44 protein-coding genes, 1 tRNA gene and 4 pseudogenes (1 of these 49 cut by a window edge) are annotated in these 57671 nt (G+C 60.8%); 27 read left to right on the top strand and 22 right to left on the bottom strand.

Features of this window, described 5'->3' with window-relative positions:
* Together HPT29_RS22890 and HPT29_RS22885 are read right to left on the bottom strand one after the other, a co-directional pair.
* On the bottom strand, nucleotides 1-491 hold the 5' end (the start) of the coding sequence (locus HPT29_RS22890) for an ABC transporter permease (protein ID WP_259060779.1). Its footprint begins 505 nt before the window's first position; the window shows 491 of its 996 coding nt (coding positions 1-491); its start codon is at nucleotides 489-491; the stop codon falls past the left edge of the window.
* Nucleotides 492-496: 5 nt separating this feature from the next.
* Nucleotides 497-2041, bottom strand: a complete 1545-nt coding sequence (locus HPT29_RS22885; protein WP_173946893.1) for a sugar ABC transporter ATP-binding protein — start codon at nucleotides 2039-2041, stop codon at nucleotides 497-499.
* Nucleotides 2042-3808: 1767 nt separating this feature from the next.
* Between HPT29_RS22885 and HPT29_RS22880 the strand changes: the two genes are divergently transcribed.
* Nucleotides 3809-4462 (top strand): SGNH/GDSL hydrolase family protein, encoded by a 654-nt coding sequence (locus tag HPT29_RS22880; RefSeq protein WP_349774705.1) that lies wholly within the window; start codon nucleotides 3809-3811, stop codon nucleotides 4460-4462.
* Between the two features lie 601 nt (nucleotides 4463-5063).
* Here the strand turns inward: HPT29_RS22880 and HPT29_RS22875 are convergent.
* A complete protein-coding gene (locus HPT29_RS22875) occupies nucleotides 5064-5378 on the bottom strand; it encodes a hypothetical protein (protein WP_173946895.1) in 315 nt (104 codons plus the stop codon).
* A gap of 771 nt (nucleotides 5379-6149) precedes the next feature.
* Complete coding sequence (locus tag HPT29_RS22870; RefSeq protein WP_173946896.1) at nucleotides 6150-7664, bottom strand: coiled-coil domain-containing protein; 1515 nt, start codon at nucleotides 7662-7664, stop codon at nucleotides 6150-6152.
* 3384 nt (nucleotides 7665-11048) lie between these two features.
* On the opposite strand from HPT29_RS22870, the pseudogene HPT29_RS22865 reads away from it, so the two are divergent.
* Nucleotides 11049-11230 (top strand): annotated as a pseudogene (locus tag HPT29_RS22865) (IS6 family transposase); the annotation flags it as partial.
* A gap of 198 nt (nucleotides 11231-11428) precedes the next feature.
* Here HPT29_RS22865 and HPT29_RS22860 read toward each other — a convergent pair.
* From HPT29_RS22860 to HPT29_RS22845, 4 genes are all read right to left on the bottom strand, one after another.
* Nucleotides 11429-11701, bottom strand: coding sequence for an SWIB/MDM2 domain-containing protein (locus HPT29_RS22860; protein WP_247654499.1), 273 nt, complete (start codon nucleotides 11699-11701; stop codon nucleotides 11429-11431).
* Nucleotides 11702-11844: 143 nt separating this feature from the next.
* On the bottom strand, nucleotides 11845-12114 hold the full coding sequence (locus HPT29_RS22855) for a hypothetical protein (protein ID WP_173946898.1): 270 nt from the start codon (nucleotides 12112-12114) through the stop codon (nucleotides 11845-11847).
* A gap of 1382 nt (nucleotides 12115-13496) precedes the next feature.
* Nucleotides 13497-13751, bottom strand: a complete 255-nt coding sequence (locus tag HPT29_RS22850; protein ID WP_173946899.1) for a hypothetical protein — start codon at nucleotides 13749-13751, stop codon at nucleotides 13497-13499.
* 657 nt (nucleotides 13752-14408) lie between these two features.
* Nucleotides 14409-14906, bottom strand: a complete 498-nt coding sequence (locus HPT29_RS22845) for a 3'-5' exonuclease (protein WP_259060296.1) — start codon at nucleotides 14904-14906, stop codon at nucleotides 14409-14411.
* A gap of 441 nt (nucleotides 14907-15347) precedes the next feature.
* Here HPT29_RS22845 and recA point away from each other — a divergent pair, with 441 nt between their 5' ends.
* Complete coding sequence (gene recA / locus HPT29_RS22840) at nucleotides 15348-16391, top strand: recombinase RecA (protein ID WP_285892598.1); 1044 nt, start codon at nucleotides 15348-15350, stop codon at nucleotides 16389-16391.
* Nucleotides 16392-16723: 332 nt separating this feature from the next.
* Here the strand turns inward: recA and HPT29_RS28930 are convergent, their stop codons facing one another.
* On the bottom strand, nucleotides 16724-16879 hold the full coding sequence (locus HPT29_RS28930; protein WP_173946902.1) for a hypothetical protein: 156 nt from the start codon (nucleotides 16877-16879) through the stop codon (nucleotides 16724-16726).
* 1400 nt (nucleotides 16880-18279) lie between these two features.
* On the opposite strand from HPT29_RS28930, the gene HPT29_RS22830 reads away from it, so the two are divergent.
* Both HPT29_RS22830 and HPT29_RS22825 read left to right on the top strand, forming a co-directional pair.
* Nucleotides 18280-18417: a hypothetical protein gene (locus HPT29_RS22830; protein ID WP_173946903.1), complete on the top strand. Its 138-nt coding sequence runs from the start codon at nucleotides 18280-18282 to the stop codon at nucleotides 18415-18417.
* A gap of 296 nt (nucleotides 18418-18713) precedes the next feature.
* Complete coding sequence (locus HPT29_RS22825; RefSeq protein WP_173946904.1) at nucleotides 18714-19595, top strand: hypothetical protein; 882 nt, start codon at nucleotides 18714-18716, stop codon at nucleotides 19593-19595.
* A gap of 206 nt (nucleotides 19596-19801) precedes the next feature.
* Here HPT29_RS22825 and HPT29_RS22820 read toward each other — a convergent pair whose 3' ends face one another.
* Both HPT29_RS22820 and HPT29_RS22815 read right to left on the bottom strand, forming a co-directional pair.
* Nucleotides 19802-20692 carry a helicase C-terminal domain-containing protein gene (locus tag HPT29_RS22820; RefSeq protein ID WP_259060294.1) on the bottom strand — a complete coding sequence of 297 codons (891 nt, stop codon included), beginning with the start codon at nucleotides 20690-20692 and terminating at the stop codon, nucleotides 19802-19804.
* 83 nt (nucleotides 20693-20775) lie between these two features.
* Nucleotides 20776-21774, bottom strand: coding sequence for a DEAD/DEAH box helicase (locus HPT29_RS22815; protein ID WP_259060292.1), 999 nt, complete (start codon nucleotides 21772-21774; stop codon nucleotides 20776-20778).
* Nucleotides 21775-21862: 88 nt separating this feature from the next.
* Here HPT29_RS22815 and HPT29_RS22810 point away from each other — a divergent pair.
* The 8 genes from HPT29_RS22810 to HPT29_RS22780 all read left to right on the top strand — a co-directional run bounded on the left by HPT29_RS22810 (nucleotide 21863) and on the right by HPT29_RS22780 (nucleotide 27749).
* Nucleotides 21863-21938: transfer RNA gene (locus HPT29_RS22810), tRNA-Lys, on the top strand.
* 205 nt (nucleotides 21939-22143) lie between these two features.
* Complete coding sequence (nthA, locus tag HPT29_RS22805; RefSeq protein ID WP_173946905.1) at nucleotides 22144-22770, top strand: nitrile hydratase subunit alpha; 627 nt, start codon at nucleotides 22144-22146, stop codon at nucleotides 22768-22770.
* Nucleotides 22767-23426, top strand: a complete 660-nt coding sequence (gene nthB, locus HPT29_RS22800) for a nitrile hydratase subunit beta (RefSeq protein ID WP_173946906.1) — start codon at nucleotides 22767-22769, stop codon at nucleotides 23424-23426. The genes nthA and nthB overlap by 4 nt, the downstream gene beginning before the upstream one ends.
* Nucleotides 23413-23796, top strand: a complete 384-nt coding sequence (locus tag HPT29_RS22795; RefSeq protein ID WP_371823191.1) for a nitrile hydratase accessory protein — start codon at nucleotides 23413-23415, stop codon at nucleotides 23794-23796. Before nthB ends, HPT29_RS22795 begins: the two co-directional genes overlap by 14 nt.
* Entirely contained in the window at nucleotides 23723-24064 is a 342-nt protein-coding gene (locus tag HPT29_RS28745; RefSeq protein WP_349774704.1) for a DUF3565 domain-containing protein, read from the top strand. Before HPT29_RS22795 ends, HPT29_RS28745 begins: the two co-directional genes overlap by 74 nt.
* A gap of 232 nt (nucleotides 24065-24296) precedes the next feature.
* Nucleotides 24297-25067: an IclR family transcriptional regulator gene (locus HPT29_RS22790; protein WP_173946909.1), complete on the top strand. Its 771-nt coding sequence runs from the start codon at nucleotides 24297-24299 to the stop codon at nucleotides 25065-25067.
* An 84-nt stretch (nucleotides 25068-25151) separates the two neighbouring features.
* Entirely contained in the window at nucleotides 25152-26378 is a 1227-nt protein-coding gene (locus HPT29_RS22785; RefSeq protein ID WP_173946910.1) for an MFS transporter, read from the top strand.
* A gap of 93 nt (nucleotides 26379-26471) precedes the next feature.
* On the top strand, nucleotides 26472-27749 hold the full coding sequence (locus HPT29_RS22780) for an alpha-hydroxy acid oxidase (RefSeq protein WP_173946911.1): 1278 nt from the start codon (nucleotides 26472-26474) through the stop codon (nucleotides 27747-27749).
* Between the two features lie 100 nt (nucleotides 27750-27849).
* Here the strand turns inward: HPT29_RS22780 and HPT29_RS22775 are convergent, their stop codons facing one another.
* Complete coding sequence (locus HPT29_RS22775) at nucleotides 27850-28797, bottom strand: LysR family transcriptional regulator (RefSeq protein WP_247654495.1); 948 nt, start codon at nucleotides 28795-28797, stop codon at nucleotides 27850-27852.
* Nucleotides 28798-28924: 127 nt separating this feature from the next.
* On the opposite strand from HPT29_RS22775, the gene HPT29_RS22770 reads away from it, so the two are divergent.
* The 7 genes and pseudogenes from HPT29_RS22770 to HPT29_RS22740 form a co-directional block, all read left to right on the top strand.
* Nucleotides 28925-29917, top strand: a complete 993-nt coding sequence (locus tag HPT29_RS22770; protein ID WP_259060290.1) for a hydroxyacid dehydrogenase — start codon at nucleotides 28925-28927, stop codon at nucleotides 29915-29917.
* A gap of 49 nt (nucleotides 29918-29966) precedes the next feature.
* A complete protein-coding gene (locus tag HPT29_RS22765) occupies nucleotides 29967-30641 on the top strand; it encodes an RraA family protein (RefSeq protein ID WP_173946913.1) in 675 nt (224 codons plus the stop codon).
* A gap of 171 nt (nucleotides 30642-30812) precedes the next feature.
* The gene (locus HPT29_RS22760; RefSeq protein WP_173946914.1) at nucleotides 30813-31769 is read left to right on the top strand and encodes a tripartite tricarboxylate transporter substrate binding protein; all 957 of its coding nucleotides are present in this window, start codon (nucleotides 30813-30815) and stop codon (nucleotides 31767-31769) included.
* On the top strand, nucleotides 31769-32233 hold the full coding sequence (locus tag HPT29_RS22755) for a tripartite tricarboxylate transporter TctB family protein (protein WP_173946915.1): 465 nt from the start codon (nucleotides 31769-31771) through the stop codon (nucleotides 32231-32233). The genes HPT29_RS22760 and HPT29_RS22755 overlap by 1 nt, the downstream gene beginning before the upstream one ends.
* Nucleotides 32234-32243: 10 nt before the next feature.
* Entirely contained in the window at nucleotides 32244-33752 is a 1509-nt protein-coding gene (locus HPT29_RS22750) for a tripartite tricarboxylate transporter permease (RefSeq protein WP_173946916.1), read from the top strand.
* Nucleotides 33753-33830: 78 nt separating this feature from the next.
* Nucleotides 33831-34811 (top strand): D-2-hydroxyacid dehydrogenase, encoded by a 981-nt coding sequence (locus HPT29_RS22745; protein WP_173946917.1) that lies wholly within the window; start codon nucleotides 33831-33833, stop codon nucleotides 34809-34811.
* Between the two features lie 3 nt (nucleotides 34812-34814).
* Nucleotides 34815-36082 (top strand): annotated as a pseudogene (locus HPT29_RS22740) (glycerate kinase type-2 family protein); the annotation flags it as partial.
* 304 nt (nucleotides 36083-36386) lie between these two features.
* Here the strand turns inward: HPT29_RS22740 and HPT29_RS22735 are convergent.
* From HPT29_RS22735 to HPT29_RS22725, 3 genes are all read right to left on the bottom strand, one after another.
* A complete protein-coding gene (locus HPT29_RS22735; RefSeq protein WP_173946918.1) occupies nucleotides 36387-36791 on the bottom strand; it encodes a nuclear transport factor 2 family protein in 405 nt (134 codons plus the stop codon).
* Nucleotides 36792-36845: 54 nt separating this feature from the next.
* A complete protein-coding gene (locus HPT29_RS22730) occupies nucleotides 36846-37913 on the bottom strand; it encodes an SDR family oxidoreductase (RefSeq protein WP_173946919.1) in 1068 nt (355 codons plus the stop codon).
* A 139-nt stretch (nucleotides 37914-38052) separates the two neighbouring features.
* The gene (locus HPT29_RS22725) at nucleotides 38053-38499 is read right to left on the bottom strand and encodes a hypothetical protein (RefSeq protein ID WP_173946920.1); all 447 of its coding nucleotides are present in this window, start codon (nucleotides 38497-38499) and stop codon (nucleotides 38053-38055) included.
* A 98-nt stretch (nucleotides 38500-38597) separates the two neighbouring features.
* Between HPT29_RS22725 and HPT29_RS22720 the strand changes: the two genes are divergently transcribed.
* Nucleotides 38598-39278 (top strand): TetR/AcrR family transcriptional regulator, encoded by a 681-nt coding sequence (locus HPT29_RS22720; protein ID WP_173946921.1) that lies wholly within the window; start codon nucleotides 38598-38600, stop codon nucleotides 39276-39278.
* A gap of 480 nt (nucleotides 39279-39758) precedes the next feature.
* On the opposite strand, the gene HPT29_RS22715 is transcribed toward HPT29_RS22720, so the two are convergent.
* Nucleotides 39759-42191: an AI-2E family transporter gene (locus HPT29_RS22715; protein WP_173946922.1), complete on the bottom strand. Its 2433-nt coding sequence runs from the start codon at nucleotides 42189-42191 to the stop codon at nucleotides 39759-39761.
* Between the two features lie 238 nt (nucleotides 42192-42429).
* Between HPT29_RS22715 and HPT29_RS22710 the strand changes: the two are divergent.
* Nucleotides 42430-43455 (top strand): annotated as a pseudogene (locus tag HPT29_RS22710) (IS110 family RNA-guided transposase).
* Between the two features lie 512 nt (nucleotides 43456-43967).
* Here the strand turns inward: HPT29_RS22710 and HPT29_RS22705 are convergent.
* The 4 genes and pseudogenes from HPT29_RS22705 to HPT29_RS28740 form a co-directional block, all read right to left on the bottom strand.
* Nucleotides 43968-45407, bottom strand: a complete 1440-nt coding sequence (locus HPT29_RS22705; RefSeq protein WP_173946923.1) for an amidase — start codon at nucleotides 45405-45407, stop codon at nucleotides 43968-43970.
* 126 nt (nucleotides 45408-45533) lie between these two features.
* Nucleotides 45534-46730, bottom strand: coding sequence for an MFS transporter (locus HPT29_RS22700; protein ID WP_173946924.1), 1197 nt, complete (start codon nucleotides 46728-46730; stop codon nucleotides 45534-45536).
* 81 nt (nucleotides 46731-46811) lie between these two features.
* Nucleotides 46812-47321, bottom strand: a complete 510-nt coding sequence (locus tag HPT29_RS22695; RefSeq protein WP_349774727.1) for a GntR family transcriptional regulator — start codon at nucleotides 47319-47321, stop codon at nucleotides 46812-46814.
* Nucleotides 47322-47324: 3 nt separating this feature from the next.
* Nucleotides 47325-47459, bottom strand: a pseudogene (locus HPT29_RS28740) (GntR family transcriptional regulator); the annotation flags it as partial.
* A gap of 206 nt (nucleotides 47460-47665) precedes the next feature.
* On the opposite strand from HPT29_RS28740, the gene HPT29_RS22690 reads away from it, so the two are divergent.
* The 4 genes from HPT29_RS22690 to HPT29_RS22675 all read left to right on the top strand — a co-directional run bounded on the left by HPT29_RS22690 (nucleotide 47666) and on the right by HPT29_RS22675 (nucleotide 52574).
* Nucleotides 47666-49048 (top strand): SLC13 family permease, encoded by a 1383-nt coding sequence (locus HPT29_RS22690; protein ID WP_173946926.1) that lies wholly within the window; start codon nucleotides 47666-47668, stop codon nucleotides 49046-49048.
* A gap of 52 nt (nucleotides 49049-49100) precedes the next feature.
* Complete coding sequence (locus HPT29_RS22685) at nucleotides 49101-50477, top strand: malonyl-CoA decarboxylase (protein WP_173946930.1); 1377 nt, start codon at nucleotides 49101-49103, stop codon at nucleotides 50475-50477.
* 62 nt (nucleotides 50478-50539) lie between these two features.
* Entirely contained in the window at nucleotides 50540-52063 is a 1524-nt protein-coding gene (locus HPT29_RS22680) for a malonate--CoA ligase (protein ID WP_173946931.1), read from the top strand.
* A 274-nt stretch (nucleotides 52064-52337) separates the two neighbouring features.
* Nucleotides 52338-52574 (top strand): hypothetical protein, encoded by a 237-nt coding sequence (locus HPT29_RS22675; protein ID WP_173946927.1) that lies wholly within the window; start codon nucleotides 52338-52340, stop codon nucleotides 52572-52574.
* A 119-nt stretch (nucleotides 52575-52693) separates the two neighbouring features.
* Here HPT29_RS22675 and HPT29_RS22670 read toward each other — a convergent pair whose 3' ends face one another.
* A complete protein-coding gene (locus HPT29_RS22670; protein ID WP_432807270.1) occupies nucleotides 52694-53281 on the bottom strand; it encodes a transglutaminase-like cysteine peptidase in 588 nt (195 codons plus the stop codon).
* Between the two features lie 468 nt (nucleotides 53282-53749).
* Nucleotides 53750-54547, bottom strand: a complete 798-nt coding sequence (locus HPT29_RS22665) for an outer membrane protein (protein WP_173946668.1) — start codon at nucleotides 54545-54547, stop codon at nucleotides 53750-53752.
* A 766-nt stretch (nucleotides 54548-55313) separates the two neighbouring features.
* Between HPT29_RS22665 and HPT29_RS22660 the strand changes: the two genes are divergently transcribed.
* Complete coding sequence (locus tag HPT29_RS22660; protein WP_173946669.1) at nucleotides 55314-57245, top strand: adenylate/guanylate cyclase domain-containing protein; 1932 nt, start codon at nucleotides 55314-55316, stop codon at nucleotides 57243-57245.
* The last annotated feature ends 426 nt before the right edge of the window (nucleotides 57246-57671 follow it).

Here is a 57671-nt window from a genome sequence, read left to right as displayed (position 1 = left end):
AGCGGAAAACTCGGCGTATCATTGAAATAGATTGGACGGGTTCCCGAGATCACAAGCGCGAGTCCCTTCAGCAACATCATCATGCCCAGAGTTGCGATGAACGGCGGGATCTTCATCTTGGCAATGAGGGTGCCGGAGACTGAGCCGCAGAGAGCGCCGGCGGCAATAGCCGCCACGATGCCGACAGGCATCGGCAGTCCCCAGTATGTGAGGAATACGCCGGCAATGACTGCGCAGAACGTCATCAACGTTCCAACCGACAGATCGATTCCGCCGGTGATGATGACGAATGTCGCCGCCACGGCGAGAACACCGTTCACAGCTGTTGCCTGCAGAATGCCGATGAGATTGTCAGGCTGAAGGAAGTTCTCGGAGGCAACGCTGAAGACAGCCATCAGGGCGATCAGGCTGGCGAAGGCCAGGATCTTCTGCCATGCTCCTTGGCTGAACGCGGCAGACTTGATGACGGTCTGGGCTTCCTTTTCTGCGATGGTCGTCACGTAGTTGATCCCTCGGGCGCCGCGTTTGATGTATTGGTTGTGAGACTATGCCGCTGCGTTGCGAGGCGCATGATGTCCTCCTGCGTGGCTCTCTCAGCAAGGAGTTCGCCGGTCAGCCGACCCTCGCACATCACGGCGATCCGGTGGCTCATGCGCAGGATCTCAGGCAGCTCGGAGGAAATCATCACGATCGCTCTGCCCTCGGCGGCGAGTGTATTGAGGAGCTTGTAGATCTCACTTTTTGCTCCGACATCAATGCCACGAGTCGGTTCGTCGAAGAACAGGATCTCGCAGTCGCGGGCAAGCCATTTTGCAATCACGATCTTCTGCTGGTTGCCGCCTGACAGAAACCGCACCTCCTGGGCATCAGAAGGCGTCTTGATCCGTAGCTGCCGGATACAGGAGCGTGCCATTTCACGGATGGCGCGCTTTTTGAGGAACATGTTCATGGAAAGGAAGCGTCCAAGGCATGGCATGACGATGTTGGCCGCCACGTCCATGCCTGTCGCTAGACCAAAGCGCTTCCGATCTTCGGATAGATAGCCGATGCCGAGCCGCACGGCATCCTGCGGTGACCGGATCGTCACGGGTCTGCCCCGGATTAGAATCTCGCCACCATCAAGGGGGTCCGCGCCAAAAATGGCGCGCGCGACCTCTGTCCGCCCAGCTCCCATCAAACCAGCGAATCCCAGGATCTCGCCCTTCCGCAGTTTGAAGCTTACATCCTTAATGACATTGCTGCGTCGAAGATTGCGGACCTCCAGCACGACGTCGTGGCTCGACAGATCCGGGACCTCCGTCTTCCCTTCGGAAAGACTTCGGCCAACCATCATTGAAATAATTGTATCAACGCTCGCAGCAGCGGTAGGAACAGTTCCAACATGCTCGCCATCGCGCATGACAGTGACGCGATCGGAGATTTTCTTCAACTCATCCATCTTGTGGGAAATATAGACAATGCCGACACCTTGAGCCTTGAGCTTCCGGATAATGCTGAAAAGCTCGCCAATTTCCGCATTGTTGAGAGCCGCAGTGGGCTCGTCCATGATCAAGACCCTGGATTTGAAGGACAGGGCCTTGGCGATCTCGATCATCTGCTGCTTGGCCACGGTGAGTTGGCCAACCTCGACCCGCGGATCAAGTTTGAGATGCATGCGTTCGAAAATTTCGGCAGCGGCTTGGTTTAGAGCCTCTTCATCGAGCAGAAGTCCTCCAACTCGCTTAGGTTCGCGGCCGATGAAGATGTTCTGTGCCGCCGTGAGATCGCTCATCAGGTTCAGTTCCTGATGGATGATGCTGATCCCAAGATCCTGCGCGGCCCGCGGCGAAGGAATATCGAGGGCAACGCCCTCAATGCAGATCTCGCCGGCATCCTTTCGATAGATTCCGGCTAGAATCTTCATCAGGGTGGACTTGCCGGCGCCGTTCTCGCCCATCAGGGCATGAACTTCCCCAGGAAGGAGTTCGAAGCGTGCCTTCTTGAGCGCCTTCACGCCCGGAAAAGATTTATCGAGGTCTTTGATCACGACAAGCGGTGTCATGAGCCGGGATCCAGCTGGCTGGGGCTCCTCACCTGCACGACGCTACAGAGTGAGCATGCAATAGCGACGACACCTGCCGCATCCATTACGTCTGGGGGATCGCTACAAGTACGCCGGATCTCGCTCGGACACTTGAGATCCCAAGCCATCGCGGTCTCCGGCAGGAAGTATTCCTGTACCCGCATCGATCGCTCCCGATCACCATCCTGCGGCGATCTCGCGCTCTTGGCGGCTTTTCAGTTCGACCTCTTGCGAAGCCAGATCTGATTAAGACGCAGTAGCTCACGATATTTCGAGGATGATATTCATGAAGGCCAAGGGCAGGCAACTGAAAATATGGATCTGATCGACCTGCGAAGGGGACGCTCTGCAACACTATCCTGGCGGACCGGTGGCCGCCCTGAATGGATTGTTCTTCGGATAGGATGGCGAGCAGGAGAGGAGTGTCTTCGTCGTTTGAACCTGCGGATTTGCATCGGCCCGTTTAGGTCTGTTCCAACGGAACCGGCCAAGGCGTTCGGATGAGCATAGGAATACGCTCTTCTGAATCTGGTTCGAAAGCTTGAGGCAGCGGAGGTTGAGGGAGTTCGATGGCGCCGACGCTGTCAACCCAATCGAAACGCGGCCTTAGAGAAACGTATGATGGAAGGTCTGGGAATGGAATCGAGGTTGGAGTTGCAGGAACGACCTGCTCGGGTGAAGGCAGAGACGGCTCAACTGGCTCTGGGAGTGCAGGCATCAAGGTAGCCAGAGGAAAACTTGTCTCGGCCGGAGATGGCGGCGGTGGCATTGCGGCCTCCGATGGCACCTCTGGCAGGAAGGATGTGGGCGGCTCCGGCGGTGGCATTTCGACCAGCGATGTGGAAGGGAAGGTCGGTTCGGCAGGCTCCGGAGGTGGCGGCATCAGCTTGGTCACCGGAACCTCGAGTTCGGTCCTTTCCGAGAGCGACGGCGTTATGGCACCTATGGACGGTTCGTGCTTGACTGGAAGCTCCGTTGGCGATTGCGGTCCATGCACCAAATCAGCCTGATGTTGAAGCGATTGAACTCGCCTCACGGTTGCACTTCGGGTGACCTGATAGGAACGGATACCCGGACGGTTTCCGTCGTTCTCGGATATCGTCCCAGCCCGACGCCTCTCCCCCACGTTGTTCGGCTGTGGATTGGGCGCAGCCTTCAAAGGATGGAAATGAGGTATGTCGATCGCATTCACCACTCTTTCGGCGCAAGATGCGTTGGCCCAACTCACCGTAAGGGCAGTAAATACCCAAAACTTATGCATCCCCTCGCCAACCCTCCTGATCTAGTCGTCAGGGTAGCGAAGAAAAACTGCGCGGAGGAGATCCCGCGGCAATTTGCGCTCGGAATCAACAAGACTTTCTGAAAATCGTTGCACAAAGGGCGATCTGCGAACTGGGATTTGACCCTCGTTCCACTCTCGCGACATGCCATGCGGCATCAATACTCCTAAGCGTTGGATCAGCATCTTCTTCGCTGGTCGGCCCGGGACGAGGCAAGGGTCGAATCGTCACCTTGAGTGTTGCTTCAGAACCCATTCTAGCTCGTGGTGCTTGTGGTGACGTCGGCCTCGTTCCGAAGGCATTTTGGGAGACCCTCACGTACAGACCCGATTGTAACCTACAAACGTTTGAGCTTGTCCGACGGGCAAAAGCATTCGGCAATCCGTAGCATCCGTCGGCAGAGTTGGCTTTTACTCGTCGTGAGAGTGTTGACCGGCCAAGGACGCGGCCCTAGCGTGAAGTGTCAATGACAGATGTCTCCATGGCCCGCACCCTTCTCTGCTTCGGCGACAGCAACACCCACGGATCCCCACCAATTGTTACACGGGGAGAGGCCTACCACCGCTTTGATGCGGACACGCGTTGGCCGCGTCTGGTAGCATCAACACTCCCGGACTGGGAGGTCACGGAGGAAGGACTTCCTGGACGGACGGCTCAGTTCCCCGATCCGGTGGCAGGGGCCCACATGGACGGACGCGAGGGCCTGAAGATCGCTCTTCAGAGTCACGGTCCCATCGACGCTCTGGCGATTATGCTTGGGACGAACGATACCAAGACCCGCTTTGGCGCCACACCCGGAAAGATTACGGCAGGGATTGCCAGTCTCCTCGACATCGCCATGGGTCTTGAGATGCAGCAACGACATGGCGGCTTTCGCATCCTGGTGATCTGCCCGCCGCCGGTTCTCGAGCAGGGGCCGATCCGCTCCGAGTTTGTTGGCGCGCGCGAAGTGTCACTCAAGCTTCCCGCGCTTTATGCCGTACTGGCGGAGGCACGGGGAGTGGGCTTCATCGATGCCGGAGCGCTGATCCAGGTAAGTCCGGTTGACGGTATCCACTTGGAGCCTGACGCACATCGGAAGCTCGGCAAGGCTGTAGCGGAGACGGTCGGCCGGTTCTGAAAGCGCAGTGTCGAAGTCGACACTTCGTCGCGGGATCGACCGTGGCCAAGGTAGCACCTGGAGAGTAGCTGTCCTGATGACAATGACGGCAATTCTCATCCACAACCAGAACACGGGGGACGACGCCCCGCCCGGCGGGCGATCTCGCAATCGAGAAGCAAGCCGCGAGGTGCGCCGAGGTCATTGGAGCTAGGCGCGAGATCAGCTTCGCGAGACGGAGCGCAGCGAGGGCGGAGGCCATCCGCGATGTCGAGATCGTATCGTTCAGTTCTCTGTGTCCTGGCGACACCCTTCAAACTCGGTTCAAGGGATTATGCCAGCCGGGTAGGCTCCGGTCACCCGCTCAATCTGCTGGACGACGCTCGTATGGGTTCTGGCCGACCATTGGCTCGGGTCCTCGTCACATTCACCCAAAACTGCCTTTCAGGCGTGTCGCCGCCACCATAAGTTGGCATACGGCACCCCTCTGCAGCATGGGAACGAGTTGCCTCCTGCTCGTAAATCGTCCAGCGCACCCGCGTCGGCTCGCGCCTTGACCTGTGCTGGCTTATGTTGATGAATTCTCTGCTGTTGTGTCAACGTCGCTGTGATGCAGCAATGTCTAGTCAGTAAAGCGAAGTGTTCCATCCTTACATGTATCAAGTTCAGGGAGTTCGGCCGTTGATTCATCCTCAAAGGTTGCGGCGACAGCTACCATGCAGCCGGTGACCCTTGGAAGCCTTAAAGTGGCTTTCGCCTTTGGAGCGAGTGGCTTTGTCAGCCGAACGGTCTGTCCATTCGCGCCAATAGCGATATCGGTTGCCGAGACATCGCGAGCATTGGTGACGACGACGGAAGAATTCGGCTTTGAAGGTGCAGCGAAGACACCAGTGGCAGCGAGCAGGAAGCTAGTGACAATCAGGGTTCGAACAATCATGGCAATTCCTCATTTTGCTGTTTGGAATGCATCGTTCATGGGAGGGATCAAACCCCGGCCCGTCTTCAGATCCGCCGCTTCGTTTGTTGCTGACGGACAGGCGCAACCTAGCTTAAGTGTACCGTCTTCATAATGGAGCGGTCATCAAAGTAAGAGCGCCGGTTGCGCTTAGCGCTCCAGGTAGACCTCCTTTCACGGCCAGTTTCAGAGGGAACAAGAACCATGCCATCTCGGCACGCAAGGAGGCTGCGCCTGCGGGGTTCACAAATGGTTTAAGTTCTTGACCAGAAGTTCCCTTCTCTCAACAACTCTCCCGGCAGGTATCTAGCGCATCGTGCGAAAAAGTGGACCCGGTTCTTCGCGGTCAGCGATGCGCCAGCCAAACGTGGAGCATCGTGCGGACCCAGCGGGCCACGCAAGTGAAAAGTGGATCCGGTATTCGCTGGCGTGGCCCGGCGGCAAGCCCTTTGGATTGAGCGGAAGATCTCCATCATCCGGATTATCACCGTCGAGCGCAGACGACTTCCCCACTTGGAACATCGCGGACTCAAGGCAGTGTCAACGAAACAGTGGATTGACCATAGCGGTGGTGTGCTACAAGCTAATCGCGCGTGCTTCCGAAAAAACCTGTTTGCGTACCCTGTCGAGGCCAAGCGCTCCCTTGGCTTCTGGAGCGGGCGCATCGGCCACAATCTTTCTCCTGGGCATTAGATTCACGTGACCGCGCGCCCGACGTCCGTTGGGCAACCTGCTTGCAAAGCAAACGGGTACCTAATAGAGCGCCCACAGCCCATCGACCGGCCGCAGAGTCACTGGAAGATCCGGAGTGAAGGGCCCAGGAGGAGCGGAGTTCCGGTTACTTGGCAGGCGAGCGCCGCGCTTGAGCTTAACGGGAGCGTCTCTGCTTGCCACGTCATCCGACTTAGGTTTGCTGGTGGGTGGCACAACCGGCTTCTGTGAAGTTTTCTGCGGGGGATCGCGGTGGATTCGCATCGTTCCGTCATCAGGCAGTTTGCGCTCCGTCTCGACGTTGAGAGGTGATGGCACCTGTCGATCCCTGGGTTGCAGGCTGGCGCCATCGATGCTGGTTCTGTTGTTCGACCGGACGCCACTCCGGAATGTTTGGATCACGGGCTCGAGTAGGATCGGTGTGGTCTGGAAAATCAATGTACCAGGGATGAAAGCTGTGTACGTCTCGAAAGCCTTCACTTGTCTCTCCAAGGCTTCTCGGTCCCGGAGGACCGTAGCGCTATTCTCCTTCTCCTGACGGAGGGCTTCCTTGATCGCAGCGCTGCCCGCAACTTGGGCTTTCAGAGCCAAAATTTCTCTTTGAGAGGCGCTTAGCTGCTGAACAACCGAAGCACTGCGCTCTCTCTCTTTATTTAGCTCATTCTGCAACTTGGCCTCACTCGCTCGGAGATCAGCGGGCTCACCCTGTCCGACTCTCGAGTGCTCTGGCGTCACATTTGCTGGTTCGTGCCCATTATGCGTTGAGTTTCTCGCCCCGGCTGAGCCAACTCTATCTGTCTCCCGCGAGACCAGTTCTCGCCTCAACGAGTCGATTTCGCCTGCTGACGCCTTTGCTGCATCTCTTTCCCGCGCGAGAGCCAACCGCAACTCGGTCACTTCTGCGGCGCTCCCCTCAAGGGCCGCAAGTTGTTCTTGCGCAGCAGTCAATTTGGCTGCGAGTTCTACCAGCGCAGCTTTACTCCTCTCCGCCTCTCTGGCATAGGCGTCGCGCGCGTCCGAGGCGCTTATCGCGTTTTGAGCCATTGCGGTCAGCTGCCCTCGCATGAGGTTCAGGTCATGGGCGGCTGAAGCCGTCCGTCCTCTTTCCTGCTCCAGTGATTGCTCTAGCTCTACCGCTCTGGCCCCCTTTTCTTTCAATGTTGCGAGTTGCTCTCGCACGGTGCGCAGCTCTTGTACCGCTGCCTCGGCACGCACCCTCTCCTTTTCAGCCATATCGTTCGGGCCTTTGCCATTCATGGCATTTGACGTGACCTCACCGGCTTCGATCCGTGCAGTCAACTGAGAGTCATGTTGCTCACGCGCTACAGCCAACAGCAAACTCTGTAGTTCCGGGTTATGAATATCATCTCCGATGAGTATGGCGAGTGTCCCGGCGTTGACAGCAAGGATGAGCCGCTGTCGTGCCCCGTCGAAATCATTCTGCTGCAGAGCTTTTCCAACATCAGCAGCAAGCTCGGTTCGGCCAGGGCTTGCTAAGAGGCTGTGGAGGAGCGACGGCCAATCCCTTTGCGAGGCATCGATGCGAGGGGATACCACATTGTCCCGCTCCGCGTGATTCGTTGGTGATTGTGCTGAGTCCCGTGGTGAGACCTCACTACTTTGAGGCAACCGGGGAACTGCTCCCACCAGCTCGTCACGTGCGAAACTGTGCGAGGAGCACGCAAATATAGCTGCGGCAACGATCGAGAGTATAAGGCGGCCCCGTCCGCTTTCCTCCATTGGTACGGATCGGATGCGGGTTGAGGTGCCTGAAAGCCAACTGATCTGTGGAACCATGACTTTCCTCCCAGGACGGTTATTGGTAGGCGAAATGCAGGTAGAGCACTGAAGCGAGTGGGGAGTTTCATGCTTGAAACAAGCGGGCTCCTGTAGTCTCCTCATGTAACTTTCAGCGATCCGCCCTGCGTGTAGCTCTAAGCCGTCTAGTCACGCCCTGCTTGAAGGGGAAGTCTGCAGTACTTTCTCAAAATTGCTTTCCTCCATTGGCCGTGACGTTGTCGTGGGCTAAGGCTTAGAACATCGCGGTGACGCGGCCTGCTTGATCCATGCGGCAGGTGACCCTGGCTTGCCGGATCTGCACGAGGCTACCTCGCTGGAACAGGATTCTCGCCTCGACGGGAGCTGACAGGCTGCCATCTTTGAGGTGGGAAACACGTCCCGCGCTGGCGACATCAACATGCAGCGCTCCGTAGCGAACGGCGCCTGAGACAAGTGCGTCTCGGCAGGATTGAACGACGCTCAGCGACGTACCGGGCTTAGGTCGCAGAGGCTTGAGCAGGTATATGCTGCGAAACCATCCCCCGTCCCCTCCGCCGTTTTGAACCGGCAACAAGGATCTTGGGATGGCGGTCCCACTCAAGGAGGATATTGGAGGAGCGGTGGGAGCAATACTGGCAAGAAGCCCCGGATTCGGTGCCGCGGACGGAGCATGCTGATCGAGATTGGTCCCGCCTCTTGAGGCCGATGTACCTGTCCCGTCGAAGCCTGTTGCAGAAATTGCGCTCCCATTGGTTGCCAGACCTGCAGAATTCATATTGCCGCCAGTGAGTGTTCCGTTCCCGGCTGGGCTATGTCCCGCTCCGCGACTGGAGCCGAGCGACCCACCTGCGTTGACTGCACCGCTCGCGCTTCCCCTCGCGCTAACGCTATTTGTCCCGATACCTGCATTGGCGGCCACCCCTGTCGAGCTACTATCGACTCCCAGTGCGCCACTTATCCCATTCGAGCCGACGGCGGCGCCAACCGAAGCGCCGCTTCGTCCAGCACTAGCACCTCCGCCTGCACTGAGCCCATTAGACCCAGCACTTACACTAGCCGAGCCTCCTCCTGCGGCTGTATCAACTTCACCTCCAGTACCACTGCGACCAAGGCTGCCGCTCGCGGAGGCCTGATTGCCGCCGCTGCCGAGCCCTGCTCCCGCACTGAGCCCGTCGGATCCAATGCTGGCGCTCGCTCCCGCGCCTAGACCGACTGCACCTGCGCTCACTCCAACATCGAACGCAGCCCCCGCCCGGACCTGCGCAACCGTAAAGACTGATAGGAACAGAGCCATAAGGGAGAACTTTGCACCCAAAACTGGTTGAGCTCGGTCGATCGCGAGACTACCCGCCACTGTCACGCTCCTGCAGGCACGACGAAGTACGTTCGGATCTTCAGACTATTGACCAAACGAGCGTGAGCAAGGCGGGCATAAGGCGATGTAGAGTACCCACTGCGGGTAGGGGCCGACCATGTGCGAACGGGTCTGCTCCTAAGTTGGCCAAGAAAGATGCTCATAGCGGACATAGAGCCCACCTAGAGTCGGAGAACCTCTTGCACTTGGCGGGGGCTCAGACAGGTAAATGAGGTTGTTGCAGAGTTTCGCATCGGTTTCTGTCGAGTTGGCTCATTGTTGCGACAAACCCGCAATCAGCGGAGTGCCGTCACTGCGCCGGATACGTTGAGCAGGCACATAATGCCGGACTGGCGGACCTGGCGTGCATTCGCCCGGGCGTACACGACTCTCACCGCCATCGGAGCCATGAGCCCACCGTCTGAAGTGCGGCTCACCCGCCCAACGCTGGCTGTGTCTACCTGCACAGCCCCGTAAGGAAGCGCTGCCGTAACAATGGAGGCGCGACAGGCTTGTACAATCTGACCTGGAACGCTGGGTCGCTGAGCAAGTGGCTCTTGGAAGTCTGCAGTCGCTGAGCCTGACGCTTCAAGCCGGGGTAGAAGGGAGAGCGGCAGAGCTAATCCGGCGCTAGTTCCCTTGACCTGCAGTGCGGTCGAAGTTGGCGCAGCTGGCAGACTTGTCGCATTTGCGGTCGGGTGCAGACCTGCGGCGGCCTGGGTCGCGCGTAAACTCGTAGTGCTTGTCGTAGCTGGTGCTGCTGGCGGGGATGCTGAAGCCGGCGTGTTTCCGGTTTTACCCCCACTGTTACTGCTAGTCTGACTGGTTATGCCTCCACCGCTTGCGGCGCCTCTGGGGTCAACACTGCCTCCTCCCGCACCGCCGTGGCGGGAACCGTCACGGTTCCCGGCACTTTGATTGTTAGGTCCACCAATGCTCCCGCCACCTTTGCCGCCACCTGAGGGACTGTCGCCGGTGCCTCCACTTCTTTGGCTGGCGCTGCCACTGTTCCCGGAACCAAGACTCCCGCCGCCTCCGCTGTTCCCACCACCTTTGCCCACGCCATTTCCGTTGGCTTGTCCACCGCCGCCGCTGCTCCCGGTGCTGCCGCCGCTACTCACGCTGCCCTGGCTGCCGCCACCGCTATTTCCGTTGCCTCGGCCGCCTCCACTCCCGCCACCATCTCCCGCTTTCCCGCCGCCCCCATGATCATTGCCGTGTCCTCCGGCTCCAGAACTGTCGCCCCTGCTACCTTCTCCGTCTCCACCCTTGGCGAAGCCGGGCTGCGTTGCCAGGAATGAAATGGTGATGATGGAAATGAGTGACACCCGAAGCATGGCTACTCCAGAAAGCCGCTGTGGTCACACGGGCGTGCGCAGGCTTCCGCGGCATGGTCTTGTGCCAACCTGTTCTCGTGGGGTGCCATGCTCCGAGACCTAGTTTCGAGGATAATCCCCGGGAGGTTGCCGTTGGAGCCCCCGAGAGATCCGCGGTAAGCAGAGTTGCGCTCTGCTAGCTAATGAGCCATCTGCACTCGTGATATGTCCGGTATTGGAACCGAATTGTGGCGTCAGGGAACGTTTTATTGGCAATTCGGAAGGATGATCCTTTTGGATGCTCCCAATAAAGAAGGGGAAAGGAGCCACGTCAGACCAAAACTCCGTCAGCGTTGCCGCTGCTGACCAATCATCGCACCCCCATAAGCCTCTCGAGGGTCACTCTGACCCACTTACTATTAAGGGAATTGTCGCAAGAGTTTGTTTCAGAGTTTCAGTTAATCCTCCCTGGGCTCAGGGATGGAGTGTAGCGTGTTCAAGGGCAGGCATTTTGATCGCTCAGCCATCCTGCTCTGTGTCAGGTGGCACTTGGCTTGCAGCTGAGCCTGCGTGATCTTGAGGAGATGATGGCCGGGCGCGGCATCACCGCCGACCATGCTACGATCCACTGCCGGACAGTCCGCTATGCGCCGCTCCTGCTGGAGCAGTTCAATTGCGGAGCAGTGTGAGCTGCTCACCTTATGATCGCTTCACAGAACTCTATCTCCTCTTTTGCCCCGTTCCGAATTTGCCACGCAACCTGGGGAGATCGTTCGGGCTGATACGCATCGCGCCCGGCATCTGTCCATTGAACGACCCAGCTTGAAAACTCATGCTCGGGCACGAACCCTGGCCTGCATCGATCTGTCTGATCAGGAGAGATGCTGAGCGAAATGCTTGTTCATCTCGAACATGCTGACCATGTCCTTGCCGCCGAAGACAGCCCGAAGCTTGTCATCGGCCAAGATCTCGCGCTTGTTCGCGGGATTCTGCAGATTGTTGGCCTTGATGTACTCCCAGACCTTGCTCACCACCTCCGTCCGCGGGAGCGGTGCCGATCCGACAACGGCCGCGAGTTCGCTCGAAGGCTGGAGCGGTTTCGCCAGGGCAGGGTTCGGCTTCTTGGCTGCTTTGGCTTCGGTCATGGTGAAACTCCTCAAGGACGCCTCACTGCCATCTGCAGAGGCAAAGGGGGCGGGACCATGGCCAGCAAGAGCTGAACACTTCCTTAATTCCACTCTGGCAATGCAGATCTCAGGGTGGTGGGTTCACATGACGTGCCCGATCGTCACCACCCACGCCGTTTGCCTTGTGGCTTGGCCATCATCTGCCGCATCGCTTCCTCCGCCCGAGCTTTGGCTTCTGCGTCATGGCTGAGGTTGCGGACTTCCGACGGCTCCTCTTGTTGACTGATGCCATTCTTGCGGGCGCGCCACTGCTTCGCCTGCGCAGCATTGGCCGCCGCGTTGGCCAGCTTCTCCAAGCGATCCAACTGGGGCGTACTGGCTGTCTCGTTCATTCCGGGTTGTTCGTCCTCTTGCTCGGGGCGCTTTGCCATCTCTTTAGCTTCCTTAGGATCAGCGTCGTGACGTACGATCAGCTGTTATGTGACTCCATCTCGGGCGTTATGGGTTAACTTCGTCTTAACCATAAAGGTCCGAGGTAAGCCGATGCGGAAGATACATCCCGGCTTCATCGCTCTCGCCGTCCTCCTGGGCCCTGCCACATTGATCGTTGCCCACGAGACAATCACCCGCTCTCCAGCCCAGCAGGTGTTCGAGGCGTTCGATCCTCCACCGACTGTGCGGCAGGCATACACACAGTGTGCCGTGACCCCAAAGACACAACGGTCACGCCAGTGTGACGAGTACGTCAGCTTCTTCGAGCAATGCGCGGCTCGGACGCATGAGTGCGACCCGCAATCCGTTTACGAGGTTCTTACCAAGCTCATTCTCTCGGGACGCCCGGAAAGTCCGAAGGATGATAGATTGGCCATCCGAACCGACATCTGATTGCGTCTCCGGTGGCAGCACGAAAGCAAAGCAGGAAAATGCAGCCGGTATGCGGGGCCCTGCAACCAAGCCGCAAGTCGCCCCTCGATCCAGGGCGCCCGCCTCGAAAGCGCAGTTTCAAGGTGGTACTCGGCCTGCGACAGAGGCCTGAAGCGCTCGGCCAGATCGCCAGCCTCGATCTGCCGATCATCGGACGCCTTCGTTTCGTGGAAGCGCATCACCTCGAGGTTCGTCAGGACCGCGCCGCATCATCGTGTTCCGAACCGATGGTGTGCGTCGTCACACAGCGGCTCGTCGTGCGCGAATCTATATGGATCATGCGATGCCGGAACACATCGCACGCGCTCTGGTGAGAGGTCTGGTGCTCAGCCCCTCGCCGGGGCGCTTCGTACTTGTGCACAGGGTTCAGTTGCACTTCCAGCGTTCATGGCGCATTGTGGTGGCGTGATGTTGCAACCGGCATCACAAAAGCGCCCTGACAGTGAGCTCCGCACGGCTAATTCTGTCAGGGCGTTGTCGTTTGTGAGCGCCTTGCTGTCATCGGCGGGAAGCATATCTTCATCGTGCCGTTTCTCTCCCTTGGACCAACAACGCCTTGATCGAGGCTTCAAGACAGCATCTCGGCCAAGGTGTCGTTGTATCTCCGCACAGGCTAATTCAGATCGACCACATCTCACTCCGTGATCAAGTGTTGAATCCAAAGCTCGGCAAACTGAGCAGGGCAACGATTTCTTTGAAATCGGCTTACCTGGTCCGAGCGGCCCATCATCGAGAACTTGAGGGGCAAAGGCCGGCGGCTGAGCGGAAACCATAGTGCGCGGTTCAAGATTGCCTCCCGCATCGTCCGCCATATACGAGTAAGAAGTTCCTCGATCCCTTGCATTCACTGGGTTCCAAGACCATTCGCCGCCGTTTTCTCCCCACCCCGTCATTCGCCCGCCTGATCCAGCGCGAGAGGGGCGGGCTGCACCACCTTGAGGGCTTCTTCCCCGAGCAGCGGGATCGGTCGTCCTGGGTCCGCCTCGAAGAGGAAAGAGGCCTGCTGATCCTCAAGACGGGCGGCCCGGTCAGCGAGGTTGAGGATCAGACGGAAATTCCGGTATCCCATGCCCATGTGCTTCTCGATGTCTGCGCCGGCGAGGTCGACTATACCCGGACAGCTCTGCCAATCGGCGACGGTCATGCTCTTGTTGACGAGCTTAGCCGGCCTCGCGTCCTGCACCTCGTCACCGTGGAGTTTGACGGCGTCGAGGAGGCGAGGGGCTTCCGTCCTCTAGAGTGGTTCGGGCCTGAGGTGACGGCGGATCCTCGCTATACCAACCAGGCCATCGCTCTGAGAGGCCTCGATCAGGTTCCTGAGATCGGCCCTGTATCCCGTTTTATCGCCCAGGCAGTTAAGGATGTTCGCAAAGTCTCATATCATTCGATCGCGGGTCCTGCCTACACTCGCCTGAACCTTGCAGAAAGGCGATGGCATGAAGCGGTTGGTCACGGTCACCGGTCCTATCACAACCGCCCAGCTGCATGGGTACCTCCTCGAGGAAAGGCTGTTGGATCAAATAATGATCCAGGTCAGCGACAGGGAGAACGGCAACTTGGAGGTTGCCTTTCACGAGCGGGATCGGCGCTACCTGTCGCAGTTCTCTGCCGCACAGCAAGCCGAATGGCTGCAGGACGCAATGACCCATATTGAATCTGGGTGTCCGTTGAAGACGCCTGATGGGAGGTCAGCCTGGATCACTGATGAAGTGCCAGCCAGACCAAGTTCCTCCATCAAAGCCATGAGGCCAGCGCGACAGGAGCACGACCTACCACCAGGCTTGGAGTTCTTGAGGCGAAGCTAACTCTTGTTCTCGGGGAGACCGAGCTTCTGAAACAGATGGGCTGCCAACAGCGCATCGTTCAAAGCATCGTGCTCGGCACGCAGGTGAGCAATGCTGATGCCGGCCTGCGAGCAAGCCTGACGGAGCTTGCCAGGAAGCCCGGATCGCTTGGCCAGAGCCATGGTGCAATAAAAGCGCTCTCGTGGATAGATCGGCTGTCCTGTGCGCTCGAACTCCCGTTTGAGGGTGTTGTACTCGTAGGCATAGTTGTGGGCGATGATTGTATCAGCGCCGACGAAGTCGATCAGGTCGTGAATCACATGCTCAAAGTACGGCTCATCCTCCAAGTCAGCCAATGAAATGCGATGCACTGCGTAGCAGAAGGGGCTCATGGATGACCGGGGCTTGACCCGTCGGACGAACGAGCGCGGGGAGATAGCCCCGCCGATGACTTCAACAGCGGCGATTTCGATGACATGATCGTAAGATTGTGCTGTTTCGACGTCGATAACCACATGTCTAATCATGATGGACTGCAAGGCAAGAGACAGAGAAATCGGCTCACGAGGAGGTTTCTGGAAGAGAGACGACCCAATTACCAGACGGCGAATCCGGATGCGAGGCCGATCTCGATATAATCGGCAACCCGAAGGGCATCTTGCACGGCACCTAGGTCATGTGGGAAAACAGACCTATAGTCTGACACAAGACCTAGCTAACAGCCTTGGCTAGCGCCAGCTTCCAGACGCTTTTGCCAAAAATGGCGTCAGATCAGAACAAGCCGAACTTCGTTCAACCCTAACGAGCAGCCTGAGGATCCGCAGCTGTCCCTGTAACAGGCTCCTGCTTAGCTGCAGAGGCTGACAAGTTACCGCAGTTCCCGTTTTGTTCTGGATTTTCCGCACTGTTCGGGATAGCCTCAGTTCGATCCAGATATTTTGATGTGCGGAGCCATTATGAGCTTGGATAAGAATAAGGCGATCGAGACAGCGGTCGCCCAGATCGAGCGTGCCTTTGGTAAGGGCGCCATCATGCGTCTCGGCGGCGATCAGGTGGTTGAGGTCGAGACAATCTCCACCGGCTCGCTTGGCTTGGATATTGCTCTTGGTGTGGGCGGTCTGCCGAAGGGACGGATCATCGAGATCTACGGCCCAGAATCTTCCGGCAAGACCACTCTGACCCTGCATGCGATTGCGGAGGCGCAGAAGAAGGGTGGAGTGTGCGCCTTCATCGATGCCGAGCATGCCCTAGATCCGAGCTATGCCCGCAAGCTGGGGGTTGATCTCGACGATCTCATCGTCTCCCAGCCGGACAATGGCGAACAGGCGCTTGAGATTGCTGACACCATGGTCCGCTCTGGCGCGATCGACGTTGTGATCATCGACTCCGTCGCTGCGCTCACACCAAAGGCGGAGATCGAAGGTGAGATGGGCGAGAGCCGTCCTGGTCTCCAGGCCCGGCTGATGAGCCAAGCCCTGCGCAAGCTCACTGGCTCGATCCACCGCACCAACACACTGGTGATCTTCATCAACCAGATCCGCATGAAGATCGGCGTCATGTACGGCTCGCCGGAGACGACCACGGGCGGCAACGCCCTGAAGTTCTATGCCTCGGTTCGGCTTGATATTCGCCGGACCTCGACTCTCAAGGACCGCGACGAGCCAATCGGCAACCAAGTGCGCGTAAAAGTGGTCAAGAACAAGGTCGCGCCACCGTTCAAGCAAGTCGAGTTCGACATCATGTTCGGCGAAGGCATCTCCAAGATGGGTGAGCTCATCGATCTTGGCGTGAAGGCGAACGTGGTGGAAAAGTCCGGCGCCTGGTTCTCTTATGACAGCCAGCGGCTGGGTCAGGGCCGCGAGAACGCCAAGACCTTCCTGAAAGACAATCCCGAGATTGCGACTGACATCGAGAGCAAGATCCGCCAAAACGCTGGTCTCCTGATGCACGATTTGCAGGCAAACGATACCGGCGATGCCGTTGCCGACGACGTGGCATAGTCAAGAGAAAGGCCGGTTGAAGAGCCGGCCTTTTGCTCAACCAATTTTGGCGACGTGTTCACCGGCATTGAGCGTGGACGCCGAGCCCGACGAACAGCAGCAATCTCCTGAGCTACGACGCTCCGATGCTGGAAGCATTTTGCTGGAACCTGCGACGCACTGCGTTCGTTTGATCCAGACTAAGGCATCGTGCGGAAAAGTGGATCCGGTGAGGACCAGCCTGCCTCAGTGGTGAGCCGCCCGTTTCTTATGAGATGTGCGATGCCGCTGGACGCTACCGGTGTTCTGCGGAATTCCAAGGACACCCTTGACCCCGCCGCCGACGCCGCCCGTCATGCCGCCAACGGCACCGCCGACTGCTCCGCCAACGGGACCAGCAGCCCGATTGCCCACGGCGGCTCCTTGCTCGGCGCCGCGTATGATGCCCTGTGCTTGAACAGCGGCAGGCAGAGCGAGAACAGCCAATCCGAGCGCAGAAAGGAAAACATAGCTTTTCATAGAGTTCCTCCTCTTTGCAAAGACTTCAAATCCGATCGGGAGAGGAGGTCCCATGCCGAATGCTCGTCTCGATGTCAGCCCCGGAGAGCCGAAGCTCGTCGATCCCTTTGCGACAGTAGACGGCGACGCGACAGGAAATGCTATGTGCAGCGCAGCAGATGCAACCGCTCAACATTCGTTTCATCCCGTTCTACGACTGATAGCTCCGCTCGTTCTCGACACAGTTTGGGATGGCGGACAGGCTGCCCGTTCCATTGTCTATCATGGGCATGCACCTCAGCCGAGCCAACGGTGAGGAGTGACGTCATCGACGCCTCTTGATCAGGCCCCTGTTGCCGACTTGGTCAGCAGACGATTTGCGGTCGCACTCCCTCACAAGCCGAACCACAGTTGGCGGGGCTTCCTCCTCACAGGGAACGCTTCCGAAGTCTTCATCTGTCACACCGCGTGCGGCGCACGAGCCACCTGAGAGGTAGAGGCGACCGCCTCCCGCTATGACCTTCAGGTAGTGTTCGCTCAGCGCGCCGACGCCTAAAGGATCGGACGTGTCATCGAACTCACGCCCGATGCTTTGAGCGTTTGTTTCAAAGCATCGTTTCACGCAAAACTGGTTCCCGCTTTTGCGTCCGATGCTCTAGTCCAGTCAGGGCGCTCCTAACCTGCTCACGCATCAGTTGAACTGCATTTCCTGCTAAGAAAGCGCGGATCTCATGACCTGCCTCAACTGCCGCCGCTGCGACAAAGATCGCGAGCGTTGCCTTGGTTGGGTACTCAGGGCCACAGGGGATATGGACGAGAAGACCGGCATATTGGTCTCTAGGAGCGTTGCCTCTGCGGATTATGCTCGTGGCCTGCTCTGGCTTCAACAGGGGGCCTCTGACTATTCCAGCTCAATCCGTCGAGCCCTACCCCAAACGTCAGTTAAGCTTCATCACTTTCGGATAAGCGTGCGGTCGGCAACTTGGTTTGATCCTCGGGACGACGGCTCTGCCGCAGCCATCGCGCGACGCCCTGTCCGCACAATTGCCACAAATGACCGCTGTTTTTCACGACAGAGACCCGATAAGGGCGGGAACATAGGGGCATTTACCGGCACTGCGTGCCGCTAATGAAAGTGTTTCGATGCAGGCTCTGCACCCGATTGAAGCTCCGACGGCTACGTCTCCTTTCCCAACTCATGCCGTGCTGAACCAGTCTCTCGATTCCGGTGAACTCAACTGGTTGGGAGAACGGCTGCGGATCGCCTGTGGGCCAGTCGACGTTTCCCTCCCGCCTCGCTTGTCAGAGCTCGTGGAGCAGCTCGCGCGACTTGAGCAGCGCAAGGCTTAAATTTGAACCATTACATCATTACGATTGCAGGCACCTGCCTACGATAGAAAGGAATACACTCATGGCTGGCAAATCCCGCGCGCGACCTTCGTTCAAGAAGCACACCAAACGCTACAAGGAGGTGATCGCCCCAGCCAAGATCCTCGAAGGGATGAAGAAACTCACCAAGAAGAGGAGATACGCCAACCGCCACGGTTAGCCAAGTATGACCCCTTTCAGATTCCGTAGAGCCTGATCGCATCGCTCGACATGTTCGCCGGCTCGTCGTTGTACCTCAACAGTGTTGCGGCAGGGTGCATCGACCTCTTCCTTGCAGAACGGGCAAATCATCGACGTGACCTCCTCTTTAATGGTCCGTCAGGCCAACAAAGATGCACGATCAGGGTTCCGGTTAGTCATTTTCCGGTTCTATAGGAAGAGGCACTGCTGGTGAACGCAGGGGCGGACGCACTTTGAATTTGAGCATCCGAGCTTCACGCTGAATGCCATTTCGTCATGAGACGTCAGGATCACTGTCATCAAAAAGCCAAGGTATCTGGCCTTGATTTCGATATGAGCAAAGCTCCGAAGCGCCCGCGCCAACGTGACAGCCTCAGACAGCCGGGTGATGTGGCTGGTTCGCAACCCCCGAAATCCTCCAACCGCAAGCCGCGCGTGGCTCCGAAGCGCAATGTAGACACGGTATCGGACTCCGTGAGCGCAGAACTGGCCAGAGGAGCGATGGAAGGCCCAGAGGGCAGTTCTGTCCCAAGCGGAGGATCCAAACGGGGCGATCCTCTCGCCAGAGACCGGAGCTTTGTCGCCAAAGGCAACCAGAACGTGTCGGATCAGCAAAGCCCACACAGCGGAGTCGAGGACGAGCAGTCGGTACAGACGGTCGCACTGGCGGATGATTATGGTCCAACAAGCCTCAATCAGGGCATCGCGGGTGGTCTAGCTCAACAGACTAGCGAAGGCGCAGAGATTCCAGCTAACGTGAGGCAGGAATCAACTCAGCATCACCTCATTGCCTCTGATCCCGAGGCGGACAGTGGTGGAGATGATGAAGACCCATCCCGCATGGCTGCTGAGGCGACATCGGATCGAGTGAGGAATGCCCCAGGACGGGTGAAGGTCTGGACCCAAGAGGGAATGGCGGGTGGGATTCAGATGAACCAGCAGACTGATGAGCGAGCAAACCCCATCTACATTCTTGCTGCCATCACTCTCGGCATCCCGGCTCTTCTGACAGTTCCCTTGATCGGATTGAATCCTGGAGTCCAGGAAGGCACTTTCACCACTGTTCTGGGCTTTGTCCTGCTGTCCGCCTTTGTGACGGCAGTGGTGTTTGAAATCAAGAGGCTCGTTGATCAGCCGTCCGACGCTGATCACCACTAGAACATTTTTCGGAGGAGTGGATCCGATTCGCCGTCAACAATGCGGCACAGCCAAGACGAGAGGTGATTCCACGCCAGTGGAAACGGCTCTAGAGAGTGTCATCGCTTGATCCGATCAAGTGTAGCGGCTAGGCAGAGAATGCCCATGAATGATGTGGCGGGGTCTTCGGCTGATCTGTGCCCAGTCCACGCCGGTAATCGAATGTCCTATGGGGGCGAACTGCCCTTCGGGGTGATCTTCGCCGACGCCGAGCGTTGAGCCTCAGAGCTGGATTGGGAGGACAGTTGGTCCCAGACCAAGCGGCGCCGTCGAGCCGCTGTCCAAGCATAACGGGGATCGCCTTCCAAGTGGTGGAGGTAATCACTGAGGCGGTTGCGCTCCAACCAGGTCAAAGCTGCCTCGAGTTCAGGCAGGGTCATCTGGCCTTGTCCCTTGTTGCCGAACACCCGCTTCAGCACCGCATTGGAGCGATGGTAGAGCCCCTCACCAACATGCGGCACCTGCAGGCCGGCTTCGTCCTCCACTGCCTGAGCGGCAACGGCCTCACCGATGCGAGCCCGCAGCCGCCTTTCCGTTGCGGATGGCGGCTCGATCAGGTGTGCTTGGTCGGCTCTTTGTTCTCGGCGGGCCTCTCTGAAGACCGGGCCAGGCTTGAGCGTTGCGAAGCGTAGACCCAACGCATTGCTCTCCAAGGGCGTAATTCCACGTCCCTCTCCTTCATCCCGGTGTGCCGCGAGATGCTCGGCGAGCCAAGATGGTGTCTCCGCCTCAGCATTGCGCTGGCGTTGACGGGCCAGCATCCCCTGCTCAGCCTCGATGCTGTGGCGGAAGCGGACAAACAGCGGATCGTCCGGGTGGAAGACGAGGGCGCGTTGGCTCTCGTAGGGACCAGCATGACGATCCACTCGCGTGGCTCGGGTGATCATCTGTTCAAGCCAGGGGCGGCTGCGGATGTGGGTGAGGGCAGCCACCACCGCGACCTCCGGCGCATCGAGCCCCTCATAGGCCATGGCCACTGTGACCAGGATCGCCGGCTCCGGTGTCAGCCGAAAGGCGGCCAGCGCCTCGGGTGCACCACGCTCATTCGAGATCGCCAATCGCACCTCCCTCTCGGCCTACCGGAGTGGCATCCTGCTTCGCAGCATCTCACAGTAGCGTTGGGCGCTATGCTGATCAGGTGCTACCACGAGCAGCTTGCCGAGACCCAGGACGGCCTCATCGGCAGCCAGCCCCCGCTCAGCCCGCCGGCGTGATCTGAGATTGCATGTGGCCCTGAAGGCCTCCTGGAGCAACTCCTTGGCAAAGCCGATCCGCAGAGTGGTGAACAGGGCAGGGCGGGTGGTCTCGGTCGGGTAGGGGTCGGACAGGCGATGGGGGCCAGCCGGACGTCGTCCATCGCGGTTCGCCCTGCCTGCAACCAACTGGCTTCACCATCGAGGGCACCAAAGGTGATGGGGAGCACCGCGCGCTCGGCTACCGCCTGAGCTCGTGAGTAGCCGGTGATCGCCCAGCCGGGAGCCTCCAGATCAACCTCCTGCGTGCCAGCGTCGGGTCCAGTGCGAGAAGGCAGCCACAGGATGCGCCGGCCATCCGCACGTTCCAGGGTCCCCGAGAGAAGCAAGCGCAGGGCTGCGGACTCCAGAAGCGGCAGCAGCGCCCGGCTCCAAGCTGAGGCATCTTCGTTCAGGGAAGGGGCTCGGCCGGTACTTGCGGAAGCGACTGCCTCATACTCGCTCAGAGTGGGCAGGTGATGCACCTCATCAACCACGAGCAGGGTGCGATGGCGGCGGAGTTCGGCCAGATGCAGATCCGGTGCCGCCGCGATCGCCTGGTAAGTGGTGATGTACCCAGCCAAGCCCCGGCTCGGGTTTGATTCGTTGTCGGCTGCACGAACTGAGAGCCCGTGGCCAAGCACGGCTCGCCAGACCGGGTCGGTAAAGGCCTCTTCGGCTTGTAGGCGGAGGCTGTCGCGGGGCACAACCCAGCAAATGCGCTCGGCGTAGCCGGCCTCGATCAGGCGAGCCGCAGCAATCACGGGGAGGAGGGACTTGCCGCCGCCAGGCATCACTGCCGCCAGGATCTCGGTCACTCCCGTCGCTTCCTCGCGTGCGATTGCAGCGACAAGGCCTGCAAGAGCCTGCTGATGCGCGCGTAGGGGCTTTTGAGAAGACGTGGGCATATGGACCCGTCCGAAGGCAAATCACCAGCATCCAGCATGGGGCGTTTCCGGCGACGTGTGAATCCCTCCGCCAGTGCGGCGCACTCTTGAGATCACTCAGCGGCCGCAAGACGCTCTGACTTTTAATCAGAGAGTCCTGGGTTCGAGTCCCAGCGCGCTCACCAACAATATCAAAGGGTTGCCGGCATTTGCCCTTTGAGCCGTTTTCTCCCAGGTAGCCAATAGGTAGCCAGACGATCTCTTCGGCTGCTCATCACTTTCGACATAGGACCACTGTCGAGAGGGTGATCGGCTGCGCGAGGCTGGCCTCACCCCCATCACCCGATTTAGCATGGCGGCGACTCATTCGAGGAGGCGAGGGCGGTACATATGGGGCACGAGCATCACCACGATCATGACGACCACAGCCATCTCTCGGACATCGAGCTGCGGGTGCGCGCACTCGAGTCCATCCTGGTCGAGAAGGGCTATGTCGATCCAGCCGCCATTGATGCGCTGGTCGAGACCTACGAGGTCAAGGTCGGACCGCGCAACGGGGCCAAGGTGGTCGCCAAGGCGTGGGCCGATCCGGCTTACCGGGAATGGCTCCGGGCGGATGCGACCGCTGCCATCGCGTCCCTCGGCTTCGTTGGCCGCCAAGGCGAGCATATGGTGGCGGTCGAGAACACCCTGGATCAGCACAACATGGTCGTATGCACCCTGTGCTCCTGCTACCCCTGGCCGGTGCTCGGTCTTCCTCCGGTCTGGTACAAGTCTGCCCCGTACCGCTCCCGGGCTGTGCTCGACCCTCGTGGGGTTCTGGCCGAGTTCGGCGTGCACCTGCCGCAGACCACCCGCATCCGTGTCTGGGACTCGACCGCTGAGGTCCGGTACCTCGTGATCCCGATGCGACCCGAAGGCAGCGAGAGCATGAGCGAGGAGGCACTGGCCGAACTCGTCACCCGCGACTCCATGATCGGCACCGGGCTCGCCCGGCGAGCGGAGGCGATACGATGAATGGCGCCCAGGACCTTGGCGGCATGATGGGCTTCGGCCCGATCGCAATCGAGCACAACGAGCCTTGGTTCCATGCCGAGTGGGAGCGACGGGCCTTTGGCTTGACCCTAGCGATGGGAGCCACCGGCAGCTGGAACATCGACATGAGCCGGCACGCCCGGGAGTCCTTGCCGCCTGCCGAGTATCTCACCTCGAGCTACTACGAGATCTGGACCAAGGGTGTCGAAAGGCTAGTTATTGCAGCCGGGCTCGTCTCCAGGGAGGAGCTGACGTGTGGCCAGTCTCTTGCGGAGCCAGCGCCGATCAAGCGCGTACTGAAGGCCGAGGACGTGCCGGCCGTGCTGGCCCGTGGTGGTCCGGCCGAGCGTCCAATCGAGCAGCCGATGCGCTTTGCGGTGGGTGAGCGGATCCGCACCCGCAACATCCACCCTCCGGGCCATACCCGCCTGCCGCGCTACGCTCGCGGCAAGACGGGCGTTGTTGAGCTGGTGCATGGCACCCACGTGTTTCCGGACGCGAATGCTCACGGACAAGGTGAGCAGCCGCAATGGCTCTACACGATCTGCTTCTCCGGCCGGGAGCTGTGGGGCGAGCAGGCGGATCCAAACATCAGTGTCTCGATTGATGCCTGGGAGAGCTACCTTGAGCCGGCATGAAGATTTGGTCCGTGTGGCCGCGAACGTCGCGCCGATCCCTCGCGGGGATGATGGCGCGCCTGTCTTTCGCGAACCATGGGAGGCTCAAGCCTTCGCAATGACGCTGGCTCTCTACGAGCAGGGCCTGTTTACCTGGACGGAGTGGGCTGCCGCGCTCTCGGCTGCGATCAAACGGGCCCAAGCGACCGGTGACTGTGATGATGGCTCGACCTACTACCAGCACTGGCTCTCTGCGATCGAGCAGTTGGTCAGGGACAAGGGCTTTGTAAGTGAAGAGGCTCTAGCGGAACGGCGAGATGCTTGGGACCGCGCGGCACACGCCACGCCGCATGGGCAGCCAATCCTGCTCGAGAATGATCCACTCCGCTAATCTGCACGCTGCGAGGGCGCAAGTGGCGAGGGAGAACACGTGTTGCTGGAACATGAAGAAACGGATTGTCGGGTTTCACCTTGACGAAGAACAGCACTGGGTTGCTGAACTTGAATGTGGCCACAACCAACATGTCCGCCATAATCCGCCGTGGACCATTCGTCCATGGGTGATTACCGAGGAGGGCCGCGATAGGGCGCTAGGCCACGAGCTGAACTGCAAGAAGTGCGACGTCGGCGCGCCACCCGACCAGAGTGATCTCGATTAATGCCTCACGTGGCACCAAGCCGAAGTAGACGGAGCGTCTGCAGTCGTGGGGTCAGCAGACCTCTACACGGTCACGCTTAACGGCTCAGTTTGATCCACTCCAGACCTTCCTCACCGAGTGGCAGTACGACGGCCGCGTCACGAAAATCTCTCACCTTAAGTGGTGCTTTGACAGCGGCACACTTCGAGGCTATTTCATAGAGAGGATTATCGTTACATAGAGTGAAACGTCCATGCCCAGGGAAGCCTTGGATAGCGAAGCGCGGGAGGAAGGTGGGGTGATTGCCGTCGAGCGTGCCTTAGCAGTGCTCGATGCTTTCACACCTGACGACCGGTCCTTGAGCTTGGCGGAACTGGCACGACGGGTCGACCTGTCGAAGCCGACCGTTCTCCGTTTCACGAGGTCGCTTGCCAGAGCCGGCTACCTCGTGCGCAACGACGACGCGACCTTCCGCCTTGGACCGAAGCTCGCCCGACTGGGAACGCTCTACCAAGCCGGCTTCCGGATCGAGGATTATGTCCAGCCAGCCCTGCGTCGCCTGGCTCAGGAAACCGGGGAAAGCGCGGCGTTCTACGTTCGCGAAGGCGATATGCGGGTCTGCCTCTTTCGCGTGGATTCGCCGCAATCCATCGGGCACCACGCCCGGACCGGTGATCTGCTACCCCTTGACCGCGGTGCGCCAGGACGCGTGCTTCTTGCCTTCTGTGGCGAGCCCGGAGAGCCATATGATCAAATCCGCCGTGACTTGTTCCATATCACGTTTGGCGAGCGCGATCCGCAAGTAGCCGCCATTGCCTGCCCCGTATTCAGCTATGGCCAGCAGGTCGCCGGGGTTATTGGCGTGGCAGGCCCGACAAGCCGTTTCGATGAAGAGGCTGTCGCCCACCATCTTGAGTTGCTGAGGTCCATCTCCACCGAACTTACACGACAACTCGGCGGAACGCCCTTGAGCCAGGCTTCGACCCACAGGCCAAGCACGTCTCCCCGCGTCCGCGCTGACTGAGCCCAGTCAGCAGCAATCATAAAGAGAGGAAGCCGTGCTGAAGGTTCCGGAAACACCTTGTCCCTGTGCATGGGCCGCATAACCATGCAAAAGGGGTGGCATGGCGTACGCGCGGCCTTGTCCGAGGCCAATTATCGCAATTTCACCATCGGCAACGTCTTCTCGCTCGTCGGAACCTGGGTTCAGCGGGTTGCACTCGGCTGGCTCGTCTGGGAACTGACGGGCTCAGGGGCATGGCTGGGGGCGGTCGCTTTCGCCGACCTGTTTCCGATGGTCGTCGTGACCCCCTTGGCTGGCGCGATGGCCGACCGGTCCGAGCGACTGCGGGTCACGCGGATCAGCCAGGCCTTGCTCATGCTGCATGCGGGACTGCTCACCATTCTCAGCGCCCTCGGCCTGCTCAACCCGGGCCTCGTGTTGGTACTGGCACTGGTCGGCGGAGTCATCACGGCCTTCAACCAGCCCTTTCGGATGGCGCTTCTCCCCAGTCTCGTCGAGCGCCCGAACCTGATCAGTGCGGTCGCGATCAACTCTGTCGCGTTCAACGTTGCCCGCTTCGTCGGTCCCGCCATCGCGGGCCTCGTGATTGCGAAGGGCAGCCTCACACTGGCTTTCGCGATCAATCTCGGGACGTTCGCAGTCTTCTCCTGGACGCTTGCCAGGATACGTCTAGTTTCCGCCGAAGCCACCCGGCCCGCCAATGGCGGATTGATCACGTCAGTCGTCGAAGGTTGGCGCTATGCCGCCGGGCATGTCGGCCTCGGCGCCATGTTTCTTACGCTGACGGTCGTCTCGCTTTGCATACGCCCCATTCTCGAACTCATGCCGAGCTACGCGGCCCTGTTCGGCCCTGACGCCAGTAAGTTTGCCTTCATGACATCCGTGATCGGCCTCGGCGCCCTGGTCGGGGCACTCTGGCTGAGCCGGCAGGCCGATCCTGCGGCCCTGGCCAAAATGGCGCTGTCCAATGGCCTCCTAATGGGCGCGGCATTGTTCGTCGCGTCGGTCGTACGTCAGGAACTGCTGGGACTCGTCGCCCTGTTCGTCGTGGGCTTCGGCATGGTCTTGAGCGGGATCGCCAGTCAGACCGTGATTCAGCTTGCTGTGCCCGATCACCTGCGGGGTAGGATGCTTGCTCTGCACAGCATGATCTTTCGGGGGGCACCGGCCCTTGGTGCCTTGGTAATCGGAGCCTTGTCGGACCTAACGGGGCTGCGTGGTCCCCTGGTCGCAGGCGCAGCCGTGACCTTCGCCTTCAGCGGGATCGTTTATTCCCGGCGCAAGCTGATCCTCAAGAGCCTCGGTCTATGAACGAGATCCGGGATGGTCGGGGCGCAGGGTACGCGACGGGTCACAGCGGCAAGGCGCACGGCTTATTCATTGGCAACCGGAGAGAAGAGTCTTATGAGTAGTCCTGACACGCCGCGCGGCATGGAGCGTTCCACGACGGATCTGGAATCGACGCCGGTTAAGGATATCGTGCAAACACCTCCTGCCGCTCTGCCGCGGCGCCTCCGTCGGATCCTCGCACTTGATGACTTCGAGATTGCGGCGCGCCGCCACCTGCCTCGGCCGATCTTCGGGTACGTGTCAGGGGCTGCCGAGACCAACGCCTCCCTCCGCGACAACCGATTGGTCTTTGAGGAGTTTGGCTTCGTCCCGCGGGTGCTCGTCGATGTATCGAGGCGTACTCAGGCAGTTGAACTGCTCGGCAGGACATACGCGGCCCCGTTCGGGATCGCTCCTATGGGAATCAGTGCCTTATCCGCCTACCGAGGCGATCTGGTCCTGGCGCGAGCGGCCGGGCAAGCTAACATTCCGATGATGATGAGTGGGTCTTCGCTCATCCGGTTGGAGGAAGTCGCCGAGGTGAACCCTGCGGCTTGGTTCCAGGCCTATCTGCCAGGCGAACCTGACAGGATCCTCGGATTGTTGGAACGGGTGGAGCGGGCAGGCTTCGGGACGCTCGTGCTGACCGTCGACACGGCCGTTCTGGCCAATCGCGAGAACAACGTCCGGAGCGGCTTCTCGACACCTCTCCGGCCCAGTCTCCGCCTGGCCTGGGACGGCATGATACGGTCGAACTGGACGCTGAACACGTTCCTGCGAACGTTGCTGAAGCACGGCATGCCCCACTTCGAGAATTCCTACGCCACACGCGGAGCGCCGATCCTGGCCAGAAGCGTGATGCGGGACTTCGGAGCCAAGGATCATCTGAACTGGCGTCATCTGGAACTGATCCGGGAACGCTGGAAGGGACGCCTGGTCGTCAAGGGCATTATGGCCAAGGAGGATGCCTGCATCGCCCGGGACAGCGGTGTCGAGGGGATCATCGTGTCGAACCACGGTGGCCGGCAGCTCGATGGGACAGTCTCGCCCCTCCGCGTCCTACCCGCCATTGCGGATGCCGTGGGGACTTCGATCCCCGTCATGATGGACGGCGGCGTCCGGCGAGGTTCCGACGTGCTGAAGGCCATCGCCCTTGGCGCTGCATTCGTCTTCGTCGGCCGTCCGTTCGTCTACGCGGCCGCAATCGGAGGCGAACACGGTGTCAGCCATGCCATCAACATTCTTTCGACCGAGATCAGCCGGAACATGGGCCTTCTCGGGATCAACTCGCTCGGTGAACTGGGTCCGGAGCGGCTTCTCAGGATCAGAGGCGTAGATGTGTCCAAGTCTTGAGAGAGGCTTCGACGGCCGGCGCCACAGTAACACTCGACAGCATCGCCCCAAAGATGTGGTCGTCCGCGATCGGTGCGGGATCGGCTTCGTAGGGCGTGTCTCAGCGCGCCACACCGTACTCGCCACTGAAACTCACGAGATGCTGGTGCAGCCGGTCGATCACGATCGTTCGCGTGCTCGTGCGGCGTTCGATCAAACCGATCTGACGATGGACCTGCGGATTCCCGAACGGAGCTGACACGACCTCGCCAAGGGCCTCCTTCAGGGCGCTGTAAGGGGCGACGGATGCACCAAGGCCGTTGACTACACATGCGACGACAGCGGTCATGGTGTCGGTCTCCGCGATCAAGTTCGTAACGATGCCACTCCTTGCCAATTCGGTATCGATCAGTTGAGTAAGACGAAACCTGCTGTTGAACCTCACATATGGGAGGGTCGAGAGCATTTCCGTTGCAGACATTTGCGGCGTGCCGGGCGGTGCGATCGCAAACAAGGGCTCGTTGATGAATGGGCTCCATCTCAGCGCTGCGGGAACTCCGGAGTGCTCCGCGACCATCGCCGAATCAAGCCGCCCCGACACGACATCGTTCAGGAGTCCGTCGCTGTTGGCGACATGAAGCTTGATCTTGAGATCGGGATAGTCCGCCTTCAGCGCGACGATCGCCCGGGGCAACAAGGACAGGACACTGGACCGAATGGAGCCGATCGTGAAGGTGCCCGTGATCGCCTTTCCGGATATGGCGTCGATCACGTCATCGGCGGACCGGACGAGGTTGCGCGCGGCGTCGAGCATTTGAAGCCCGTGACTGTTGAGCGTCATCGGCCGAGTCGAGCGGTCGAACAACTCGGCCTGGACCTCGATCTCCAGGGCCTGGATCTGTTGGCTGACTGCGGAGGGCGTCAGCCCGACGGTATCCGCCGCCTTGGCAAACGTTCCGTGCTCGGCAATCGCGATGAATGTCTTCAGTTGGCGGATGTCCATCGAACCTTGGCCGGCGCTTATTAAGAAAATCTGTTCATGTTTGCCAGAATTATTCGCTTTTTTCAAGAAATCCTTATGTTACGAATCGTCGCCAACGAAACACCGAGCAAAAAAGCTTCGGGAAATGGGAGGATGTGATCCAAGGTGCGATATCTCGCACCTCGTCCTCGCTCATCCCGACCGCGAGGAACGCATGGACAGCCGCAATATCCTGGTCACTGGCCCCGCCATCAACGAGCAAGCCGTCAAGCTCATCGCCGACAATGGCTACAGTGTAGCTTATGTCCCTCCCTATACGAACGAGGAGGACCTGGTCCGGATCGTTGCCGAGGTCGACCCGGTCGGGGTCGTGGTCCGGATGGGACGCTTCGGGGCATCCGCGATTGACGCCGCACCATCGCTGCGCGTCCTTTCCAAGCACGGTGTCGGGGTGGACAACATTGACGTCGATGCCGCGACCCGTCGTGACATCCCTGTTGTCGTAGCAGCCGGTGCAAACGCCCGTTCCGTCGCCGAGCATGCGATTACCCTCGTGCTGACCACCGTCAAGCGCATCGTACCGCTCGACAGCGGTTTGCGCGCCGGCCGTTGGGAAAAAGCCGGGTTCTCGGGCGTGGAGGTCGCGGGTCTGACCATGGGCCTGGTCGGCTTCGGGGCCATCGCGAGGCACACGGCCGTCTATGCGAAAGCCCTCGGAATCCATGTCCGCGCCTTCGACCCCTTTGCCGATGACGCGACCTTCGCCAATGCCGGCGTCACCCGGGACGCTGCCGTCGAGGACCTTCTCGCCGCGTCCGACATCGTCAGCCTGCACTGTCCCCTGACGCCTGAGACGCGCAACCTACTCGACGACAATGCGATCGGCCTGATGAAGCCTGGATCCTACGTCGTCAACACGGCCCGCGGCGGACTGATCGACGAGGACGCCCTGGTCAGGGCCATCGACAGCGGCCACATCGCGGGCGCCGGCCTCGACACGTTCGCAACCGAACCTCCCGCTCCTGATCATCCCTTCTGGGGACGGCAGCAGATCGTCGTGACCCCGCACGTCGGCGGCGTGACAAAGCAGGCCAACGTCCGGGTCGGAGTCGACGCGGTCGAGGGGATCCTGGCCGTCATCCAAGGCCGCGATCCGGGTCGGGAGAGGATCGTGAACTACCGGGCCCTCGCGAAGGCATCGACCTGAGCGAATTTCATATTCGACATCCAGTACCGAAAACCATGAGGAGAAGACGTTGAGCATAGGATTTAGGGTTCGGAACCGGGAGCGCGCCGTCGACCAGGAATGGGTCGAGAAGTTCAAGGAGTTGCCCGTCGCGAATGTCAGCGACAGCATGTACCGCATGTACGCCGCCGGCGCGCAGCTCCGCCCGATGCACCGAGAGGGCAAGCTCGCCGGCCGCGCACTGACGGTGAAGGCGCCGCCCGGCGACAACCTGATGCTGCACAAGGCCATGGACATGGCCGAGCAGGGTGACGTCATCGTCATGGATGCCGGCGGTGAGGTGACCCACGCCCTGATGGGCGAGATGATGCTCGACTATGCACGCAGGCGCGGCATCGTCGGCTTCGTCCTCAACGGCGCCATCCGCGACGCGGATGCCTTTCTGGAAATGAACGTTCCGTCATTCGCCATCGGAGTGACCCATCGCGGACCGTACAAGAACGGTCCCGGCGAGGTGAACTGCCCGATCGCCATCGGCGGAATGGTCATCATGCCCGGCGACCTAGTCCTCGGGGATGCCGACGGCGTGGTGGTCGTGCCGATCGACGACGTGGCTGACGTCTACGAAAAGACGGTTGCCAAGCACGCCGCCGAGAACAAGCAGATGGACGCCATCAAGGCAGGCACGCACAAGCCGACCTGGTTCAACGAAACGCTCGCCAAGATGGGCTGCGAATTGCCGTAATAAGGCTGCCACGGTATCGGCCCGCATGAGCGGGTGTTCGGCACTCGCCCATGGGTGAGTGCCGAGGAAGTCCAAGTCACCATCGGTTACGCGGTGGAACCTGAATGAGTTCGGAGGGGAACTCCGAAACGTTTGAGCGGTCACGGTGACCGCTGTCCATGGGAGGAACGAATGAAGCACCTGATCCGGAATACCGCACTTGCCACGTCGATGCTGGTCGGCATCGGAGCCGCTCATGCCGAGTGGCCGACGGACCGGCCGATCGAAATGATCGTTGCCTTCGCCCCAGGCGGCGGCACGGACGTGATGAACAGGACCCTCGCGCCCTACATCGAGAAGGAGCTCGGCGCGAAGATCACCATCCTGAACCGACCCGGCGCGTCCGGTGAAATCGCGTACACCGCGATGACGCAGGCGAAGCCCGACGGCTACACGTTGTCCTCTCTCAACACCCCGGGCTACCTGACGATGCAGATGGACCGAAAAGTTCGCTTCGATCCTAAGAAAATCTGCCCTGTTGCCCGCATCGTCGAGGACCCTGGCGCATTTATCGTGCAGGCGAATTCCGAATTCAAATCGCTCAAGGACTTGGTCGCATACGCCAAAGCCAACCCAGGTAAGGTCAGCGTTGGCACGACCGGCCTCGGAACGGACGAACATCTCGCCCTGCTGCAACTGGAAAAATCGGCTGGTGTCGATCTGACCCCGGTAACGTTCAACGGCGCGAACGAGGCGAGGACGGCACTGCTCGGCGGGCACATCATGGCCATGGGGATCAACGTCGGGGAGTTCGTCGGTGGCGAACATTCCGCCTTCAAGGCACTCGGCCAGTTTGCCGACCAGCGGTCCGTCATCGCTCCCGACCTGCCAACGGCCAAGGAGCAGGGCTATGATGTCCTCATGAGCTCGGAGCGCGGCATCGCAATGAACTGCGAGGTTCCTGAAGCGATCAGGACGAAGTACTCGGAGGCTGTCAAGAAGGCTCTCGACAATCCGGAATTCCAGGCTCAGGCCAAGCAGCAGTCCCTCGCACTTTCCTATCGCTCGTCGGAAGAGTGGAACAAGGAGCTCCCTGCAAGGGCGGAGCGGCTTGGGGAAATCTGGAAGTTGGCCAAGGAACAGAAGTGATGGCGGATCCGCGCAAGGCTGGGGGGACGGGCGATCGCCCGGACCTCCTGACGGCCATCATGTTCGTGGGCATCGGTGCGCTCGGCCTCTGGGCCGGGCGCGACCTGACCATGGGAACGGCCGCCGCCATGGGCCCAGGCTATCTGCCAAGGATCGTCTGCTCGCTCCTGATCCTCGTCGGCCTAGTCGTCGGCGGAATCGGATTCTTCCGAGCCCGAGAGGACATCGTGGCACCGAAGCTCCGTCCCCTGTCGATCATCCTGCTGTCGGTCGTCGGCTTTGCCTTCATTGCCGAGTACTTCGGCTTCGTGGCCGCGTCCGTCTGGCTGCTGGTGGTCGGAAGCCTCGCGGATCGCGAGTCCAAATGGCGTGAGGTGATCCTGCTCACCGCCGGGCTGACCGCCTTCGGCGCGCTGGTCTTTATCGTCGGTCTCGGCGTCCAGATGCCCATCTGGCCCTTCTGAGGAGTGAACCATGGAATTCCTCCACCTGCTCGCGCTCGGGTTCGGCGAAGCGCTGACTCCGATGAACCTGGGCTTCTGCCTGCTGGGAGCCCTTCTCGGGACGCTGATCGGTGTGTTGCCGGGCATCGGCCCGACCGCGACGATTGCCGTTCTCCTGCCGATCACCTTCTACCTGCCCCCATTGGCCGGCATCATCATGCTCGCCGGCATCTACTACGGGGCGCAGTACGGCGGATCGACAACCGCCATTCTGGTCAATCTCCCCGGTGAGGCATCATCGGTGGTGACCGCGATTGACGGTTACAAGATGGCGCAGAAAGGCAAAGCCGGATCAGCGCTTGCCATCGCGGCGCTCGGATCATTCTTTGCCGGAACCGTATCGACGTTCGGCCTTGCGATTGCAGGCCCGACGCTCTCGTCATTCGCGCTCTCGTTCGGCCCTGCCGAGTATGTGTCACTGATGCTCTTCGGCCTGTTGGCCGCCACCGTCCTTGCCAGAGGGCCCGTCCTGAAGGCGATCGGCATGATCCTACTCGGCTTGGTGCTCGGTATGGTCGGCATCGACGCGGCATCTGGCGAGGAACGCTTGACGTTCAATGCGATCGAACTCTTCGACGGCATCGACTTCGTCGTGATCGCAATTGGCGTTTTCGGCTTCACCGAGATCATCGAGAACCTGGAAAACGTGGAAGCACGAGGCGTCCTTGTCAGCAAGCTCAGCCGCCTGTGGCCCACGCGGGAGGACTTCCGGAAGGCTTGGCCGGCCGTCCTGCGGGGGACGGGTATCGGGACGTTTCTCGGAATCTTGCCGGGTGGCGGTGCGACGCTCGCGTCATTCTGCGCCTACTCCCTGGAAAAGAAGGTTGCGAAACATCCTGAGGAGTTCGGGACCGGAGCCGTCCAGGGCGTGGCGGGGCCTGAAGCCGCCAACAATGCCGGCGCACAATCGTCATTCATACCGCTGCTCACGCTCGGCATCCCATCCAACAACATGATGGCTATGATGCTGAGCGCGTTCATCATCCATGGGATCACGCCTGGGCCAACTGTTCTGCAATCCCAGCCGGAGATCTTCTGGGGCCTCGTGGCGAGCATGTGGGTCGGCAACCTGATGCTGGTCGTCATCAACCTGCCGCTGATCGGCGTCTGGGTGAAGCTGCTGACAGTACCTTACCGTCTCCTGTACCCGGCCATCCTGTTGTTCTGCTGCGTCGGAGTCTACAGCATCAACAACCGGATCTTCGACGTGGTGCTCGCCGCAGGTTTTGGGCTGCTCGGATACCTGTTCCGCAAAGCGAAATGCGAACCGGGCCCCTTGCTGCTCGGCTTCGTTCTCGGTCCGCTGCTGGAAACGAACATCCGTCGCGCCCTAGTGATCTCTCACGGAAGCCCGAGCGTGTTCTTCGAACGGCCGATCAGCCTCGTCCTGCTGCTGGCGACCGCCGCGATGTTCATCCTGATGGTCCTGCCATCCTTCCGCAAGACCCGCGAAGTGGCGTTCCAGGAGGAAGAGGCCTGAGGCCCCCTGAATAAAACAACGGGACAGGGACCGCGGCATGCGCACCCTGTCCCTCGATCACGAACAGGTCCATTACCCATGTCCGAGAGTCTCAAGAAGACCGCGCGCATCGTCGTGCTCGACCGCGACACCCTGCCTGAGGACATCACCTTGCGGGCGTTCTCGTTTCCCCATGAACTCGTCGCGTTCGCCCGGACCAAGCCGGAAGAGGTGGCGGAACGTATCCGCGACGCCGACATCGTCATCACCAACAAGGTCCCCGTTCGCCGCGAGGCGATCGGAGACGCGAGGAACCTCCGGCTCGTTGCCATCGCCGCAACGGGCACGGACGTGGTCGACGTCGCCGCCTGTGCCGAACGCAGGATCGGCGTCACGAACATCCGTAACTATGCCGTCAATACTGTGCCGGAGCATACGTTTGCGCTGATCCTCGCGCTGCGCCGCAGCCTGGTCGCCTACCATGATTCCGTCCGCGCCGGGCGTTGGCAGGAGACCGGCCAGTTCTGCTACTTCGATTACCCAATTCGCGACCTTGCCGGCTCGACCCTCGGCATCATCGGGGACGGGGTTCTGGGACGTGCCGTGGCCGATCTTGGCCATGCCTTTGGCATGAAGGTGCTCTTCTCGGACTACAAGGGCACGACCGGAATGGGTCCGCTCTACACGCCCTTCGAGCAGGTCTTGCGAGAGAGCGACGTGATCACCCTTCACTCTCCCCTGATGCCATCCACCCGCAACATGATCTCCACCGACGAGTTCGCGATGATGGCCCGTCGTCCGTTGCTGATCAACACGGCCCGCGGAGGGCTCGTCGATGAGATCGCCCTCGAGCGTGCGTTGCGGGAGAGGCAGGTCAGTGGGGCAGGATTCGACGTGGTCACGACCGAACCACCGCCGCCCGACCATCCGCTGATGCGGCTGCTCGACCTTCCGAACTTCATTCTCACCCCGCACGTCGCCTGGGCTAGCCACGAAGCTGTCCAGGGTCTTGCCGACCAACTGGTCGACAACATCGAAGCCTTCGAACGTGGACAGCCGACGAACATGGTCGCGGCCTGATCGATGGCCGTCGATCACGATCCCAAGACCTTTCTGACGTCCCTGTTCGCCGCAGCCGTGACCGCCGCGGATCCATACGAGGCGATCAGGGCCAATCTTCCGGCAAGGCCAAAGGGGCGAACGATCGTCATCGGGGCCGGCAAAGCATCCGCCGAGATGGCCCGAGCCTTCGAGGCGCTTTGGGACGATCCCCTTGAAGGTATCGTGGTCACCAGGCGCGGATCACATGCTCCTTGCAACAGGATCGAGATCATCGAGGCCAGTCATCCCGTTCCGGATGTCGCGAGCCTGATGGCGTCCCGTCGTCTCATGGAAACCGTCTCGGGCTTGAGCGAGGACGACCTTGTCGTCGCGTTGATCTCGGGCGGCGGATCCTCGCTGTTGGCATTGCCTCAGGACGGTCTGACCCTGGACGACGAGATCGCGGTTGCGGAGGTGCTTCTGGCGTCAGGCGCACCCATCTCCGCGATGAACGTCGTGCGCACCCAGCTCTCGGCGATCAAGGGAGGACGCCTGGCGCTTGCAGCCTACCCCGCGAAAGTCGTTACCCTCATCGTATCGGATATCCCGGGCGACGACCCAGGGCTGGTTGCCTCCGGTCCGACGGTTGCCAACCGGGCATTGCCCGCGGAGGCCCTCCGGATCATTGAGCGGCATCGCCTCCGCCTGCCTGCGCGGGTGATGGACTTCCTGAAGCGCCGGAACGGGACGGATGCTGATCCGGACCATCCGTGCTTCGCCAGCAATGAGGTCAAGGTCATCGTGTCTGCGGCGGCCTCCCTTGCGGCGGCTGCGGCGCGGGCGCAAAAACTGGGGGTGCGGGCAGTCGTCCTCGGAGACGCCATCGAGGGCGAGGCGCGGGAAGTCGCCAAGGCGCATGTGGCAACTGTCGACGATATCCTCCGCAAGGGTGGACCGTCCGAGAGGCCCTTGGTCCTGCTGTCTGGTGGGGAATGCACCGTTACGATCCGGGGGATGGAAAGGGAGGGCGGAATACGGAGTTCCTTCTTGCCCTCGCGATCGAGATCGCCGGAAGGGGCGGCCTCTTCGCCCTGGCCGCCGATACCGATGGAATCGACGGTTCCGAAGACAATGCCGGCGCATTCACGGATGGGTCGGCTGTCACCCGGTTGGCGGCACGCGGTCTCGAGGCGCATCACCTTCTCGCAAGAAACGACGCCTGGACCGCGTTCAATGCCGTGAACGACCTGTTCGTTACGGGTCCGACCAGAACGAACGTCAACGATTTCCGGGCCATCCTGATCATGTATGTGGGCGCCTGCCATAGTGCGAATGTCGCTTATTGGCACGTTCCGGAAGTAGGCCGAACTTCTGCAAAGGCACGACGAGCGGACCTTCAATTGGTCCGCCCAACGTTACTCCTTGACCCACAGGAGACGTTGATCCGGCAGATGGGAATGGATCGGCAGGCTGGCCGTCGACCGCCGGCGGAGTGCCTTGCCCTTAGCAGACGCAGAGACATTGCGATGCCGCTTAGGACGACTACCTTCGTCCTAAGCGGCATCGTGAATCGAGGGGGTTCATGCCCTGATTGAGGAGGTCGACGGACTTTGCCTATCGAATGGCCGTGGCTTGCGACCAGACGACCATCCAATGTCCATCACGATGCTCATAAGTGTCGGTGTGCCAGTAGTCTCTGAGGGGAACTTTGTGCCCGCCGAAGACAACCTCAAGCTGAGCGCTGTACCGAAGAACCGCGCCCCCCTCATAGAGCCGCACGGCGATATCGCCTGGCTGCCATGCCAAGTACTTGAGCTGCCCGGAGGCGATGGCGCCCATATAGTCCTGCTTTGAAAGAGCCACGCCGATCGGCGTTATCAGCTGGAAGTCTGGGGCATGAAAGTGTTGTGCCCGATCAATATCAGCGCTGACCAGGGCGCGAAGCCTGGCACGTTCCGTTTCCCGCAGAAATTCGGCCTCATTGGCCGGTGAGAACGCGCCGGTGGTGGGGATTGTCATGGGTGTTCGCCATTCTGGGAAATGAATCGATAGGTCTCTGCTGGAGGCGGCGGGTCAAGCGTGCTGGTTCGGCCTCTCGACAGATACCAACCCCAGGTCGATGAGGCTTTGTGCGCTGGCCCGGATACACTCCTTGTCCGGCCGTGAGCTCCAGTTCAGGATACGCCTTGCTTTTGCTGCGCTGACGCTCAGATCCCGACCGAGTTCATGAACGATCGTTCGTGCATTGGGATCGAACTTCGCCATGTCTCTGACGACGTCATCGGGAACTTCACGGGTCGGCAACCGGGAACCATGGTCGGGAAAGGAGCGCGCAAGAACGGCCACCAAGTCCTTGAGCCAGAAGAACCCGCCTCCGACAATGAAGCGTTGCCCGCCAGCGGCTAGATTCGTCATCGCCCGAATGTGGGCATCCGCAGCATCGCGCACATCCACGACGGAAAAGCCAAAGCGTGGAATGCCCTCGAAGTGTCCGGACATCAGGTGATGGATCAAGCCCACGGACGTCCCAATCTTCGTGCCGAGCAAAGGCCCAAGGATCACGCTCGGATTGATGACGGCGAGGTCGAGCCCGACTTCTCGTGCAAAGGCCCAAGCAGTCTGCTCGGTGAGCGTCTTCGACTTGTAATAGGGAGTCGCGCGGGGGCTATCCGGGTCGGTCCAATTATCCTCGGTGTAAGGTGCCTGGCCGTCGCCATGGTTCGTGGCCGCCACCGATGACGTCATGACGACACGCTCGACCCGCGCTTGGTGTGCCGCGCGGAGCACGCGCAACGCACCATCGTGGGCTGTGCGGATCAGCTCACGCTCGTTCTCGGGAAAGCCGGGGGGAAAGGGTGACGCCGTGTGAATGACATATCGGCAATTCTCGACAGCGGCAGCCCAGCCATCATCGCTGTCGAGATCGGCCTGCACAAAGCTGAGGTTCTCCGTAACATCCCCATGACTGTGGGATCCAAGTTCGTCGCGTATCGCATCGCTCCTATCGATGCGCCGCAGGCTTCCTCGCACCCGATACCCTTGTTCAAGCAGTTTCAAAGCGATGTGGCCAGCGAGGAATCCGCTGATGCCTGTCACCAGGACAGTCGTATCCCGGGGATCTTCATCCAGCACAATGGTCATCGGATTTCCTTTCGTCCGAGCCTGCGGCTGCTTCCAGAAATTAGACAGGGGAGTGATTGGGGCGAGATCGACTTCGCCATGCAGAGTGCTGGACCAGATCCACAACGACGTCGCTCCTTCCGACAGGGCGTCAGATTGCTTACTTCGTCGTGACGGTCACCAAGGCGGTCACCGGCTTGCCGTCCACGAGAACGGGCCTGTGGTGATCATCGGCGAGGAGGACGCCGATTACGTGTTGGCCCGTAGCCTTCGGGCAATGGCCGAAGCGAGCCTTGATGAGGTCGCCTCCGAAGTCGCTGTTCATGCTGTTGTATGGCTTGCCCGGGATGTTGCAGGTGTCGCCGTCCGGATCGATCTTCATATGCACATGGCCGCATTGGCGGTTCGCGCCGCACTGACCTGCGGGGAGCAGTGTGAAGTTGCTCTTCACCACTATGCCTGTCGCCTTCTCAGGATCATTCCCAAGCTCGACAGCCGAACCGGGCTGCGGCCAAACGATCTCCAGGATGGGGCGGTCTTCGGCGTAAGCCAACCCGATCGGCGATGCCAGGAGAGCGAGACTGGTCAACAGGGCGGAACGAAGCATGTGGATCTCCATCGAGGGTGTAATCAGTGATTACATGCAACAGAGACTGGGTCAACAAAATAATCGCTGATTACATTGAAGCGTGCTATCAGTCAGAAATGGCCGAAAAATCCGTCACGAAGGCAGGCGACCAGCCCAAGCCCTATCATCATGGCAACCTGGTCGAGGCGCTCATTGCGGCGACTGTCGAACTCATCGAGGAGCGCGGGGTCGAGCAACTGTCCGTGCGCGAGGTGGCAAAGCGTGCAGGCGTTTCGCCAGGAGCGCCGTTCCGGCACTTCCGATCAAAAACGGCGCTCCTGACGGCTGTCGCCGAACAGGCGATGGATCGGCTTACACGATCAGTCGCCAGAGCCGCGTCGGAAGTCGATAGCGCTGATCCCGTAGCCGCGTTCGAAGCGATCGGTCAGGGCTATCTCGAATGGGCGCTGGCCAATCCCACCCACTTTCAGATCATCAGTTCCCGTACCGTGATTGACTTCGAAGCGTCCCCCAGTCTGCGTGACCAGAACAGAGCTATTCGTGAGACAATGGTTGAGTTGTTGACCCGAGTCCAACATCAGTGGCGGCTTGCCCTGGATGTTGATCTGGACTATCTCGTTCTGGCTGCCCGCGCCTATGTCTATGGATTGGCCCGCATGGCCATCGATGGTCATTTCCCGGAGTGGCATCCGTCCGAACCGCCTCCCGTCGCCGTGCGCAAGGCGCTCCGTCTCTTCATAAGCCAAATGATCGTTCCACCGAGATGTGACCTCAGGAAGCCGAAGAAGCCCTCTTAATAGAGGCTCTCTACCGGCGAGGGCTCACCGGACGATCCACCAACGCATTCATGTTCCAGTCGACTCGTTGAGCAATCCGACGGACCTTGCCGCCTTCCGCACCCTCGCACGTTCAGGCTCAACCTCCTCGGCTATCGTGACTCCCACGGCAGTGCGCCGGCAACCCGGACGCTCGACGATCAGACAGACCATGAGGCGGCTCGGATGTGCAAGCCTGTTGACGAGTTGGTGCATGTTGTCGACCACTCGGCCGGCGGCGCCGTTGAACCGGATTTGGCTCGCTCGGGCGAAAGTCGGGATCACCGGCACGAGGCTGGTGATGACACGAGGAGGGATGTGCCTCTCCCTTCACCGTTATGGCCGGGCTTGTCCCGGCCATCCCGATTGTGTGAAGCGCCGCGCTTCACCGATCGAGACCACCGGGACAAGCCCTGTGACGATGGGGGAGGTGTGACAACGGGGGAGGCGTGACGACGGTGGTCACGAGATGACGGCGGGGGGGTGGGTGACGAGGTCGGCTTGGGGGCTGCCCATCTGTTCCACAGAGCGACGCTCGATCTGGCTCATCAGTTCGTCGGCCATGACCTGGAGGCGCAGGCAATCCGGCTCCTGGAACTCGCGGGGCCGCATGTCGATGACGCACAGGGTGCCGATCACCAGCCCCGACGAGGTCCGTAGCGGAGCCCCGGCGTAGAAGCGGATGCCCTTCTCCAGCACTAGCGGATCGTCGGCAAAGCGCGGATCCTCCGTGACGTCCTCGGACACCAGCACCTCGTTCGCCGTGATCACGTGCGCGTCGAGCGATTCCTCGTGAGCAGCCCGCTGCGCGACCTGAGTGTCCTGGGGCAGGCTTGCCGCGTCCGGCTGGGGATGCTGCACCTCGTCCACGAAGGAAACAAGGGCAATCGGGACGTCGAACGCCTGCGCGACTTTCCGGGACACCTCGTCGAACTGACGGCTCTTTGCCGAGGCCAGACCCAGGTCATGCAGCGCCGCAATCTGAGCCTGCTCGGCGTCAGGAAGGACCGGCGGCGCTTCACCGGGCAATGCAGGGAGGTGGACCCACGCATTCACCTGGTCGACACAGGCGTCGAGCGAGACGAAGATCGCATCGGCCGCCATCTGCCTCTTGAGGTCTTCCGTCTGTCCCGTCCCGGGCGCCAGGTTCCAGCAGCAGACGATCTGCTTCAGGTGCGGCGCCCGGCGGCGCAGGCGACGGCAGATGTAGCGGGCATAAACCTGCGGCTGCGGATGCAGGTAGGACAGGCACACCACATCCACGCGTTTGAGATCGAGCTGCCCCAAGGCCCCCTGACTGACGGCGATCGGCGGGAGAACCCGAGTGCCGATGCCCTGTTCCTGGAGCACCTGCGCCATCATCTCGGCCGCCGCGCGATCGAGTTCCGTGCGTCCTGCCAGGCAGAGGACCGGCGAGGGCCGTTCCTCTCGTACGGACGGTGCGCGATCCTGATCTATCGCCCCTTCACGAGGTGAGGCGGCGTTCTCTCGGACATGGTCCTCAACCTCGCGCACGACGCAGATCGCCGTGTCGGCGACGAGCCGTCGGTAGTTGGTGTCGGTGGTGCTGCGTTGGCGGTCGTTCTCGGCCAGACGAAGGGACGGGATGGCCACGTTGTCATAGAACTCGCGCGAGGAGTGCTCGTCGACATAGTCCTCGGCCATCTCCACAGCCTCCTCCAGGTTGCCGGCCAGCAGGCGTTGGTAGAGGCGCTCTTCCGGCGCAAGCACCGGGTCGCTGCCGAGGAGAACGCCGAGAAACTCGAGCTGCGGCACATAGCGTCCGATCACAACGAGGCAGACCGTAAGAGGCGTTGCGAGGAACAGCCCGACCGGACCCCACAGGCTGGTCCAGAAGATCGCCGCCATGATGATGGCCAGTGACGACAACCCGGTGCTGGAACCATAGAGCCACGGCTCGATGACGTTGTTGCTGATGAGCTCGGCCACCAGGAACAGGCCGACGACCCAGAACAGCATCGTCCAGCCCGGATCGACCGCGATTGCGAGGGCAATCGGAAAGAGGGCCGCCAGGAAGGGACCGAGGTAAGGGATGAACCGCAGCACCGCCGCCAGCAAGCCCCATAGCAGAGCATTCGGCACGCCGATGAAGTACAGAGCGATGCCGATCGGGATCCCGTAGGTCAGGTTCACCACGAGCTGCATGAGCAAATAGCGGCTGACCCGGGCTGCTGCATCGTTGATGGCCTGGGTGCTCTTCTGGAGATCGCCTGCTCCCGCCAGCTTGATGAAGCGGTCGCGCAGGTCCTCCCTCTCGAGCAGCACGAAGATCACGAAGATCACCACGAGGCCGGCCGTGGCCAGTGGCGCGAGCAGGGGGCCGACAACGGTCTGGATGATCTCGAGAGGCTTGGCCTGCGGGGCTTCCAGCCGCACGGTGACTGGCTCCTGCGCGGTGCCGTTGCCGAGCCGGGACCCGGGTGTCTGCGCCGGAACATCGTCAGGAGGCCTTTCGCCGGAGATCTGCTTGCCGACATCCTGGATGGTCGTCGTGACCTTGTCCACGATCCCTCCGCCGGGAGCGGAGGCCTGCAGAGAGCGGATCTTGTCGGTGATGGTGGTCTGGTAGATCGGGAGATTGTCGGCAAGCTGAACGAGCTGGCGCCCGACCACAAAGGCGATGCCTGCGATCAGGATGAAGGCAAGCGTCACGGCCACGAGAACCGCTGCAATTCGCGGCAGCTTCCAGCGTCTGAGCCAGTTGACCAGCGGCGTCAGGGCGAAGCTCAGGAGGATGGCGAGCGCGAAGGGAACGAACAGATCGCGGCCGAAGTAGAGTCCCGTGATCGCCAGAACGATGCCGCCGGCGGTCAGGATGGGGGACCCCGCAGGCCGGAGGGCTGGCGGAGGTGGCGCCGGAGCCAGATCGGCCATCGTGTGGTGCCTTTGGTTTAGGTTGCTCGCAAGACAACCCAATACCGGTGCGTTTGATCCGAACAATGGTTCCCGCTGGAATTTCCCCTGGAGGAGTCCTCCTTCCCGGCCGCTTAAGATGGATGGGGATTGGACGGCGCATGCTGGAGAAAGGTCCGCTCCTGATGCTGTGGACGGCTCCCACCCAGCGGTGAGGTAGCATGGTTGCTTCAAGCAGCCAGCGACACAGGAGCAGCCCATGAGCACGGTCACCACCATTGGCCTGGACATCGCCAAGTCCGTCTTTCAGGTGCATGGCATCGATCCCGAAGGGATAGTGATGATCCGACGCCAGGTCAGGCGCGGGCAGGTGCTCAAGTTCTTTGCCAGCCTGCCGCCGTGCCTGAAAGGCATTGAGGCGTGTGCCTCGGCTCATCACTGGTCGCGTGAGCTCCGGAGCCTTGGCCATGAGGTCAAGCTCATGCCGCCGGCTTACGTCAAGCCGTATGTGAAGCGGCCGAAGAACGACATGGCCGATGCCGAGGCGATCTGCGAGGCCGTTACCCGGCCCACCATGCGCTTTGTCGAGACGAAGACGTGCGAGCAGCAAAGCATCCTGATGCTGCACCGGGTGCGGCTGATGCAGGTGCGGCAGAGGACCATGCTCACTAACGCCATCCGGGCTCACCTGGCCGAGTTCAGCGTGGTGGCGAAGATCGGCCGGTAGGGTGTCGACGAGTTCTTGCTTTTGGTCCGCGATGAGGATGAGCGCGTCCCGGAGCTGGCTCGGTCCTGCGTTCTGGCGCTCGCCGAGCAACTGATGCTGGTCAAGCGCCAGATCCTGGAGATGGACCGGCGCATCGCCGCCTGCCACCGGGCCAGCGAGGTCAGCCGCCGCCTAGCCGAGATCCCAGGCGTGGGTCCGTTGCTCGCCAGTGCTCCGGTGGCCCATGTTCCTAACCCGAAGACTTTCTCCTCGGGTCGTAATCTCGCGGCCTGGATCGGCTTGGTGCCCAAGCAGAACTCCAGTGGTGGCAAGGAGCGGCTCGGTGGGGTGACCAAGCAGGGCAACCGGTATCTTGGCTCCCTGCTGACCGTGGGCGCACTGGCGGTGATACGCTTTGCCCAGCGGCATGGAACGAAGCGGCCGTGGATCGTGCAACTGCTGGCGCGGCGGGCCACCAAGGTGGCGGCCGTGGCCCTGGCCAACAAGATGGCCCGGATGGTGTGGGCGATCATGGCCAAGGGCGAGCGCTATCGTGAGCCTGTTGTGCAAGCGGAATAATCATCGCTGAGAGAGTTCGGCGATCAAGAGGTTGGGAAGGGCGCAAGGACGTTAATGCAGGATCCGGTCGAACCGGGAAGCGGGACAACTCATTCGTGCCAGAGCATCTTGGAATGCGAGCTTTTGGTCGGGACCCCTTCGCGGAGGGCATTATGGCCAGCGGTCAGGTGTACCGCACCAACAGGTCGAACACATGGCCGCACCGACCAACCCGGCAGAAGCGTTCAACAAAACCCTTGCCAAAAGGGAGCCGTCCACACATGGCACACTTGGGACTCTAGCCCGAGGGCAGCAATCCTCACGCAACCAGACATTCCGAAAAGTGGACGAACTTCACCGCCTAACCCCGAGCGGACCTTCCTGTGTAACAAATTGGCTTTCCAAGATCGGCACAGTAGCTCACTCATGACAACGCGCAGTTCCACAGGTCCTCGGTCACCGAGGATGCCGCCACACCATGCTCGCTACTATAGGGCTGCTAGCAAGCTTAGATGCCATCCGAAGCTGATAGGCTAACTCGGTAGGTTCACCGCTCGCGGGGACTGCGGATCAATTGGCGTGGTGCCTCGCAGCCCAAGAATGTCCTCCAGGACACGCGCTCCGGCCAGGACCCTTCCTTCCGCACGAGTGCGGCCGACAATCTGCAGCCCAACCGGTCGTCCATCGCGGGTGAAGCCACAAGGAAGGCTGAGGGCCGGTGAGGCGGTCAGAGTAATGGCGTAAGCGATGGCGAGCCATTCGACATAGTTCGAGAAGCTGTGGCCAGCACATTCGCTGACATAGCGCTCCCCCGCTGGGTAGGCGGCGACAATGGTAGCGGGGCAGAGAAGCAGATCATAGCTGTCGAAGAAGACGTTCATCCTCCGAAACAGGGTAGCGCGCTGGTTCTCCGCCCGGACAACATCGGCCATCGAATAGTTCAGGCCCTGCTCGATATTCCAGATCACCTCCGGTTTCATCTTGTCCCGATGGTTCTGCAAGAGATCGGCATGGCCGACGGCAAACGTCATCCCGCGCAGAACCTGGAAGGTATCATGGGCTTCCGACAGGTCGGGGTGCGCCTCTTCGACGATGGCACCCAACTCCGTATACCGTTGGGCCGCGGCTCGGCAAATGGCGGCGACCTCCGGGTCGACGGGCGTAATACCCAGATCGGCGGAGTAAGCCACTCGCGCTGGTCGCCACCCCGAGCGTGCCGCAGCCAGAAAGCTTTCTGTCCTGGGCAGGGAGATGGGATCGCCTGGGTTCTCCCCTGTCATGGCATCGAGAAGCAGGGCGGTGTCCTCCACGGTGCGGCCCATGGGGCCGTTCACGCTCAGGAGCCGGTCAATCTTCGCACCAGGCGTGCTGGCGACCCGGCCGGGGCTCGGCCGCAGGCCGACCACACCGCAGAAGCTGGCTGGATTGCGCAAGCTGCCACCAAGGTCGGATCCCTGCGCCACCCACGCTGTTCCCGTGGCGAGTGCGACTGCGGCCCCACCCGATGAACCCGCGGCGGAAAGTACTGTGTTCCAGGGATTCAATGTGGTGCCGAAGACCTCGTTGAACGTGTTGCCGCCGGCGCCGAACTCCGGCGTATTGGACTTGGCGTAGATCAAACCACCTTCAGCTTCGAGCGTCTGGACCAGGATATCCGAGGCCTCAGGCACGAAGTCCGCGAAGATGGGCGAGCCGTGGGTCGTGCGCACCCCCGCCACGTCGGTCAGATCCTTGATCGGCACAGGCAGCCCAGCCAGACGGCCACGTTCACCGAGGGGCCGTTGCATCAACCAGCGGGCATGCTCGCGAGCCCGCTCGAAGCACAGAATGGAAAGCGCGTTGACCGTACTGTCCACGGCGGCTATGCGGGCCTCTAAGGCGTCGAGGCAATCGAGCGGGGAGACCTCGCCACTTTGCAGAAGGTCGACAACCGCACAAGCTGTGAGTTTGGTCAAACTCGTGTCAGTCGTCATGATCCTACACCCTTGCGTTATCGTGCCATCACGTCAGTTTATGTCCACTGCATAGCACATCCTATGCTGGTCCAAACATCAGCGTGCACAGGGATTGATGGAGGCACTGGTAATGGCCCTCAGCCATCACGCCGCGGGAAGACTCGATGATTGTGGCGATGTCTGAGCAGCGAGCAGAAAGCAAATCGAGCAGAGAAAGATCACTATTCCAAAAGTGACTGCTGCGCTCAAAACAAGGGTGAACCCGCTCATCCCGTGTAAGAGCGCGATGAGTGGCACGGCCAGACCGCTCGTCGTGAACCCAAGGAAATAGCGGACACTGAAGGCCCGGGCCCTGTACTGAGCAGGGACGTAGCGGGCGACCATGGCATCGTTGACGACCACTTGCCCATAGACCGCCGCCATCGCCAGGACCAGTCCGGCCAGCATGGGGATCCCACCCATCAGGGCGGCGAGCCCAAGCCCAAGCGGTTGAAGGATCGACAGCCCAACGAAGATCCGCGGCAAATTAAACCTGTCGACGAGGCGGCCCATCAGGAGCTGCGTCAACGCCCCGAAGACAAACACGAGTGTAGCCAGGGATCCGATCAGGACCAGCGGCAAGGCGGTACCAATGCGCTCGTCGATGATCTTGGGGAGCGCGATGGTCGTAATGTTGAAGGTCATGCCGCCGGCCACGATCGCCGTCGCGAACAACAGGAAGAGCGTCATCGGCCGTGTCACCGGGATGACAGCATGAGCGCTGCCAGGTTTGCCATGAGGATCTCCGTCACTGGGCACAAGGCTGACAAACGCGATGCCGGCAGCGAGGCAAACAAGTCCGGGCAGAATGAAAGCCGCGCGCCAGCCGAGGGTCGTGGCCAGAAGGGCTGTCACTCCCGAGGCGAAGGCCGCACCAAGATTGCCCCACACTCCGTTGATCCCGAGGTCGCGTCCAAGCTGATTTGTATGGGTGACCAGCATCGTAGAGCCGATCGGATGATAAATCGCAGAGAACACCCCGAGCACGAAGAGCCAGATGCCTAACATGATCGGCGAGTTCGCCGTCGACAGCCCCAAACACGCAATCCCGCACCCGCCGAAGAAGATACCCAGCAGGTTGCGGCGCCCTAAACGATCCGCGATCCAGCCCATTGGGAGTGAGAACAGGCCGAAGGCCACGAAGGCACCCGTTGAGAGACCGATGAGGCTGGCGTAGGACAGTTGCCGCTCGGCCGCGATCGCGATTACAGCCGTCGGATAGATCAGAAGGACGAAATGATCGAGCGCGTGCGCGATGTTGACGAAGGCAATCGTGCGGCGAGAGAGCAGGTCAGGAGACATCCTTCGCATCCTTCTCCGTTTCGTGGGCGACACTCCACAGCAGCCTGCTTCTACCCGAACCCTGCAATGCTAAACCGGCGGCTAGGCTGCCCGATCGAAACTTGCGATAAAGTCGGCCAGGCGTTCGCCCTGGATCAGGATGTGCTCCCGGAGGAGGCGCTCCGCCCGCTCGCTGTCCCCGGCACGGATGGCCTCTACGATGCCCTGGTGCTCCGCCAATGAAGTTGCCACACGGCTGCGGGCCCGCAGCTGGAGCCGCCGATAGGGTTTGAGACGGGCATGAAGGTGTTGGGCCTGCTCCGCCAGAAAAGCGTTCTGGCAGGCTTCGTAGATGACGTGGTGGAAGCGCTCGTTTGCATAGTAGTAGGCATCGGCGTTTTCCTGCGATGCCTCCCGAACGCAGTCTTCGTGCGCTTTCTCGAGCTCCTTCTGCATTGACTCGGTGATCCGCCGGGCCGCCAGAGCCCCGCACATGCCCTCGAGAGCGGCCATGACCTCGAACCGCTCGACGACGTCTTTGAAGCTGAGAGAGGCGACGAAGGCGCCTCGTCTTGCCTGCAATTCAACCAGTCCGGTCGAGGCAAGCTGCATCAGGGCTTCTCGGATCGGGGTCCGGGAGACCTCGAAGCGAGCGGCCAGGCTCTGTTCGTCCAAGCGCTCGCCAGGGCGAAACTTGCCTGTAACAATGTCCTGCTCGAGGGCGTCTCTCAAAGCTTGAGCGCGTCTCATCTCACATGTCCTGCTCACGAGCATCCTAGATCAAATGCATATAATCTTACAAGACATTTCTTGTATACAAGAACATTGACACCTAATGCAAATGCGCGCAGTCTTTCCTGAAAGGGCAATGAGGGATCCGCCTGCGCAATCCCCGCGAGTTGGTCTAAAGCCAATCGTCCATCCGACGCAGAGGAGGAAACAGAGGAGCGGGTGCCATGTCACCACAGCTGATCTCAATCTACGCCCTCATGGCCATGTTCGTGGTCGCCACCATCCTGCCGATCAACATGGGTGTGCTGGCTTTCGTTGGCGCTTTCTTGGTCGGAACCCTGGTGGCCGGCCAGACCACCAGCGCCATCATCGCAGGCTTTCCCGGCGGTCTGTTCCTGACCCTCGTCGGGATCACCTTTCTTTTCGCCATTGCTCAGAACAACGGCACCATCGACTGGCTCGTCCGGCTGGCGGTTCGGGGCGTGCGGGGACGGATTGCCGCGATCCCATGGATCATGTTCGGGATCTCTGCGGTTCTGACGTCGGTTGGCGCCGTCAGCCCGGGCGCGGTTGCAATCATCGCACCGATCGCGCTCGGCTTCGCTCTCAAATACAGCATCAATCCGCTGCTCATGGGCTTGATGGTTGTCCACGGGGCTCAGGCCGGCGGCTTCTCGCCAATCAGCATCTATGGCGGCATCACCAACCGGATCGTGGCCAAGGCCGGACTGCCGCTCAACGAGATCGCGACCTTCCTGGCGAGCTTCGGCGTCAACCTGGCCGTCGCCGTCCTGCTTTTCTTCGCGCTCGGCGGTCGCAAGCTCCTCCAGGCGAGGGCAGTCGCGCCGGCTGCCGTTACCGTCTCCCCCGTTCAGATAGCGATGCCGCAGTCAGGCCCGCAGATCTTCGGCGATTCCGAAGCCGAGGCCCTTAGCGAGGAGATCAGGCTCGAAACCGGACAGAAGCCGAACCGTTCGATCATGGATCGTCCAGACGAGGCATCGACAGTGCCAGATGGCGGTCTGTACCAGATCGTCACGCTGCTTGGACTCGTCGCTCTCGCGGTTCTCGTCCTTGCCTTCAACCTCGACATCGGCTTTGTGGCGATCACGATTGGCCTGATCCTCTCCCTGATGGCGCCAACTCTGCAAAAGCGCGCGATGGGCCAAGTCGCATGGCCGGAAATCATGCTGATCACGGGCGTGAGTACCTATGTGGTCGTCCTCGAGAAGATGGGCACCATCTCGTTTGTCGGGGACAGCGTCGCTGGTCTGGCTTCCCCGATGCTCGCTGCACTGCTGCTGTGCTTCATCGGTGCCGTCGTGTCAGCCTTTGCCTCCTCCACGGCTGTGCTTGGATCCCTCATCCCACTTGCCGTGCCGTTCCTGCAATCAGGCACCGGTGTCAGCCCGATCGGCTTCATTGCTGCCATGGCGGTTGCGTCGACCATTGTTGATGTGAGCCCCTTCTCGACCAATGGCGCTCTCGTCCTGGCCAACGCCCAGGGTGTTGACCGGGAGGCGTTCTTCCGCAAGCTCATGGCCTATGGCGCCCTTGTGACGGTGGTCGCACCGATCGTCGTTTGGGCTCTGTTCGTCGTGCTGTGACGCTAATCGTCTGGTGTGGATGAAGGAGATGAACGTGAAGCTTTCTCGATCAATGGCAGGGTTGGAGGCGGCGCCAGCCTTCCTGAGCGATCTGATAGATACACTGACTGAGCGAGGGCGTTCCCTGCTTGGTCAGAAAGCGGCGCGGGAGATCGTCGCTAAGGACGCTCTTCCCACCGTGGGTGAGATGCTGCTCTCTCGGAGAGGTGAGGCATCCGGCGTGGCCCTCGCACAGACGCTGTTGGCAACTTACAGCGCCGCACCGGGCGAGGACCGCCTCGCATTCCTCCAGGCACTGGCGGATCGCTTCGGACCCGACCGCCGCCGCATAGCGCAAGCGATCGAAGCGGTGCGTCAGGATCAGGGAACGGATGCGCTTGAGGGCCTGCACGCCGCAGCCGAGCCCAGACGGCAGGAGCTGATCCGTCGCCTCAACCTGGCTCCTGGCGGAACCTCCGCCTTGGTGCGGATGGGCGAGGAACTGCTCGAGTACCTGCCCAAGCACCCGGAGCTGAAGCCAGTCGACGCAGACTTCACCCATCTGTTCTCATCCTGGTTCAATCGGGGGTTTCTGGTGTTGCGGCCGATCGACTGGACCACGCCTGCCAATATCCTGGAAAAGATCATCCGCTATGAGGCCGTGCATGCGATCCAGAACTGGGATGACCTGCGCAACCGCCTCCAGCCGGACGACCGCCGCTGCTATGGCTTCTTCCACCCGCAGCTCGTCGACGATCCGCTGATCTTCGTCGAGGTGGCGCTGACCAAGGAGATCCCCGGCGCGATCGGTCCGCTGCTTGACCTAGGCCGCACCCCGATTGCTGCAACTGAGGCGACCACGGCCGTGTTCTACTCGATCTCGAACACTCAGAAGGGCTTGGGCGGGGTGTCCTTTGGCAACTTCCTGATTAAGCAGGTGGTGGAGAACCTCAAGCGCGAACTGCCGAACCTCAAGACCTTCGTGACCCTCTCGCCGGTCCCGGGCTTTGCCCGCTGGCTGGAACGCGAGCGCAAGACGGAGGAGTCGGCCTGCCTCGATGCCACGGCCAAGGAGACGTTGATGCTTCTTGATGAACCAAGCTGGAGCAGTGACCCAGGGAAGGTGGAGGAGGTTCGTGATGCCCTTCTCGCGGCGGCGGCCTATTACTTCCTGAAGGCCAAGGATCCTAAAGGTCGTCCCGTCGATCCAGTGGCCCGCTTCCATCTCGGTAACGGGGCGCGGCTTGAGCGTTTGAACTTTGTCGGCGATCTCTCCGCCAAGGGCTTGAAGCAGTCCCATGGGCTGATGGTCAACTACCTCTACGCTCTCGATGAGATTGAGAAGAACCACGAAGCCTTCGCCGAGAAGGGCGTGGTCGCTGCTTCACCGACGGTCCGCAAAGCCTTGCGAACTGATCTCCCGTCTCGCGATCTGGTGCCTACGCCATGACCGCCATCGCCCACGATATCTTAACCGGGTCCATCATCGACCCTCGCTTCGGAGCCCACGCCATGAACGCGAACCTGTTCGATCGGCTCGAACGCTCGATCACTGATTCCTCAAAGACCGCCATCACGGCACCCGCCGGTGACACTATCAGCTATGCCGACCTGATTGCCCTCTCGGGGCGATTGGCCAACGTGCTGAGCGCCCGCGGGGTCAAACCCGGCGACCGCGTGGCCGTCCAGGTCGAGAAGTCGGTGCCGGCTCTCGTCCTGTATCTGGCCACCGTTCGGGCTGGTGCCGTCTATCTGCCGCTCAACACCGCCTACACGCTGGCGGAGCTGGAGTACTTCATCGGCGATGCCGAGCCGTCGCTCGTCGTCTGCGATCCTTCCAAACGCGAAGGGATCGAGCAATTGGCTTCTAAAGTGGGAGCGGCCGTTGAAACGCTCGATCCTGCAGGGCAGGGCTCTCTCATGGAGGCCGCGGTCGAGGCCCCTGACGCGTTCGAGACGGTGCAGAGGGCCGGCGATGACCTCGCGGCGATCCTCTATACGTCAGGCACGACCGGCCGCTCCAAGGGCGCCATGCTCACCCATGACAACCTTGTTTCCAATGCCATGACCCTGAAGGAGGTCTGGCGCTTCACGGCTGACGATGTGCTGATCCACGCCCTGCCGATCTACCACACCCATGGTCTGTTCGTGGCGAGCAACGTCACCTTGTTCTCCGGTGCGTCGATGATCTTTCTGCCGAAGTTCGATGCCGATGAGATCCTGGGGCTGATGTCCCGCGCCACGGCCTTGATGGGCGTGCCGACCTTCTACGTTCGCCTGCTGCAGCATCCTGGCCTCACCAGGGAGGCGACCTCCGGCATGCGCCTGTTCGTGTCAGGCTCGGCGCCCCTGCTGGCCGAGACCCACCGCGAGTGGAGCGCCCGCACCGGTCACGCCATCCTGGAGCGCTACGGCATGACCGAGACGAATATGAACACCTCCAACCCCTACGATGGCGACAGGGTACCAGGTGCCGTTGGCCTGCCGCTGCCCGGCGTGTCGGCCCGCATCACCAACCCGGACACCGGTGAAGAGCTGGCAACGAACCAGATCGGCATGATCGAGGTGAAAGGTCCGAACGTGTTCAAGGGCTATTGGCGCATGCCGGAGAAGACGGCGTCCGAGTTCCGCCCGGACGGCTACTTCATTACAGGCGATCTCGGCAAGATCGACGAGCGCGGCTACGTTCACATCCTCGGGCGCGGCAAGGACCTGGTGATCACCGGAGGCTTCAACGTCTACCCGAAGGAGATCGAGGACGAGATCGATGCCATTCCAGGCGTATTCGAGAGTGCCGTGATCGGCGTGCCGCACAAGGATTTCGGCGAGGGGGTGACCGCAGTCGTGGTCCGCTCGAAAGAGGCAGAGGTCGACGAGCAGACGGTCTTGGCGGCACTCGACGGTCGCTTGGCGAAGTTCAAGCTGCCGAAGCGTGTCGTCTTTGTCGATGATCTACCCCGCAATACCATGGGCAAGGTGCAGAAGAACGTACTGCGTGAGAAGTTCGCCGATCTCTACACGGCCAAGGCCTCGTAAGCTGTCAGCCGAGAACCATTCCTGATACGTTGAGGATCGTAGCCTAACATCTACGGTTCCCAGCTTGTCCGAGCGCCACGGCGGGTGGCGTTCCTCAACTGAGAGACCCGGTGGACAGGGCTGGAGCGAGCAGAAGCACCAAAAGCCTATGCGTCTATGTACAGGCTGCATGACGAACATGCAGTCTTGCCTGTTTTGAACGGCCAAGTGAACAGCCATATAAACTGAAGGAAACGCTCAAGGGCTCTTAGAATTCCAGTAAGGAGTCTGTTCCTTGACGATCATCGCTCTACTTCGCCATTCGCTGGCTAATCTTCGCCTTAAGTCAATTCAATTCCAACAGCAGAAGGCTCTCCGCTCCCGTGAGAGAAGCTACGGCTTCTGGACAACCTTGGTTGCGGCACGACTGCAGGAGGCGGAACTCATCGCTAGCCGGTATATCCCGCGCCTGGACAATGCGGCCGCTGGGGAGCCCATCCCCCATTTCAAAGGCTGGACGCAGCACCGCTGATGGTAACCAACCTCTGCTCAGAAATCGCTATAAGATCTCGGATGTTTTGCCGAGCTCCTGAAGGGCAGCCAGAGCCTTGGATGGCTTGCAGCGGACATCCGTAAAAATCCCCTGCGACGTCAGCGGCCAGCGGTTCTCACCGGTAACGCGGAGGCTGCGCCAAGAGAAACCCAGGTCGATCCGGTGCCGCCTTCACGCTGCAGGAAGACGTAGCCGGTCTGTCGCCACGGCAAGACGGTGTCATGCTTGTTGTCGAGGACGAAGTCGCCCAGATCGGTGCGCACCATCAGGACCGCATGGGGTGCGCCGCCCTGATCGAGCACAGCCGCCATGCGAAGGGCTCGCCGGGAGAGCCCGGCCGCAACGAGCCGCTTGCGCTTGACGAGCTGGAAGTCCTCGCAGTCGCCATAGCCATCCTCGGCAAGGTCCCAGCGATCCGCCACCCCCCAGTGCTCCTGATCGGTGATCGGCCGGATGCCGGCATTCACCTGGCGGTTGATGCGTGTGAGCGTCTCCCAGCCCTGTGGCGTCAGGGCGATCCTCGCCGGTTCCGAAGGGTCGACCGTGCACTCGTCCGGCCTGTGCTTGCAGAAGCGAATCCAGCCTGGCACCGGCATGACGGCGTGGCTCCTGGTGGCGAGAAAACCGGACTTGAGGGGAGTGCTAGCCGTCTGAGCGTTCGCCCCGCCGCTGACCAGCAGAACCATAGCCAAGGCCGCAGGATGAAACCAGCGACCAGGACATGGTCGACCGTTCGCCCGCCTGAGAAGTGGTGCCCGCATGTCCCCGACCGTACGATTATGATCATTCTAAAGTGAGCTGACATGTCGAGTCAGGCAATCTCAAGGCAGGAGCCGATCCCGTTTCCTCTGCATCTGGAACTCCGGGCATCATTACTCGCCTTTCCATGAGTTTTGTGCCGATCCGATCGCAGCTGTGAGGATCTCGCAGCCGGCGCAATGCGGGCTCTCGTGACGAAATGCAGAGCGAGTGTTTCCATCAGATAAGCAGCAGCCGCGAATTGGCTCGACATGATGATGCAAATACATTGATTGAGACCTGCTCCATATCCGGCGTCCTGTGCAATTGCCCCCATGTCCCTATTTCTTGGCGTCCGCACAACAAAAAGGCCCGGGCTGCCCCGAGCCTCTTCGACTGCTGCTGATGCGGCGATCTTAGTAGGTGCCGAACTTGAAGTTCAGCTTGGCCCGCGCGACGAAGAAGTCCTGCTCGTCGTTGTTGCGCGGCAGGAACACATTGACCGGGGCGCCGCCCACTGGCGTAAAGGTCCCGATGGGACGATTGATGTCGTCATCGTCTTGATCGATGCTGACCCACAGACCCTCCAGGCCGAGGGTGACCGCACTGTTGCCGCCGAACAGGTTGAAGTTCGTGGGAAGCGCCCACTCGATACCACCGCCGACGGCCCAGCCGGTGTTGTCTTCCGTGTAGGCCAGACCACCCGTGGCGTAGACCAGGAAGCGGTCGAACGCGACACCGGCGCGCAGCCGCACCGAGCCCCACCAATCCGCACCGTTCTCGAACTCGCCGGGCACAAAGGTGCCGCCGGCAAAGCCCGGGCCCGGGATGAACACCGCGTTGTTGTCGTCGTTGTTGTCGATGCCCTGGATGTCGGCTTCGGCACCGATCACGAACGAGCCGATCTGGTAGTTGTAGCCGATCTGGCCGCCGCCGGTGAAGGTGGCATCGTTGTTGTTATCGAACAGGAGCGTGCCGCCCGCGATGCCGCCCGGAACGCCGGGGCCGGTCAGGATCACGGGTTCGTCGTTGCTGTCGCGCCAGCCCCAGCCGAGGTTGCCACCGACATAGAAGCCGGTCCAGGTGAAGACCGGCACGGCCGCGATGACCGGTGGAGGGGCCGCACGGACCGGCAGATCCGCGGCGGACAAGGACGAAACAGCCCCCGTTGTGAGGGCTGTGGCAGCGAGCAGGCTAAGAATACGAGTTTTCATGAGCAATCCCCTTGTGGGCGAGATTCACAAGGGCAGAGTATGGCTCGACGGCCAAGAAGGGCTATAGCAAAGGTGCAACACTTGTTTGGACTCTACTATTTAGGTCAGTATAGCTGATATGAATGTACACCTAAACTTTCGTGAATACTTTTGTTGGATTTGACACGCCGCGTGGGACATGACCTACTGGCCTGACTTCGGCGTAATCCCCGAAGGCGAGGAGATCACTCAGACCCTGCCCTCCATGGGGCAGGGTTTTTTTATGGCACACCTCTCACGACCGTTCAGGTCCGCAAACGGCCGTCCGAGAAATTCACTCCGCCGCAAGCCATTGGCGGATATAGCACGTGACCCCACCAAGTGCCCTGGAGCACGTAGAGAACGCAGAAACCCTTTGGGATCGCAAAACCGCTCAGGATTGGAGAGTTGCCCCTTGACCCATTAGAGAACGACATCGGCACAGGGCTGACCTTAGCCGTATTTCTGCAATGCGCCTGCGAGCTGACTTTCGCGTGACTTGGCTTGAGGGCCCAGACTGATCCAGGCCAACGCGCTCCGACTGGCTCCTCATCGGCTCTCTCGCCCGTAGACGCAGAGAGGCGCCGCCACATCGGCTTGGCTACCGCGCATATTCTAGGTCAACTGTTACCGGCACGATCGCTCTGGCAGTCCTTTGCAACGGAGCTTATACTGTCTAGCTTTAGTGGCGTTAGCCGGTACACTGGCTCGGCCGCCGTTGGGGCGGTATGACCGGAAGGCTGGGGTCATGCGGTTTCGGTTCGGCTTTCAACTCTCCGTCACGGCACTGTTCGTCGCGGTCGTGCTGGCCGTCGGCCTTGCCCTCGTCTTCCTCAGCTTCGACCGCGCTCGTTCCATCACCCGGTCGGCGGCTCTGAGCTTCATTGACCGGGTCGCCGACCATACAGCCGACCGTGTGAACGGACAGTTCAAGGACGTCCTCGATATCCTGGAGGTGTTGCGACAGCTCCAGCCCGTGGAGTCCGGTACAATCCTGGGCAATCCACCTCTCTATGCGACGCTCGCAGCGCTCCTGCGTCGGCACGGGCAGCTTTACAATCTCTACGTTGGATACGAGGACGGCGGGTTCATTGAGCTCGACCTGCTGGATCGGGCAGGACCTGCGGTCCGCGCACAACTCCAAGCGCCGCCTGAGGCCACCTTCCGGCTGACCGTGATGGAGATGCTGGCGGGAGACGCAAACCGGACCCGATTCACGTCCTATTTCTCGACCGACCTCACCGTCCTCGCCCAGGAACACCGCGTAGCTGATTATGACCCGCGCGAGCGACCATGGTATCGAGACGCCTTCCGGCCCGGAGCCGGTCCGATCACCGAGCCTTATGTCTTCAAGATCGCCAACCTGATCGGCTACACCGTGCGGGCACCATTCCCGCAGGGGCGACGTGGTATTGTGGCCGGGGACATCCTGCTCGCTGAGACAGATTCATTTCTGCGTTCACAGAGACTCGGTCCGTCAGGTGTCGTGTTTATCTTCGATGATCGCGGACGGATCATCGGCCATCCCCGCATGACCGAGATCCTGAACGCCCAGGCGGCGAGCGGGTCGCTCGACTTGCCGCACCTCGGCCAGCTTGTGGCGGTCGACATTGCCCAGCCGCTGAGCGCTTGGCGGCAGGGCGGGGCGGCACGACAGATCTTCGAGGCGACGGACGGGCGGACATACGTTGCGGCATTCCGCTCAATCCAGTCGGCTGGATCCTCTGGCCTGCGTCTTGCCGTTATGGCGCCTCTCGACGAGTTCTTCGCCGAGATCGAGGCCGGACGGCGCCAACTGTTCCTCCTGGCGCTTGGCTTCGTCCTTGCGGCACTCCCGGTCGTGTGGTGGATTGGATCAATGCTGTCGGGCTCTATGAAGGCGCTGGCGCTCAAGACAGACCGTATCCAGAGGTTCGAGACGGGCGGGGATCCGAGGCGGATTCGTTCGATCATCCGTGAGATTGACGACCTCGGACGATCTGTGGCCACGATGCAGACCGTGGTGCGGGCATTCGCGAGCTTCGTGCCGAAGCGCCTTGTTCAGCAGCTGGTGGCTACCGGTGATGCCCTCGAGCCGGGCGGGTCACGCCGAGAGGTCACAGTCCTGTTCACGGACATCACAGGTTTTACGGCAATCACGGAGAGGGCTGATCCTGAGCAGGTGATGCTGCGCACCTCGCGGTATCTGGCCGTTCTGTCCGCCGTGATCATGGAGCACGGTGGTACGGTCGACAAATTCGTCGGGGATGCCATCATGGCGATCTGGAACGCGCCGGCTGACGATCCGCATCATGTCGCCCATGCCTGTGCAGCGGTGCTGGCCTGCCGTGAGGCCAACCGGAGGCTCAATGTGGAGTTCGAGAAGGAGGGCTGGCCTCCTTACCGGACCCGGTTTGGGCTCCATAGCGGGGAGGCGGTCGTCGGAATCATCGGGTCGGATGATCGGATGGCCTATACGGTCCTTGGGGCGGCAGTGAACCTGGCTGCGCGGCTCGAGCCGCTCAACAAGGAATACAACACTGAAATCTTGGTCAGCGAGGCCATCCAACGCCAAGTATCTGACCGCTTCACCTTCGGGGCCGTCGACACGATCCAGCCAAAGGGCTTCGCGGCGAAGATCCAGGTATACGAACTCTGCGGTGAGCGGAATGGACAGCCCCACAGGAGCGATCGAAGCTGACGGGGATGTGTGGTGCGCAAACTTACTCGGCCCGCGACCACGCGACCCTGAAGACAGGTTGCTGGAGCTCGCGCATGCGAGGCCAAGATTGCTTTACAGCTCCATCAACTATCACTGTGAAGCGGAGCAAAGGCGGTCGTCCCCCGATCCTGTCTCAAACTGACAAGGGATCGTCATGATCGGTCAAGCGCGGTGCGGCGGTAACGATAGTGTCAGCCGGAAAGGCCACGGGCTGGCGGGCCAACCGCCGATCGGCCTGCCTGGAATGCATCAATCGGACGATGACCCCGGTTGACCGGGGACATCATCACGGCGAGGCGCACGGAGACACTCACGGGACATGCTAATGCAGGCACTACACAACATTTGCAAGGGAGCGGGTCAGGCGTTCCTGCTCATTATGATGACGGGTGGCTTGGCGTCTCA

Source organism: Microvirga terrae (genome assembly GCF_013307435.2).
GTDB classification, from domain to species: Bacteria; Pseudomonadota; Alphaproteobacteria; order Rhizobiales; family Beijerinckiaceae; genus Microvirga; species Microvirga terrae.
The sequence above is the reverse complement of the archived record's forward strand: the minus strand, read 5'-3'. Positions and strand labels throughout refer to the sequence as shown.

Coding starts and splice junctions, on each gene's coding strand:
- HPT29_RS22885 (WP_173946893.1), bottom strand. CDS start 2,041: ATGACACCGCTTGTCGTGATCAAAGACCTCGATAAATCTTTTCCGGGC.
- HPT29_RS22880 (WP_349774705.1), top strand. CDS start 3,809: ATGACAGATGTCTCCATGGCCCGCACCCTTCTCTGCTTCGGCGACAGC.
- HPT29_RS22875 (WP_173946895.1), bottom strand. CDS start 5,378: ATGATTGTTCGAACCCTGATTGTCACTAGCTTCCTGCTCGCTGCCACT.
- HPT29_RS22860 (WP_247654499.1), bottom strand. CDS start 11,701: ATGACCGAAGCCAAAGCAGCCAAGAAGCCGAACCCTGCCCTGGCGAAA.
- HPT29_RS22855 (WP_173946898.1), bottom strand. CDS start 12,114: ATGGCAAAGCGCCCCGAGCAAGAGGACGAACAACCCGGAATGAACGAG.
- HPT29_RS22850 (WP_173946899.1), bottom strand. CDS start 13,751: ATGACCGTCGCCGATTGGCAGAGCTGTCCGGGTATAGTCGACCTCGCC.
- recA (WP_285892598.1), top strand. CDS start 15,348: ATGAGCTTGGATAAGAATAAGGCGATCGAGACAGCGGTCGCCCAGATC.
- HPT29_RS28930 (WP_173946902.1), bottom strand. CDS start 16,879: ATGTTTTCCTTTCTGCGCTCGGATTGGCTGTTCTCGCTCTGCCTGCCG.
- HPT29_RS22830 (WP_173946903.1), top strand. CDS start 18,280: ATGGCTGGCAAATCCCGCGCGCGACCTTCGTTCAAGAAGCACACCAAA.
- HPT29_RS22825 (WP_173946904.1), top strand. CDS start 18,714: ATGAGACGTCAGGATCACTGTCATCAAAAAGCCAAGGTATCTGGCCTT.
- HPT29_RS22815 (WP_259060292.1), bottom strand. CDS start 21,774: ATGCCCACGTCTTCTCAAAAGCCCCTACGCGCGCATCAGCAGGCTCTT.
- nthA (WP_173946905.1), top strand. CDS start 22,144: ATGGGGCACGAGCATCACCACGATCATGACGACCACAGCCATCTCTCG.
- nthB (WP_173946906.1), top strand. CDS start 22,767: ATGAATGGCGCCCAGGACCTTGGCGGCATGATGGGCTTCGGCCCGATC.
- HPT29_RS28745 (WP_349774704.1), top strand. CDS start 23,723: ATGCTTGGGACCGCGCGGCACACGCCACGCCGCATGGGCAGCCAATCC.
- HPT29_RS22790 (WP_173946909.1), top strand. CDS start 24,297: ATGCCCAGGGAAGCCTTGGATAGCGAAGCGCGGGAGGAAGGTGGGGTG.
- HPT29_RS22785 (WP_173946910.1), top strand. CDS start 25,152: ATGCAAAAGGGGTGGCATGGCGTACGCGCGGCCTTGTCCGAGGCCAAT.
- HPT29_RS22780 (WP_173946911.1), top strand. CDS start 26,472: ATGAGTAGTCCTGACACGCCGCGCGGCATGGAGCGTTCCACGACGGAT.
- HPT29_RS22770 (WP_259060290.1), top strand. CDS start 28,925: ATGGACAGCCGCAATATCCTGGTCACTGGCCCCGCCATCAACGAGCAA.
- HPT29_RS22760 (WP_173946914.1), top strand. CDS start 30,813: ATGAAGCACCTGATCCGGAATACCGCACTTGCCACGTCGATGCTGGTC.
- HPT29_RS22755 (WP_173946915.1), top strand. CDS start 31,769: ATGGCGGATCCGCGCAAGGCTGGGGGGACGGGCGATCGCCCGGACCTC.
- HPT29_RS22750 (WP_173946916.1), top strand. CDS start 32,244: ATGGAATTCCTCCACCTGCTCGCGCTCGGGTTCGGCGAAGCGCTGACT.
- HPT29_RS22745 (WP_173946917.1), top strand. CDS start 33,831: ATGTCCGAGAGTCTCAAGAAGACCGCGCGCATCGTCGTGCTCGACCGC.
- HPT29_RS22735 (WP_173946918.1), bottom strand. CDS start 36,791: ATGACAATCCCCACCACCGGCGCGTTCTCACCGGCCAATGAGGCCGAA.
- HPT29_RS22730 (WP_173946919.1), bottom strand. CDS start 37,913: ATGACCATTGTGCTGGATGAAGATCCCCGGGATACGACTGTCCTGGTG.
- HPT29_RS22725 (WP_173946920.1), bottom strand. CDS start 38,499: ATGCTTCGTTCCGCCCTGTTGACCAGTCTCGCTCTCCTGGCATCGCCG.
- HPT29_RS22720 (WP_173946921.1), top strand. CDS start 38,598: ATGGCCGAAAAATCCGTCACGAAGGCAGGCGACCAGCCCAAGCCCTAT.
- HPT29_RS22715 (WP_173946922.1), bottom strand. CDS start 42,191: ATGGCCGATCTGGCTCCGGCGCCACCTCCGCCAGCCCTCCGGCCTGCG.
- HPT29_RS22705 (WP_173946923.1), bottom strand. CDS start 45,407: ATGACGACTGACACGAGTTTGACCAAACTCACAGCTTGTGCGGTTGTC.
- HPT29_RS22700 (WP_173946924.1), bottom strand. CDS start 46,730: ATGTCTCCTGACCTGCTCTCTCGCCGCACGATTGCCTTCGTCAACATC.
- HPT29_RS22695 (WP_349774727.1), bottom strand. CDS start 47,321: ATGCAGCTTGCCTCGACCGGACTGGTTGAATTGCAGGCAAGACGAGGC.
- HPT29_RS22690 (WP_173946926.1), top strand. CDS start 47,666: ATGTCACCACAGCTGATCTCAATCTACGCCCTCATGGCCATGTTCGTG.
- HPT29_RS22685 (WP_173946930.1), top strand. CDS start 49,101: ATGGCAGGGTTGGAGGCGGCGCCAGCCTTCCTGAGCGATCTGATAGAT.
- HPT29_RS22680 (WP_173946931.1), top strand. CDS start 50,540: ATGAACGCGAACCTGTTCGATCGGCTCGAACGCTCGATCACTGATTCC.
- HPT29_RS22670 (WP_432807270.1), bottom strand. CDS start 53,281: ATGGTTCTGCTGGTCAGCGGCGGGGCGAACGCTCAGACGGCTAGCACT.
- HPT29_RS22665 (WP_173946668.1), bottom strand. CDS start 54,547: ATGAAAACTCGTATTCTTAGCCTGCTCGCTGCCACAGCCCTCACAACG.
- HPT29_RS22660 (WP_173946669.1), top strand. CDS start 55,314: ATGCGGTTTCGGTTCGGCTTTCAACTCTCCGTCACGGCACTGTTCGTC.